Annotated in this window: 51 protein-coding genes and 1 tRNA gene (1 of these 52 only partly in view); 27 read left to right on the forward strand and 25 right to left on the reverse strand. The window is 69.0% G+C overall.

Going from position 1 to position 56,646, the window contains the following annotated elements:
* The 3 genes from VGE03_RS00570 to VGE03_RS00580 form a co-directional block, all read right to left on the reverse strand.
* A partial coding sequence (locus VGE03_RS00570) for a hypothetical protein (protein ID WP_331044518.1) occupies window positions 1-404 on the reverse strand: 404 nt, incomplete at its 3' end.
* Between the two features lie 20 nt (window positions 405-424).
* The gene (gene hisC, locus VGE03_RS00575) at window positions 425-1,510 is read right to left on the reverse strand and encodes a histidinol-phosphate transaminase (RefSeq protein ID WP_331044519.1); all 1,086 of its coding nucleotides are present in this window, start codon (window positions 1,508-1,510) and stop codon (window positions 425-427) included.
* Window positions 1,511-1,514: 4 nt separating this feature from the next.
* The gene (locus tag VGE03_RS00580) at window positions 1,515-3,317 is read right to left on the reverse strand and encodes an ABC transporter ATP-binding protein (RefSeq protein ID WP_331044520.1); all 1,803 of its coding nucleotides are present in this window, start codon (window positions 3,315-3,317) and stop codon (window positions 1,515-1,517) included.
* A gap of 97 nt (window positions 3,318-3,414) precedes the next feature.
* Here VGE03_RS00580 and VGE03_RS00585 point away from each other — a divergent pair, with 97 nt between their 5' ends.
* Genes VGE03_RS00585 through VGE03_RS00595 form a run of 3 tightly spaced genes read left to right on the forward strand, consistent with a single transcriptional unit; the run spans window position 3,415 to window position 4,985 of the window.
* Window positions 3,415-4,128: a hypothetical protein gene (locus tag VGE03_RS00585; protein WP_331044521.1), complete on the forward strand. Its 714-nt coding sequence runs from the start codon at window positions 3,415-3,417 to the stop codon at window positions 4,126-4,128.
* Window positions 4,125-4,265 carry a hypothetical protein gene (locus VGE03_RS00590; RefSeq protein ID WP_331044522.1) on the forward strand — a complete coding sequence of 47 codons (141 nt, stop codon included), beginning with the start codon at window positions 4,125-4,127 and terminating at the stop codon, window positions 4,263-4,265. Before VGE03_RS00585 ends, VGE03_RS00590 begins: the two co-directional genes overlap by 4 nt.
* Before the next feature lie 54 nt (window positions 4,266-4,319).
* Window positions 4,320-4,985, forward strand: coding sequence for a fused DSP-PTPase phosphatase/NAD kinase-like protein (locus VGE03_RS00595; protein WP_331044523.1), 666 nt, complete (start codon window positions 4,320-4,322; stop codon window positions 4,983-4,985).
* A 3-nt stretch (window positions 4,986-4,988) separates the two neighbouring features.
* Here the strand turns inward: VGE03_RS00595 and VGE03_RS00600 are convergent, their stop codons facing one another.
* The 14 genes from VGE03_RS00600 to VGE03_RS00665 all read right to left on the reverse strand — a co-directional run bounded on the left by VGE03_RS00600 (window position 4,989) and on the right by VGE03_RS00665 (window position 16,158).
* Entirely contained in the window at window positions 4,989-5,219 is a 231-nt protein-coding gene (locus VGE03_RS00600; protein ID WP_331044524.1) for a hypothetical protein, read from the reverse strand.
* A complete protein-coding gene (locus VGE03_RS00605; protein WP_331044525.1) occupies window positions 5,216-5,395 on the reverse strand; it encodes a hypothetical protein in 180 nt (59 codons plus the stop codon). Before VGE03_RS00605 ends, VGE03_RS00600 begins: the two co-directional genes overlap by 4 nt.
* A gap of 66 nt (window positions 5,396-5,461) precedes the next feature.
* Entirely contained in the window at window positions 5,462-5,710 is a 249-nt protein-coding gene (locus VGE03_RS00610; protein WP_331044526.1) for a DUF4170 domain-containing protein, read from the reverse strand.
* Window positions 5,711-5,788: 78 nt separating this feature from the next.
* Window positions 5,789-6,586 carry a 3'(2'),5'-bisphosphate nucleotidase CysQ gene (locus tag VGE03_RS00615; RefSeq protein WP_331044527.1) on the reverse strand — a complete coding sequence of 266 codons (798 nt, stop codon included), beginning with the start codon at window positions 6,584-6,586 and terminating at the stop codon, window positions 5,789-5,791.
* Window positions 6,583-7,935: a TldD/PmbA family protein gene (locus VGE03_RS00620; RefSeq protein ID WP_331044528.1), complete on the reverse strand. Its 1,353-nt coding sequence runs from the start codon at window positions 7,933-7,935 to the stop codon at window positions 6,583-6,585. The genes VGE03_RS00615 and VGE03_RS00620 overlap by 4 nt, the downstream gene beginning before the upstream one ends.
* 40 nt (window positions 7,936-7,975) lie before the next feature.
* The gene (locus tag VGE03_RS00625) at window positions 7,976-8,395 is read right to left on the reverse strand and encodes an MAPEG family protein (RefSeq protein ID WP_331044529.1); all 420 of its coding nucleotides are present in this window, start codon (window positions 8,393-8,395) and stop codon (window positions 7,976-7,978) included.
* 9 nt (window positions 8,396-8,404) lie between these two features.
* Complete coding sequence (locus VGE03_RS00630) at window positions 8,405-10,225, reverse strand: M14 family metallopeptidase (RefSeq protein WP_331044530.1); 1,821 nt, start codon at window positions 10,223-10,225, stop codon at window positions 8,405-8,407.
* Window positions 10,226-10,288: 63 nt separating this feature from the next.
* Window positions 10,289-10,915 carry a hypothetical protein gene (locus tag VGE03_RS00635; RefSeq protein ID WP_331044531.1) on the reverse strand — a complete coding sequence of 209 codons (627 nt, stop codon included), beginning with the start codon at window positions 10,913-10,915 and terminating at the stop codon, window positions 10,289-10,291.
* Window positions 10,916-11,055: 140 nt separating this feature from the next.
* On the reverse strand, window positions 11,056-11,400 hold the full coding sequence (locus VGE03_RS00640) for a hypothetical protein (RefSeq protein ID WP_331044532.1): 345 nt from the start codon (window positions 11,398-11,400) through the stop codon (window positions 11,056-11,058).
* 128 nt (window positions 11,401-11,528) lie between these two features.
* On the reverse strand, window positions 11,529-13,058 hold the full coding sequence (locus tag VGE03_RS00645; RefSeq protein ID WP_331044533.1) for a UbiD family decarboxylase: 1,530 nt from the start codon (window positions 13,056-13,058) through the stop codon (window positions 11,529-11,531).
* A gap of 9 nt (window positions 13,059-13,067) precedes the next feature.
* Window positions 13,068-13,718 (reverse strand): Pr6Pr family membrane protein, encoded by a 651-nt coding sequence (locus VGE03_RS00650; RefSeq protein ID WP_331044534.1) that lies wholly within the window; start codon window positions 13,716-13,718, stop codon window positions 13,068-13,070.
* Window positions 13,719-13,756: 38 nt separating this feature from the next.
* Entirely contained in the window at window positions 13,757-14,608 is an 852-nt protein-coding gene (locus VGE03_RS00655; RefSeq protein WP_331044535.1) for an aldo/keto reductase, read from the reverse strand.
* Between the two features lie 74 nt (window positions 14,609-14,682).
* Window positions 14,683-15,225, reverse strand: coding sequence for a hypothetical protein (locus VGE03_RS00660; RefSeq protein ID WP_331044536.1), 543 nt, complete (start codon window positions 15,223-15,225; stop codon window positions 14,683-14,685).
* A gap of 57 nt (window positions 15,226-15,282) precedes the next feature.
* Window positions 15,283-16,158 (reverse strand): serine aminopeptidase domain-containing protein, encoded by an 876-nt coding sequence (locus VGE03_RS00665; RefSeq protein ID WP_331044537.1) that lies wholly within the window; start codon window positions 16,156-16,158, stop codon window positions 15,283-15,285.
* Window positions 16,159-16,278: 120 nt separating this feature from the next.
* Here VGE03_RS00665 and VGE03_RS00670 point away from each other — a divergent pair, with 120 nt between their 5' ends.
* The 12 genes from VGE03_RS00670 (at window position 16,279) to VGE03_RS00725 (ending at window position 26,688) form a co-directional block, all read left to right on the forward strand.
* Entirely contained in the window at window positions 16,279-16,518 is a 240-nt protein-coding gene (locus VGE03_RS00670) for a DUF3297 family protein (RefSeq protein ID WP_331044538.1), read from the forward strand.
* 3 nt (window positions 16,519-16,521) lie between these two features.
* Complete coding sequence (locus tag VGE03_RS00675; protein ID WP_331044539.1) at window positions 16,522-16,863, forward strand: hypothetical protein; 342 nt, start codon at window positions 16,522-16,524, stop codon at window positions 16,861-16,863.
* Window positions 16,864-16,930: 67 nt separating this feature from the next.
* Window positions 16,931-18,358: a M20/M25/M40 family metallo-hydrolase gene (locus VGE03_RS00680; protein ID WP_331044540.1), complete on the forward strand. Its 1,428-nt coding sequence runs from the start codon at window positions 16,931-16,933 to the stop codon at window positions 18,356-18,358.
* Window positions 18,359-18,427: 69 nt separating this feature from the next.
* Complete coding sequence (locus VGE03_RS00685; protein WP_331044541.1) at window positions 18,428-18,727, forward strand: DUF4190 domain-containing protein; 300 nt, start codon at window positions 18,428-18,430, stop codon at window positions 18,725-18,727.
* Between the two features lie 54 nt (window positions 18,728-18,781).
* Window positions 18,782-18,866: transfer RNA gene (locus tag VGE03_RS00690), tRNA-Leu, on the forward strand.
* A 69-nt stretch (window positions 18,867-18,935) separates the two neighbouring features.
* Window positions 18,936-19,955, forward strand: coding sequence for a LacI family DNA-binding transcriptional regulator (locus VGE03_RS00695; RefSeq protein ID WP_331044542.1), 1,020 nt, complete (start codon window positions 18,936-18,938; stop codon window positions 19,953-19,955).
* A 72-nt stretch (window positions 19,956-20,027) separates the two neighbouring features.
* Window positions 20,028-21,197, forward strand: coding sequence for a fumarylacetoacetate hydrolase family protein (locus VGE03_RS00700; RefSeq protein ID WP_414644864.1), 1,170 nt, complete (start codon window positions 20,028-20,030; stop codon window positions 21,195-21,197).
* Complete coding sequence (locus VGE03_RS00705; protein WP_331044544.1) at window positions 21,194-21,952, forward strand: SDR family oxidoreductase; 759 nt, start codon at window positions 21,194-21,196, stop codon at window positions 21,950-21,952. Before VGE03_RS00700 ends, VGE03_RS00705 begins: the two co-directional genes overlap by 4 nt.
* A 49-nt stretch (window positions 21,953-22,001) precedes the next feature.
* The gene (locus tag VGE03_RS00710) at window positions 22,002-23,429 is read left to right on the forward strand and encodes a sugar porter family MFS transporter (RefSeq protein WP_331044545.1); all 1,428 of its coding nucleotides are present in this window, start codon (window positions 22,002-22,004) and stop codon (window positions 23,427-23,429) included.
* A gap of 104 nt (window positions 23,430-23,533) precedes the next feature.
* The gene (locus VGE03_RS00715) at window positions 23,534-24,976 is read left to right on the forward strand and encodes an aldehyde dehydrogenase family protein (RefSeq protein ID WP_331044546.1); all 1,443 of its coding nucleotides are present in this window, start codon (window positions 23,534-23,536) and stop codon (window positions 24,974-24,976) included.
* Between the two features lie 3 nt (window positions 24,977-24,979).
* Entirely contained in the window at window positions 24,980-25,843 is an 864-nt protein-coding gene (locus tag VGE03_RS00720) for an SMP-30/gluconolactonase/LRE family protein (protein ID WP_331044547.1), read from the forward strand.
* Window positions 25,840-26,688, forward strand: coding sequence for an aldose 1-epimerase (locus VGE03_RS00725; protein WP_331044548.1), 849 nt, complete (start codon window positions 25,840-25,842; stop codon window positions 26,686-26,688). Before VGE03_RS00720 ends, VGE03_RS00725 begins: the two co-directional genes overlap by 4 nt.
* A gap of 53 nt (window positions 26,689-26,741) precedes the next feature.
* On the opposite strand, the gene VGE03_RS00730 is transcribed toward VGE03_RS00725, so the two are convergent.
* The 3 genes from VGE03_RS00730 to VGE03_RS00740 all read right to left on the reverse strand — a co-directional run bounded on the left by VGE03_RS00730 (window position 26,742) and on the right by VGE03_RS00740 (window position 30,157).
* Window positions 26,742-28,526, reverse strand: coding sequence for an IlvD/Edd family dehydratase (locus VGE03_RS00730; RefSeq protein ID WP_331044549.1), 1,785 nt, complete (start codon window positions 28,524-28,526; stop codon window positions 26,742-26,744).
* 5 nt (window positions 28,527-28,531) lie between these two features.
* On the reverse strand, window positions 28,532-29,278 hold the full coding sequence (locus tag VGE03_RS00735) for an SDR family oxidoreductase (RefSeq protein WP_331044550.1): 747 nt from the start codon (window positions 29,276-29,278) through the stop codon (window positions 28,532-28,534).
* Between the two features lie 108 nt (window positions 29,279-29,386).
* On the reverse strand, window positions 29,387-30,157 hold the full coding sequence (locus VGE03_RS00740) for an IclR family transcriptional regulator (protein ID WP_331044551.1): 771 nt from the start codon (window positions 30,155-30,157) through the stop codon (window positions 29,387-29,389).
* A 119-nt stretch (window positions 30,158-30,276) separates the two neighbouring features.
* Between VGE03_RS00740 and VGE03_RS00745 the strand changes: the two genes are divergently transcribed.
* The gene (locus tag VGE03_RS00745) at window positions 30,277-31,851 is read left to right on the forward strand and encodes a sodium/sugar symporter (protein ID WP_331044552.1); all 1,575 of its coding nucleotides are present in this window, start codon (window positions 30,277-30,279) and stop codon (window positions 31,849-31,851) included.
* An 81-nt stretch (window positions 31,852-31,932) separates the two neighbouring features.
* On the opposite strand, the gene VGE03_RS00750 is transcribed toward VGE03_RS00745, so the two are convergent.
* Entirely contained in the window at window positions 31,933-33,444 is a 1,512-nt protein-coding gene (locus VGE03_RS00750; RefSeq protein ID WP_331044553.1) for a tryptophan halogenase family protein, read from the reverse strand.
* Window positions 33,441-34,967, reverse strand: coding sequence for a tryptophan halogenase family protein (locus tag VGE03_RS00755; protein ID WP_331044554.1), 1,527 nt, complete (start codon window positions 34,965-34,967; stop codon window positions 33,441-33,443). The genes VGE03_RS00750 and VGE03_RS00755 overlap by 4 nt, the downstream gene beginning before the upstream one ends.
* 224 nt (window positions 34,968-35,191) lie before the next feature.
* Between VGE03_RS00755 and VGE03_RS00760 the strand changes: the two genes are divergently transcribed.
* The 4 genes from VGE03_RS00760 (at window position 35,192) to VGE03_RS00775 (ending at window position 44,812) form a co-directional block, all read left to right on the forward strand.
* Entirely contained in the window at window positions 35,192-38,137 is a 2,946-nt protein-coding gene (locus VGE03_RS00760) for a TonB-dependent receptor (protein ID WP_331044555.1), read from the forward strand.
* 68 nt (window positions 38,138-38,205) lie between these two features.
* Complete coding sequence (locus tag VGE03_RS00765; protein ID WP_331044556.1) at window positions 38,206-39,873, forward strand: DUF5597 domain-containing protein; 1,668 nt, start codon at window positions 38,206-38,208, stop codon at window positions 39,871-39,873.
* A gap of 25 nt (window positions 39,874-39,898) precedes the next feature.
* The gene (locus tag VGE03_RS00770) at window positions 39,899-42,826 is read left to right on the forward strand and encodes a TIM-barrel domain-containing protein (protein WP_331044557.1); all 2,928 of its coding nucleotides are present in this window, start codon (window positions 39,899-39,901) and stop codon (window positions 42,824-42,826) included.
* 18 nt (window positions 42,827-42,844) lie between these two features.
* The gene (locus VGE03_RS00775) at window positions 42,845-44,812 is read left to right on the forward strand and encodes a sialate O-acetylesterase (RefSeq protein WP_331044558.1); all 1,968 of its coding nucleotides are present in this window, start codon (window positions 42,845-42,847) and stop codon (window positions 44,810-44,812) included.
* Between the two features lie 56 nt (window positions 44,813-44,868).
* On the opposite strand, the gene VGE03_RS00780 is transcribed toward VGE03_RS00775, so the two are convergent.
* A complete protein-coding gene (locus VGE03_RS00780) occupies window positions 44,869-46,503 on the reverse strand; it encodes an alpha-L-fucosidase (protein WP_331044559.1) in 1,635 nt (544 codons plus the stop codon).
* Complete coding sequence (locus tag VGE03_RS00785) at window positions 46,500-48,758, reverse strand: hypothetical protein (RefSeq protein WP_331044560.1); 2,259 nt, start codon at window positions 48,756-48,758, stop codon at window positions 46,500-46,502. Before VGE03_RS00785 ends, VGE03_RS00780 begins: the two co-directional genes overlap by 4 nt.
* Before the next feature lie 251 nt (window positions 48,759-49,009).
* Here VGE03_RS00785 and VGE03_RS00790 point away from each other — a divergent pair, with 251 nt between their 5' ends.
* The 7 genes from VGE03_RS00790 (at window position 49,010) to VGE03_RS00820 (ending at window position 56,035) form a co-directional block, all read left to right on the forward strand.
* The gene (locus VGE03_RS00790; protein WP_331044561.1) at window positions 49,010-49,891 is read left to right on the forward strand and encodes a 2-dehydro-3-deoxygalactonokinase; all 882 of its coding nucleotides are present in this window, start codon (window positions 49,010-49,012) and stop codon (window positions 49,889-49,891) included.
* Window positions 49,888-50,520: a 2-dehydro-3-deoxy-6-phosphogalactonate aldolase gene (locus VGE03_RS00795; protein ID WP_331044562.1), complete on the forward strand. Its 633-nt coding sequence runs from the start codon at window positions 49,888-49,890 to the stop codon at window positions 50,518-50,520. The genes VGE03_RS00790 and VGE03_RS00795 overlap by 4 nt, the downstream gene beginning before the upstream one ends.
* Before the next feature lie 90 nt (window positions 50,521-50,610).
* Window positions 50,611-52,320, forward strand: coding sequence for an alkaline phosphatase family protein (locus tag VGE03_RS00800; RefSeq protein ID WP_331044563.1), 1,710 nt, complete (start codon window positions 50,611-50,613; stop codon window positions 52,318-52,320).
* A 106-nt stretch (window positions 52,321-52,426) separates the two neighbouring features.
* Window positions 52,427-53,860 (forward strand): pyruvate kinase, encoded by a 1,434-nt coding sequence (gene pyk, locus VGE03_RS00805; protein WP_331044564.1) that lies wholly within the window; start codon window positions 52,427-52,429, stop codon window positions 53,858-53,860.
* A 135-nt stretch (window positions 53,861-53,995) separates the two neighbouring features.
* Complete coding sequence (locus VGE03_RS00810; protein WP_331044565.1) at window positions 53,996-55,036, forward strand: DNA adenine methylase; 1,041 nt, start codon at window positions 53,996-53,998, stop codon at window positions 55,034-55,036.
* Between the two features lie 62 nt (window positions 55,037-55,098).
* Entirely contained in the window at window positions 55,099-55,350 is a 252-nt protein-coding gene (locus tag VGE03_RS00815; protein WP_331044566.1) for a hypothetical protein, read from the forward strand.
* 46 nt (window positions 55,351-55,396) lie between these two features.
* Window positions 55,397-56,035, forward strand: coding sequence for a hypothetical protein (locus tag VGE03_RS00820; protein WP_331044567.1), 639 nt, complete (start codon window positions 55,397-55,399; stop codon window positions 56,033-56,035).
* On the opposite strand, the gene VGE03_RS00825 is transcribed toward VGE03_RS00820, so the two are convergent.
* Window positions 56,032-56,646 carry the 3' portion of a ribonuclease HII gene (locus VGE03_RS00825; RefSeq protein ID WP_414644865.1) on the reverse strand. Its footprint extends 12 nt past the window's final position, so 615 of the gene's 627 nt are visible here — the last part of the coding sequence; its start codon lies off the right edge, out of view; its stop codon occupies window positions 56,032-56,034. The genes VGE03_RS00820 and VGE03_RS00825 overlap by 4 nt on opposite strands.

Genomic DNA, 56,646 nt, shown 5'->3' on the forward strand with positions numbered 1-56,646 from the left:
GTGACAAAATCCAGGATGGGATTGGGACGGCTTTCCTTGTCCGCAAACAGGTCCAGCCAGTATCTCTTGGATTTTCCGGGCCGCATGGTCGCGACTTCCGCTGCCGTCTTATCCATCACGGGCGCGCCCAAGGCACGACAATAATCCAGGACAGCCGCATCCGCGCCCAGCTTCGAGAGGCTGGTGAGATAGTAGCCTTGCCGTTCCAGCGTCACGGCGATTTCCAGTGCGAGCGCCGATGGCTTCTGGCGCGCCGCTAAGGCGCGACGGGCACGAATGCGCGCGCCCTGCCCCAGCCGTACCTGCAGGCGGTGCCATATCCGCGTCAGATATCCCACCTCTCCCAGATACCGCTCAGGCCAGTGGCGCAAGCCGCGCACCAACGGCCGCAACACGTCTTTCATGCCGCTCGCGCGCGTTGCGTTCATGCTTTCAACACCTCACGGAAAGCGCTCACCAGCGCGTGGTTGCCTTCCTCGGTACCGACACTAATACGCAAGGCGCTGGGCAGGCCATAGCCCGCCAGCGGCCGCACGATCACGCCGCGCGCCAGAAGTCCCTGATAAACATCGGTCGCGTCCAGGCCGCGCGGCAAATGCGCCAGCAGGAAATTTCCGGCGCTGGGGCTCGTTGTCAGGCCCGAAGCAGCCAGTTCCCGCGCCAGCCACAGCCGCCAGTGTTCATTGTAGGCGCGGGCCGCCTGCAAAAAATCTTCGTCGGCCATCGCCGCCAGCGCCGCAGATTGGGCCGCCGCGGAGACGTTGAAGGGATATCGGATGCGGTTCACAGCTTCCGCCATATCGGCCGGCAGATAACCCCATCCCACGCGGGCGGCCGCCAGACCGAATATCTTGGAAAACGTGCGCGTTACCACAATATTCTGCGCACCCCGCGCCATGTCCAGCCCGCTTTCCCATGGCGCTTCGGCATATTCGGCATAGGCTTCATCCAGCAACAGGATCACATGCGACGGCAGGCCGACATGCAGGCGCCGGACTTCCGCGCCAGTGATAAACGTGCCGGTAGGATTGTTCGGATTGGCGAGAAAGACGATGCGCGTGCGCGGACCGACAGCCGCCAGTATAGCTTCGACATCGGCGGTGAAGCCTGTTTCCGGCGCCATCACCGGCACGCCGCCATTGCCGCGGGTGACAATCTCGAACTCGGAAAAGCCATAGCGCGGAATCACCGCTTCGTCGCCGGTATCGAGATAGGCCTGCGCCACCAGCCCGATAAGTTCATTGGAGCCGCAGCCACACAGGATGCGTTCCGGCTCCAGGCCATGGCGGCGCGCCAGCGCATGACGCAGCGCCGTGCTGCCGCCATCGGGATAAAGATGCAGAGATGACGACGCCTCACGCATCGCGGCGATCGCAGCCGGACTTGCGCCAAGGGGCGATTCATTGGACGACAGCTTGAACACCCGCGCCACACCCGGCGCCTGGCTGACGCCAGGGATATAGGGCGCAATCTTCTCGAGACCGGGACGAGGTCTGGGCGTTTGCGTCATGACATCAGCCGAGTGCGCCAATACGGCGGAACAGGACACTGCTCTGCGCCAGTTCTTCATAGGTGCCGCTGCTTTCGACCACACCATCCTGCATCAGGTAAATACGGTCGGCTTGTTTCACGGTATTGAGGCGATGGGCGATGACGATGATCGTCTTCTGGCCATAGATGTTCTGCAGCGTCTGGGTGATCTCACGCTCGGTGGCGGAATCCAACGCCGAGGTTGCCTCGTCCAACACCAGAACGGGAGTATTGCGATAAAGCGCGCGCGCGATGGCGATGCGCTGGCGCTGGCCGCCGGACAGGCGAAGGCCCGCTTCGCCGGCGCGGGTGGCGTAGCCCTCGGGCAGGGCGGAGATGAAGTCGTGGGCGGCGGCGCTGGCGGCGGCGGCCTCGATCTCGGCCTGCGAGGCGCCGGGGCGGCCGTAGGCGATGTTGGCGGCGATGGTGTCGTCGAACAGGAAGGGCTCCTGCGTGACCAGGGCGATGCGGCTGCGCAGGTCGTGCAGCTTCAGCTCGCGGATGTCGCGACCGTTGATCGTCACGGCGCCGGCGGTGACGTCATAGAAGCGGGGCAGCAGGCTGAGGATGGTCGACTTGCCGCCGCCGGACGGGCCGACGAGGGCGATGGTCTCGCCCGGCTTCACGGTCAGGGAGACGTCGGACAGGGTCGGGGCGCCGCCCTCGGCCGCCGGGGCGTAGGCGAAGCTGACGTGGTCCAGCGCTACGGTGACCGGCCCGGCGGTCAGGTCGGCGGCGTCCGGCGCCTCGCGGATTTCCGGCTGGATGTCGAGCGAGCCGAACAGACGACGGGCGGCGGTCAGGCCCTCGGTCATCACGGTCTGCAGGTTGGTGACCTGACGCAGCGACTGGCCCGCGGACATCAGCAGGCCGATGTAGGCGGCGAAGGCGCCGACAGTCATCTGGCCATTGCGCGCCTGCCAGCCCGCATAGGCCATGACGGCGGCGACCACGATCATGGCGACGAGGTTGGAGAAGGGACCGGCGAAGGCCCGGGAGTCGGCGGACTTGATGACGTGCCGCTGGCGACGGGCGACGACCTCGCCGACGCGGGCCTCCTCGGCCGCCTCGCGGTTCTCGATCTTGATCAGGCGGACGCCGTCGAGGTTTTCCATCAGGGCGGTGGAGAGGTTGCCGGTCTCGACCATGGCGCCCGTCGTCGCCTTGCGCATCCGCTTGCCGAAGCGCCGCAGGACAAGGGCGATCAGGGGCGCGCCCAGAAGCACGATCAGGGTCAGTTTCCAGTCGGTCCAGGCCATGTAGCTGATGACCGCGATCAGGGTCAGGCCGTGCTGGGTGTAGTTGACGACCCCGTTGGTGAAGGCCTCGCGCACCAGGTTGGCGTCGAACAGGACGGAGGCGACGAAGCCGCCGGAGTGCTGGCTGCGCAGGCGGGCCAGGTCGGCGCGGATCATCGAGCCGAACAGCTTGACCTGGATATCACCGACGATGCCGTGGCCCAGCCGGTTGACCAGCGCCGCCTGCCCGAGGGCCGCGACGGTCCAGATCAGGCCCGCGCCGATGATGATCGCCGGAACGCCGACCAGCGCATGTTCGGGGGCGATGGTGATGACCCGCCAGATGGTCACCGGCTTGCCCAGGAACAGGCCGTCGATGGCCGGCTCCAGCAGTTGCAGCACGGTGGCGGCCATGATGCCCACCACGGCGGCGCACAGGATCGACAGGAACAGCGGCGTACGGTGGTGGGACAGGTAGTCGCGCCAGATCCGCGCCAGCAGCGGGCGCAGCGGCTCTTTCTCGTCAGGCGCGGGGGCGGGCGTCGTCATCGGTCCGAGGTCGGACGACGGGGGCGGGAAGTCAAGCGGGGATGGCGTGATCGCGCTCGCCATTGCCGGACACCGGTGGGGCGAATAGCGTCGCCGTATGAAACGGGGACTGATCAGCGTCGCGCTCGCCTGTGTGGCCATGACCGCCGGATGCGCCACCCGTGGTGTGGGCGGGGCGTCGGAGGACCCGGGCCAGGTCGCGCTGGGCTGGGTCTTCGATCCCGCGCGGATCTTCGTCGGCGACGTCCGGCCCAGCTCTGACGATCAGGTGGTTCTGGAGGTCTCGGCGAGCCTCCGGGACGACTATATCCCCGCCTACAGCCTGGCCATCGCCTACCGCTGCCGGGCGGGCGAGACGTCGGGCCGCATTGAATGTGGCTACACCGCGCGCACGCTGCGGGTCGGTCCGCCCGGCGAAGGCCAGTTCGACCGGGGGCTGATGTTCCTGTCCCGGCTGCGCAACGCCCGGACCGTGCAGGAGATGAGGCCGCTGATGGACGGGCAGACCGGCCTGCAGTGGCTGGAAGCCGATGTCGACGCCTGTCCGCAGGGCATCTTCGCCATGGACTCGGTGCGGGTGACCAACTGGCGGCCGGACATCCACTATCCGCTTCAGCCGATGAACGAGCGGGAGATCATCCTGCATCCAGCCCAGATCAGGGTGAAGATGACCGGCACCTACACCACCACGACCTATCAGGGCTGGGTGCTGGCGGACGGCGTGCCCGCGGCGGTGCGGACCCTTCTGGACACGCTGGAGCCCTGCTGGACGCCCGCGACGTCGCCGAAGCCGTGGGAGCGGGGAGAATGACGAGACGAGGCGGAGCCGGGGCCCGGCTGATCAGGGGGCTGATCGTCGTGGCTGCGGGACTGATCGTGGCCTTCGGCGTCCTGCTGGTGGTGGCCTACTACGCCGCGCCGGTCACCCGGCCGATGGCCACAATGTAGGCTGCGACAGCCTTTGGGATGACGCCGGGCCGCGGAGCCTCTATCTCCGCATCCATGTCGAGCTACGACCTCTCCACCCCCCGCGGCCGGTTCAAGGCGAAGTGGGACTATGTCTGGAAGGACCACGCCTTCCTGCGCCGCTGGTTCATGAACGCCCACTGGCTGGGGCCGGACCTCGTGCGGACCAACCAGCCCTCGCCGCGGCAGCTGGCCTACTGGAAGTCGCAGGGGATCAGGACGGTCATCAACCTGCGCGGCGTGCGGGACGAGGCCTATTATGCGCTGGAGAAGGACGCCTGCGAGCGGCTGGGCCTGACCCTGATCGACGCGCCGCTGGACAGCCGCGATCCGCCACAGACCGATCGCATCCACCGGGCGAGGCGGCTGTTCGAGACGATCGAATATCCGGTGCTGATCCACTGCAAGTCCGGCGCGGACCGGGCGGGGATGATGGCGGTCTTCTATCGCCACTTCCATCTGGGCGAGCCGATGAGCGAGGCGATCAAGCAGCTCGACAAGAAATACCTGCACCACCGCGAGGGCCTGACCGGGGTGCTGGACTACACGCTGGAGAAATACCTGAAGGAGGTCGAGCCGACGGGCGTCAGCTTCCTGGAGTGGGTCGACAGCCCGGCCTATGACCCCAAGGCGATCCGGGCCGAGTTCAAGGCGCAGTGGTGGGGCACCCTGCTGACCGAAAAGCTGCTGAAGCGGGAGTAGGCCTCAGCCCCAGGGGCCGCGCGGGCCGTCCGAGGAGGGCGGCGGGGCCTTGTCCGGATTTTCGAGCGCCAGTTCGGCGTCGCGCCGCGCCTTGCGGTCGGCTTCCCATTTGCGGAACCAGCGCGTCTCGCTCCGGTCCCGGCGCGCGATCATGATCCAGGTGGCCAGCGCCACCAGCATGAAGATCAGCGAGGCGATTTCCTCGCCGCCGAGGGTGCGGCCGAACAGGGTCATGGGCGTGGGGTCTCTGCGTTGGCGGCTTGACCGGCGGGGCTGACGGGATCGTTCCAGGCGGTGTCGGACTCCCGGGGCGCATTGCTGGTCGTCTGACCGGGCTTGCGGCGCGTGGCCCAGACGACGATGGCGACGCCGAGCGCCCCCAGGGCGAGGACGATGAGAATGGTGGTCATGCTCGGGCCCTCCTTACGGCCGTGGCTTCACAGGAAGCGCCCGAGCGGTCCGGTTCGTTCCGGGGATCAGTGTTCCGCCGCGTCGCCGCGCGGGTCGATCAGGCGGTGGGCGTGCAGGATGAAGTAACGCATGTGCGCGTTGTCGACCGTCGCCTGGGCGCGGGCCTTCCACGCCTTGCGGGCTTCTTCGTAGCTCGGGTAGGCGCCGACGAACTCGATCTGGCTCAGGTCACGGAAGACGGGGGCGTCCAGGTGGCGCAGTTCGCCGCCGATGACGATGTGAAGAAGCTGGGCCGGATCGGTCTGGGTGGTCATGTTCTATTCCCGGGGGGAGGGCGGTCAGGGATGTCACCGTCCCACGGGCAGGTTGCGATCACCTGAAAGCGAGACGGATCAGCGGGGCGCGAGCGGAATAGGCCCTGTGCGCCGCAGGATCAACGGGTGGAGGCCCGGAGCGGCGCAGATCAGGCTGGTTTGTCGCGGATCAGGCTGATTGAAGCGCCATGCGCGGCCGTGGTGGTCGCTCACCCTGGCGCCCGCTTCCTCGGCGATCAGGGCGCCGGCGCAGACGTCCCAGTCCCATTTCGGCGTCAGGGCGATGGCGGCGTCGAAGGCGCCGGCGGCCACCAGCGCCATCCGGTAGGCCAGGGCGTTGCGTTTCTCGTAGCGCATGGGCGGCCAGGGCTCGGGCCAGTGCGGCCCCTCCATCAGCCGGGCGTCGGCCAGAACCGAGGCGTCATCCAGATCGGTGGTGTCCGACGCGCTGATCGCCCGCCCGTTCAGGGTCGCGCCGCCGCCGAGGGTGGCGGTGAAGGTCTCGTTCAGCATCGGCGCGTGGATGACGGCGGCGACCGGGCGGCCGTCCTCGACCACGGCGACGGGAATGCACCACCACGGCTTGTCCTTCATATAGGCCACGGTGCCGTCGATCGGATCGACCACGAAGATGCGCCGCTTCGTCAGGCGGTCGGTGGTGTCGGCGGTCTCTTCGGACAGCCAGCCGTAGTCCGGGCGGGCGTCGAGCAGGCGGGCGCGCAGAAGCGTGTCGACGGCCAGATCCGCCGAGGTGACGGGCGAGCCGCCGGACTTGGACCAGATCTTCAGACCCCGCTCGCGCTCGGACAGGGCCAGTTCGCCGGCGGCGAGGACCGCGTCGCGGATGAGTTCGAGATCGTCCGCGAGGTCCGTCATTTGCCCGCGATGGCCACCGCGTCGAACAGGAGGGACGGGCTGTTGAAGCCGCCCCGGAACTCGAGGTCGGAGCCGGGCACCAGACGGGCCCACAGGTCCTTCAGATTGCCGGCGACGGTGACTTCGCTGACCGGGTAGGCGCGTTCCCCGTTCTCGAACCAGAAGCCCGACACCCCGGCGGACCAGTCGCCGGTGTTGCCGTTCAGCGAGGGGCCGAACATGGAGGTGATCAGCAGGCCGGTCCCGGCGGCGCCCATCAGGCCGTCGAGGTCCTGCTCGCCCGGCTCCAGATGCAGGTTGTGGGTCGAGACGCCGGGCGGTCCCGCTAGCCCACGCGAGGCGTGGCCGGTCGAGGCCAGGCCCAGCTGGGCGGCGCTGGCGCTGTTCAGCAGCCAGGTGGTCAGGACGCCGTCCTCGATGATGGATTGCTTCCAGACCGCGACGCCTTCGTCGTCGAACGGGGTCGAGCCCAGACCCCGGACGCGGAAGGGATCGTCGATCAGGTTCACACCCCGGGGCAGGACGGGCTGGTTCAGCCGGTCCTTCAGGAAGGAGGTGCCGCGGGCGATGGATGCGCCGGAGATCGCGCCCAGCAGGGGCGACAGGACCTGGGTCGCGACCCGGTTCTCGAAGATGACGGGGGCGGTGGTCGAGGCGATCTTGCGCGGGCCGGTGCGTTCGACCGCCCGCTTGCCGGCGAAGGCGCCGATGGCTTCGGCGGAGGGCAGGTCGGACAGGTGGCGGACGGCGCGGTGCTCGCCGCCGCGTTCCATGGCCCCGTCCTTCTCGGCGATGACGCCGACGCCCAGCGAGAAGGCCGAGCCCTGATAGGCGCCGTCGAAGCCGTGGGAGGTGACCAGACGCCAGCGGCTGGACGAGGCGGCGGCGTGGCCGCCTTCGGAACGGGCGACGCCGTCGACGGCGAGGGCGGCGGCTTCAGCGGCCGCGGCGGCGGCTTCCAGCTCGGCGGCGCTGCGCTCGGTCGGATCGTAGAGGTCCAGATCGGGGAAGGGGCCCTTCGCCAGACGGTCTTGCGGCGCGAGGCCGGCCCAGGGGTCTTCCGGCGCCAGACGGGCCATGGCCACGGCGCGTTCGACCAGACGGGCGCGGGTCTTGTCCGACAGGTCGGAGGCCGAGACGGTCGCCTGACGCTTGCCGATGAAGACGCGCAGGCCAAGGTCGCGGCTCTCTTCGCGCTCGACGTCTTCCAGGGCGCCGTTGCGCACGCCGATGGACAGGGAAGCCCGCTCGGACGTCACCGCCTCGGCGGCGTCCGCGCCGGCCTTCAGCGCGGCGGCGATCAGATCGGGCAGGATGTCGGAGGCGGCGGCGTCACGCGGGGAGGTCATGCCCCGATATGGCCGGGCCTCCGTCCGGGCGCAACCGCCCTCAGAAGACCGCGGCGAAGATCAGCAGGCCCGCGGAGCCGATGAAGGTGAGGTAGGTCAGGATCATGCCCAGCATCCGGCCGACGGCGGGCTGCTTCTCCTGTCCCATGCCCCAGGCGTGCAGGACGCGGCCGAGGAAGAAGGCGCCGCCCAGCAGGTGGACGATCGCGGCGCTGTAGAAGACCGCGACCACGGCGAGGGCGACGAGCGCCAGCGGGATGTATTCGATCGCATTGCCGAAGGCGCGGGTGGAGGTGGTCAGCTCGGCATGACCGCCGTCGCCGACCGAGACCTTGTGCCGGCGCCGACCCGCGCTGATCCGCATCGAGAGAAAGAGCACGAACAGGAGGGACAGCCCCGTCCACAGGGCCACGGCCCGGAACGCCTCGGTGTGAAAGGCCAGCGCCTGTTCGATGCTCATTGGTTCCCCCTAGTTCTCGCGCGCCACCGGATAGAGGCGGTAGCGGTCATCATAGAACGGCGTGCGCTCGTAGAACCACTGCAGCCGCGCGTCGCCGTCGGCGGCGAAGGCGGGCTCGGCCGCCAGCTTGGCCTCGAACTCGGCCTTCAGGGCCGGATCGGCGGCCAGCATGCGCTCGGCCAGCGGGGCGATGGCGTAGCCTTCGATGTACTCCACCCGGCTGAGCACCTCGGGGAACAGGCCCCAGGCGAAGAAGCTCTCCGACGATTGTGGCTCCAGCAGCAGGACGACGATGTCGCCCAGCGGCTGGTCGGTCGGCACGCGGACCGAGCCGGTCGGGAAGGTCCAGTCGCGCTGTTGCGGCGTGACCCGGGTGACGGTGATCTGGACGTGGCCTTCGTTGGCCCGGGTCGCGAGCCGGGGATCGTCGAGGCGCAGCATTTCGACCGGAACGGTGCGCGGCGCGTCCAGCGTCTCCATCGCCACGCCGTGGATGCGCAGGCGCTCGATGATGTCGGTGCGGTAGGACGGCACCCAGTAGGCCTCGGGACGACGCAGCGTCAGGGTCGGGTGAGAGGAATAGAAGGGCATCTGCCAGACCTCGGGGTCCGGCTGGCCCAGCCAGCGGATCTCGCGACGGCCCGAGGCGGGGCTGTCGTACGTCTCGTAGGTGATGCCCTTGAAGGCGCGGGTCGAGATCGGCTGGGCGTCCGACTGGAAATTGGCCGGGATCTCGGCGGGCCGAAGGGCGCTGTCGGCCGCGACGGCGGCGCGCAGGCCGGCGCCCTGTTCGGCCAGCAGGGTCATCGCCCGCTCGAGGAAGACGTAGGTGCCCAGCACGCGCTGCTCGTGCGGCTTGAGGCTGTGGTTCTCGATCAGGATGGTGGGGACGTGCGCCGCCGAGCCCCAGCCGTTCGAGAAACGCTCGCCCAGGCCGCCGTCCGACAGGCCTGCGCGCGGGTTCTCGTCATCGACGCCGAAGACCAGTTCGCCGGGGATGTGGCCGCGGCCTTCGAGGGCGGCGTTCATCGCGGGCTTGAAGGCGCTGTCCAGCCAGGCGGCCGTGGCGGGGGAGCGGGAATAGACCCCGTCCTCGCCGTTGTAGCCGTAGGTGACGTCGTACTGGTAATCCATGCCGTCGGTGACGTGGATGTCGACGTACAGGTCGGGCCGGTACTTCACGATCAGGCCGCGCACCGCCCGCATCTCGGGCTGGTCCAGCTTGAGGTAGTCGCGGTTCAGGTTCTGGTTGGTCGCCGTGTTGCGCCAGCCCTGGATGCGCGGTCCGCGCTGGTTCGGACGGCTGTAGGCGGAGGCGCGCTCGTGCCCGTCGACCGACAGGATGGGGATCAGGATCAGGTTGACCCGGTCCAGCAGGTCGTCCTTGCCGTAGAAGGCGATGTCACGCAGCAGCATCATGCCCGCGTCCTTGCCGTCGATCTCGCCCGGGTGGATCCCCGCCTGGGCCAGCAGCACGGGCTTGGACGGATCGAAGGTCGCGCCGTCCTTGGACGCGATGACCGCGTAGATCGGACGGCCTTCCGGCGAGACGCCGAACTGCTCGATGCGGATCAGGTCGCTGGCGGCGTCCAGACGGTCGAACCAGGCGCGGGTGTCGACGTAGTTGGGGCTGAAGTCATGCTCGGCGTCGGCTTCGAAGGCCGTGGCCCACGGGTCGGAGGCCGGGCGCAGCAGGTCGCGGCTGGCGCCGTTCCACTCCGGCGCGGGCGGCAGGAAGGGCTGGTCCCACGGGGCGGTGTTGGAGACGGACTGGCTCATGACGGGACTCGCGAACAGAAGGGCGGCGGCGATCAGAAGGGGCGTGCGCATGGCGCCCTTCCTCGACCAAATGCGCGGCCCCGGCAAGCGGTCCCTTCGGGCGGGGCGGCGGGCCTAGTACAGGCCGGTGGCCGGGCCCCAGGCGCCGCGCGAGATCAGCCCGATCGCGGCCATGACCACCACCCACAGGCTGTAGGCCAGGACCGTCAGCAGGGCGCCGACGACCACGGGCCGCCCGGGCGCGAAGGCCGCTGTCGCGGTGCCGATGAAGAAGATGCCGAAACCGACCCACAGGCGGACGGTCGACAGGGCCGCGAACCCGTCGTTGACGCTCATCAGGGTGATGAAGAGCAGGCCGACGATCAGGTTGGCGGTCATGATGCAGCCGAAGACCAGCCGCCGGTAGCGCCAGAAATGGTCGGTCAGGTCGATGCGCTCATCGGCGCCCTCGGCCGAAACGCGCGGGAAGGTGACGCTGGCGGCGACGTAGAAGGTGGCGGCGATGACCAGGCCGGCGATCAGCAGGGCGTGGTTGAACGGCGCGCCGCGGAAGATGACCCAGGCCTGGTTCCAGAAGGTCGCGACGTCGAGGGCCACGAAGGCGGCCAGCAGGGGCGTCAGCCAGCCGAACCGGACCCGCTCCTTCTCATGCAGGACGCGGGCGAAGCCGCCGACCAGTTCGGCGACCGACAGGCCCAGAAGCAGCCCGTAGAAGCTGAAGAAGAATTCGAACGCGCTCATGATCCCCGCCCTTGCCGGGCGAACCTAGGCTGTACGGGGCGGCGCGTCACCCCGGGGCAGGGCCGGAATTGCCGACGGCCGACGTCGTCCCCGGAGCAGGGGCGACGCCGGCCGTCGAAAGCCGGGTCAGGCGTGGGGCGTCAGGCGCCGCGCTTGGCGACCAGACGGTCGACGGTGGCCTGGGCCTCGTCACGACGGGCCGAGTGGCTGGCGATTTCGGCGCGCTGGGCGGCCGAGAGACCACCGGCGGCGGCGCCCTGGTCGCGGATGGCTTCGATCTGGGCGTTCAGGTCGGCGACGGTGTCCTGGGCGTCCCACAGCTGCTGCTGCTCGGCCGGGCTCAGGCGCGGCGGCTGGGCGCGGCGCGGACGCGAGGCGCCGCGCGAGGCGCCGCGGCCGGTCAGGACCTGGGCGTCGGAGATGGTCGGGATGCTGATCACCGGCATGGCGGTGGCGAGGGCGAGAACGGCGACGATGGCGCGCATTTAGGGGGCTCCGGAAAAGAGAAGTGCGGACGTTAGATTACAGGGCCGTCATTTGTGAAGCATATTTCTGACGCAAGTGTTGCGTTGCACACGGAATCGCGGCGCCGCGAACACAGCTTCCGGTGGCTCTATTTCCAGATCGGCGTTCCGTCACCGGGCAGGCCGAGGCGGTCCCACATTTCCGAGACCCGGTCGACCACCTCGGTCTCCATGCGGATTTCCTCGCCCCACTCGCGCTTCGTCTCGGGCTCCCACTTGTCCGTGGCGTCCAGACCGATCTTGGAGCCCAGGCCGCTCTCGGGACTGGCGAAGTCCAGATAGTCGATGGGGGTGTTCTCGATCAGGGTGATGTCACGGGCCGGGTCCATCTTGGTCGAGATGGCCCACATGACGTCCTTCCAGTCGCGGGCGTTGATGTCGTCGTCCACGACGATCACCCACTTGGTGTACATGAACTGGCGCAGATAGCTCCACACGCCCAGCATCACGCGCTTGGCGTGGCCGGGGTAGGCCTTCTTCATCGACACCACGGCGATGCGATAGCTGCAGCCCTCGGGCGGCAGCCAGAAGTCGGTGATCTCGGGGAACTGCTGGCGCAGCAGGGGGATGAAGACCTCGTTCAGCGCCTCGCCCAGCACCGAGGGCTCGTCCGGCGGACGGCCGGTGAAGGTGGTCAGATAGATCGGGTCCTTCCGCATGGTGATCGCCGTCACCTGGAAGACCGGGAAGGTCTCGACCGAGTTGTAGTAGCCGGTGTGGTCGCCGTAGGGTCCCTCCGGGTGGTGCTCGTCCAGCAGGACGTGGCCTTCCAGCACGATCTCGGCCTGGGCCGGGACCATCAGCGGCACGGTCTTGCACGGAACCAGCTCGGCCTTGGCGCCGCGCAGCAGGCCGGCGAACTGGTACTCCGACAGGGTGTCCGGCACCGGCGTGACGGCGGCGAGGATGGTGCCCGGGTCGGCGCCGAGCACGATGGCGGCGGGCAGGGGCTCGCGCGAGCCGGTCTTCTTGTGGCGGGCGTAGTGCTGGGCGCCGCCGCGGTGGGCCAGCCAGCGCATGATCGCCTTGTCCTTGCCCAGCACCTGCATGCGGTAGATGCCGAGGTTGAAGTCATCCTCGCGCGCGTCGGAGGGGCCCTTGGTGACCACCAGACCCCAGGTGATCAGCGGCGCGGGCTCGCCGGGCCAGCAGCCCTGGATTGGGAGCGAGGTCAGGTCGATCTGGTCGCCCTTGAGCACCACCTGCTGCACCGGGGCGTTCTTCACCGTCTTCGGGCGCATGGCCATGACGGTCTGGGCCAGCGGCAGCATCTCCATGGCGTCGCCGAACCCGCGCGGCGGGGTCGGATTGCGCAGGAAGGCCAGTAGCTCGCCGACCTCGCGCAGTTCGGCGGCGGTGGTGCGTTGCTTCTTCTCCAGCGTCACGCCCATGGCGACCCGCTTCACCGTGCCGAACAGGTTGGCCAGGCAGGGGATGGGGCTGATCGTGCCGTCGGGCATCACCGGCTTCTCGAAGATCACGGCCGGACCGCCGTTCCGGAGAAGGCGGGTCTGGATCTCGGTCATTTCCAGATGGGTGGAGACCGGCTCGGTCACCCGTACCAGTTCGCCCTCGGCTTCGAGGATGTCGATGAAGTCGCGCAGCGATTTGTAGGCCATGGCGGAGGCTTAGGCGGACGCGGCGCTCCTGTCACGCCGTCCCAGCGTGCGGTCGATCGCCACGACGCCGAGGCCGATGATCAGGAAGAAGACCAGCAGGCCCGCGAAGGCGGCGCCGGCCTTGATCCAGCCCCGCCCGGACACGTCGATGAACCAGTAGGGCCACCAGTCGGCGGCGAGGCCGTGGATCACGGTCCAGCCGCCGTAGATCAGCGGGAAGGCCAGCCATTTCGCCGGATCGGTCCAGCGCAGACGGCCCTTCGGCGTGAACATCAGCCAGTCCAGCAGCATGGCCGTCGGCATCAGATAGTGCAGGCCGACGTTCGCGACGAACAGCCAGCCCTGCGGGTTCCAGGTGGCGTGCAGGAGGAAGTGGTACACCAGGCCCACCACCACGGCGTACATGGTGACGGACGCGCGGACGCCTTCGGATGCGGTCCAGCGCCCGAGGGGGCGGCCGCCGGCCGCGACCGGAAGGGTCATGGCCAGCGCCACCAGCACATTGGTCAGGATGGTGAAGTAGCTGAAGAAGTTCAGCGTCAGGGCGAACACGCCCTGTCCCGGCGTGGCCAGCATGAGCGCGTATTGCAGGATCAGGATCGCCCAGCCGAGGAGGGCGAAGACCGCGCGCCAGATCAGGGCTGTGCGCGGTCCATGCATTCCGTCTCTCCGGCGGGGCGCCGCTCAGGCGCGGGGGCTCAGGCCCATTCTTCGTCCCACCGGAAGGCCTTGTCGAGCCAGTCGCCGAGGCGGCCGTCGGGACGGGCGAGGGCGTGGATGCGGTCCATCTCCTCGGGCGTCAGCTCGAAGTCGAAGATGGCGAAGCTTTCCGCGGCGCGGCTGACCTTGGTCGTGCGCGGGATGGCGATGACACCCTGCTGGATCAGCCAGCGCAGGGTGACCTGACCGGCCGACTTGCCGTGCTTCTCGCCGATTTCGATCAGGGTCGGGTCGGTGGCGACATTGCCCTGGGCCAGCGGCGACCAGGCGGTGACGGACGAGCCGAGCGCCTTCGCGGCGGCCAGCAGCTTCGTCAGCTTGAGGTAGGGATGATACTCGACCTGGTTGGTGACCAGCTTCGCCTTCGACAGCGACTGGGCGCGCTCCCACTCGGCCGAGGGGAAGTTCGACAGGCCGATGCTGCGGGTGAAGCCCTGATCCAGCGCCTCATTGAGGGCCTCGAGGGTTTCCTCGAAGGCCGGTTCCGTCTTGGGCCAGTGCAGGAGCAGCAGGTCGGGGGTGAAGCCCAGCGCTTCGGCCGATTCCTTTGCCTGCTTCAGAAGGTCGGCGCGGTGGAAGTGGGCGACCCAGATCTTGGTGGTCAGCCAGATGTCCTCGCGCTTCACATGACCCGCGGCGATGGCGTCGCGGATGCCGTCGCCGACGGCGGCCTCGTTCTTGTAGATCCAGGCGGTGTCGATGTGGCGGTAGCCGATGCGCAGGGCCTCGGCGACCATGCGGCGGGCGTCCTCGGGCTCCAGCATCCAGGTGCCGAAGCCCAGCAACGGAATCGTGTGGCCGTCGACGGTGATGGCGGGCTGATCGGTCATGGGAAGGCTCCGGAGAAGGGGAGGCGCTTACCTAGGCCGTGGTCGCGCCGGTTCAAGGACCGGCGCGGCGCAGATCAGTTCAGCTCGGCGGCTTCCTTGATGGAAGCGATCTGGGCCGGGAAGTAGGGCTGGTCGCCCTGACGCTTCAGGCCGTTGTCGAATTCCTCCAGCAGGGCCACGGCTTCGCGCGGCTGGCCCTTGCGGACCAGTTGGGCGGCCAGGGCTCCGCGCACGTCGACCAGGCTGGGCACCAGTTCCAGCGACTTGCGGTTGGCGCGGATCGCGCCGTCCAGATCGCCGGTGGCCTCCAGGCTGATCGCGTAGCCGGCGTACATGTCGTAGGTGACCACGCCCAGTTCCTCGGCGCGCCTGTAGAAGGGCACGGCCTCGCGGTGGTGGCCCGCGCGGGTGCGGGCGATCCCCAGCTTGGCGTTGACCATCGGGTCGTTGGGGTAGGCCTTCAGGTAGCCGTTGTAGTTGGCGGCGGCGCAGTTCCAGTCGCGCGACGCGAAGCACTCGTCGCCGTCGGCGAGGCTGGCGGGTTGCGGCGCGGCGGCCTTTTCCTGACAGGCGGTCAGACCCAGGGCGGCGACGAGAAGCAGGCCGGCGATACGCATTCGATGGTTCCCCCCAGAACGGTGCAGCCCGCGACTAGCACGAGGTCGGGCGGGGCGTCACGCGGGTTCGAACAGCCAGTCCGCCATCCGGTCCCAGAGCGGCTCCATCCCCCTGCGGAACGCGCCCTCGTGACCGATGCGCTTCAGCCCGAAGTCGGCGGGGGTGTGGACCGTCATGTCGCGCGGGGCGTTGGGATAGATCTGCATCAGGATGGGGCCGGTCACCGGGGTGGCGATCGGGTCGTCGGTGAAGATCCACGAGTGGATCGGGGCGGTGACGGCGTCGAAATGATGCGGTCGCAGCCCGTCCTTCAGTTCCTCGAGGAAGTAGGGCTCCTTCAGGCACCAGCGTCGCCAGGTCTCCCACACGCCGCGCGGCAGGTCGGTCCCCGCCCACAGGCCCCCGCCCTTGATATAGCCGTGGCGGGCGAGGCTGAGCGGGCCGAAGCCGAACCAGAAGAACAGCTCCAGCGGATTGTAGGACCGGTGGTGCCGTCCCCAGTAGCCGCTGCCGACCGAGACGAAGGCGTGCTTCGCGATCCGGTCCTGGTTGGGCATGAAGCCGAGGAAGTGGCCGCCGACGCTGTGCCCGACATGGACGACCGGCAGGCCGGGCGCCGCCTCGATCAGGGCGTCCAGCGCCGCGGGCATGTCGAGCCGGCCCCAGTCGACATAATCCATTCGCATGGCCGCCAGGTCGTCGGGCCGCGATCCGGCGATGCCCCGGAAGTCATAGGTCAGGACGGCCGCGCCCTTGCTCGCCAGGTATCGGGCGAAACGGTCGTAGAATCCCTTGGGAAAACCGGTGCCGGAGCTGACCAGAACGGCCGTCGTCGGCTCGGGCGCTGAGACCAGCCGCATCGACAGCGGATAGCCGTCGGCGGCCGGGGCGGTGAAGTCGCGGATGACGAGGTCGGTCGCAGAATCGGGCACGGGACAGGTCCGTATTGATTTGAAACGAACCTAGCCGATTGACCTCGGGTCAGGTCAAGAGCTTGGAGCCGGGCGGCGGAACGGCTAAAGGCGGCGGCTGATTTGCCGAAGAGCCCTTCAATGACCGACCTTCCCGACCGCCTGTCCGTCGATCCCGACAGCAAATTCCACAACGCTGACATCCTGGCGCTGGGCATCGGCGTCCGCTTCAAGGGCGAGGAAAAGACCAACGTCGAGGAATACTGCATCTCGGAAGGCTGGGTTCGCCTGGCCGTCGGCAACCGCGTCGACCGCCGCGGCAAGGCGCTGACCGTCAAGCTGCAGGGCCCGGTCGAGGTCTGGGTCAAGGGCGAGGCCTAAGCCTTGAAGCGCCGTCGTTCGATCCTGACGCTCGGCGCTTTTCTGATTTTTGCAGCAGCCATCCTGTTGGGTTTGTCCCTCTGGGGGATCGACGACGGGTTTGATTGGGATATGGCGCGATGCGCCCGGCTTCCCGATCATTGGCTGCCCGAGTTTGCCTGGGCCTTCGCCAGTCTGATCGCCGCGACGGCGTTGCTCGCCGGTGGAGCGGCGTTCCAGCTTGAGCGATCTGGCGGCTCGAAACGGGCGTCCGGCGTGTCGATTGCTGTGTCCGGCCTCTTCGTGATCGGTGCGCTGGTTCTGGTTATCGGGTTGCGTTTCGGCTCCTGCCCAACTGTGGCCTGACGTCCTTTCCGCTTGGGAGATGTGGGTCTAGGGTCCGGCTCCACTGTTGAGTCCCTCCGGAGCCGTCATGCGCCTGTCCGCCCGTCTTCTCGCCGCCAGCGCGCTCGCGTTGAGCCTCGCCGCTCCGGCCTTCGCCCAGGACGCGGCGACCATCCAGCGGGCCGAGCGGATCCGTGACGGCGCGCTCGAGCAGAACATTGCGCTGGACTACGTCACCCAGCTGACGACCCGCTTCGGCGCCCGCCCGGCGGGCTCGCCGTCGGAGCAGGCCGCCGCCGAGTGGGCCGCGCAGTACATGCGCGAGCACGGCTTCCAGAACGTCCGTATCGAGACCTTCCCGCTGGTCGGCTGGGAGCGTGGCGAGGAGAGCGCCTCCATCGTCGGCGCGAACCCGCAGCGTCTGGTCGTCGCCGCCCTCGGCCATTCGCCGGGCACCAACGGCGTGATCGAGGCCGAGGTCGTCCGCTTCACCAGCCTTGAGGAATTGAACGCCGCCCCGGCCGGGTCGCTGGCGGGCAAGATCGCCTATGTCGACGCCGGCCAGATGGTGCGCATGCAGGACGGCGCCGGCTATGGCCCCCTGACCCGCATCCGGGGCGCCGGTCCCGCGGCGGCGGCGTCGAAGGGCGCGGTGGCCTTCATCATGCGCTCGGTCGGGTCGGACGAGCATCGGATGCCGCACACCGGCACCACCCGCTATGTCGAGGGCCGCGTGCCCCTGCCGGGCTTCGCCCTGTCCGCGCCGGACGCCAGCCAGCTGTCGCGCCTGATCGCGAGCGGCGAGACGGTGCGCCTGCGCCTGTCCTCGACCGCACACACCTATGAGACGGTGTCCCAGAACGTGGTCGGCGAGATCACCGGGGCGTCGCGCCCGAACGAGGTGATCGTGCTGGGCTCGCACATGGACAGCTGGGACCTCGGCACCGGCGCCATCGACGACGGCGCGGGCGGGGCGATCACCCTGGCCGCGGCCAAGGCGATCGCCGAGAGCGGCCGCCGCCCGGCCCGCACGATCCGCGTGGTCCTGTACGGTTCGGAAGAAGTCGCGCAGCCGACGGACACCGGCAACGGCGGCGGCGCCTATCTGCGCGGCATCGGCGCGGCGGTGGAGCAGCACATCATCGCCGGCGAGAGCGACTTCGGCGCCGACCGGGTCTATGCGCTGGGCCTGCCGCCGGGCGCCCAGAACTCGGACTTCGCCCGCATCGCCAACCGGGTGCTGTATCCGATCGGCGTCCTGCCCTCGCCGGACCCGGAGCTGCACGGCGGCGCCGACATCGGGCCGCTGGCCGCCGCCGGCGTGCCGGTGTTCGGCCTCAGCCAGGACGGCACCCGCTACTTCGACCTGCACCACACCGCCGACGACACCCTGGACAAGATCGATCCGGCGCAATTGAGCCAGAACGTCGCCGCCTGGGCCGCGCTGGTCTACCTGATCGCCGATTCGGACGTGGACTTCCGGGCCATGCGTCCGGCGGGCGCCGCCGCCCACTGAGGTCGCTTTGAGCTTTGCCGCAGGCGTGCCACGCTGGCGCGAATCCATACGGAACCTGCGGGGGTATTGATGAGCGACAACGACTATCAGGCGGGCATGGTCCCGGCGAACCCGACCAACGGCCTGGCCATTGCGTCACTGGTGCTGGGCATCCTGTCGGTCCTGTTCGTGTGGATCCCGGTGATCGGCATGGTGTCGTGGATCCTCGCGCCGATCGGGCTGGTGCTGGGGCTGGTCGCCCTGGGCAAGCCCGGCGGCAAGGGGCTGGCGATCGCCGGCTCGATCTGCTCGGGCGTGGGCCTGCTCGGCTGCATCGGCTGGGTGTTCCTGTTCGGCGCGGCGATGATGTCCAGCGCGGGCTCCTACTGATCCGACGCCGCTTGGCCCGGATCGACGCGCCCTGCTAGACGACGTCCGGGCCCGGCGAGCGTGGCGAAATTGGTAGACGCAGGGGACTTAAAATCCCTCGGCTTCGGCTATGCGGGTTCGAGTCCCGCCGCTCGCACCATCCTCGCGCCACTGGCAGGCGCGGGCGCATGGTTCTAGGCTCGGACGAAGCAGCCGACGGGGCAGGGATTTGAACAAGGCGGTCAAGATCGACGACGTGGCGCGCCTTGCGGGCGTGTCGCCCATGACCGTGTCCCGGGTGATGAATCGCGCGCCGGGCGTCCGCGACAAGACCCGCGAGGTCGTGCAGGCCGCCATCGAGGAACTGGGCTACCGGCCCAATGCCGCCGCCCGCAACCTGGCCCGGGCCGGGGCGGGACGACTGGGGATGCTCTATTCCAACCCCAGCGCGGGCTATCTGAGCCAGTTCCTGCTGGGCGCGCTGGAAGGCGCGCATCAGGTCGGGGCGCAGCTGCTGCTGGAAAAATGCGAGGCTGACGGCGACAGCGAGCGCGCCGCCGTGGCGCGGCTGGCCGATGGCGGGGTGACGGGCGTGGTCCTGCCGCCGCCGCACGGCGAGAGCTGGGCTGCGCTGGCGGCGGTGAAGGCGAAGGGGCTGGCGGCGGTCGCCGTGGCCCCGGGCCGCTTCCGCTCGGCCGCGCCGGCGATCCGGATCGACGACCTGGCCGCCGCGGCGGAGATGACCCGCTATCTGCTGGACCTGGGCCACCGCCGGATCGGCTTCATCAAGGGGGCCGACAACCAGACGGCCAGCGCCGAGCGGCTGATCGGCTTCGAAACCGAGGTCGCCGCCTTCGCCGAGCCGGTCGAGTCGCTGATCGAGGCGGGGGCCTTCACCTACCGCTCCGGGTTTGACGCGGCGGAGCGGCTGCTGGCCGCGGACCGGCCGCCGACGGCCATTTTCGCCTCGAACGACGACATGGCCGCGGCCGCCATCGCGGCGGCGCACCGGCGCGGGCTGGACGTGCCGCGCGACCTGACCGTGGTCGGCTTCGACGACACGCCGGTGGCGCAGGAGATCTGGCCGGCCCTGACGACGATTCGCCAGCCGGTCGCCGAAATGGCCGAGATGGCCGTCCGTCTGCTCGACGAGGGCGTCGCGGCGGAGGCCGAAGGCGAGACCGGCGCCCAGCACCTGATCCGCCACACCCTGATCATCCGGGACTCCTCGGCCGCGCCCGCCGCCTGATCCGCGACGGCATGCTTGACAGGTCGCCTCCGGTTCAATGATGTTAGCGCTAACATCTGACGTCCCGCACGTATGGGGCGCGAGGGGGAAGCGTTGCGGATACTGGATCACCTTCCGGCCGATTGGCCCGAAGCGGTGCTGGCGGGGCGTGTGCAGACCGGGGACGGGCCGTCTCCCGTGCTGGTCCGCAATGGGCGTTTGATCGACGTCAGCCTGACCGCCCCGACCATGGCCGACCTGCTGGCGCGTCCTGACGCGGCCTCGGTCGAAGGCGTGGATCTGGGGTCCATCGCCGACATGACCTTCCGCACCGCCTGGAGCGACGGCGAGGTCGAGCTGCTGTCGCCGGTCGATCTGCAATGCATCAAGGCCTCGGGCGTGACCTTCGCCGTCTCGGCCATGGAGCGGGTGATCGAGGAGCGGGCGCGGGGCGATTCCGCCGCCGCCGAAGGCATCCGCGCCGATCTGGCCCGCCGCATCGGCGGCGACCTGCGGGCGGTGAAGCCAGGTTCCGAGCAGGCGCAGGCGCTGAAGGCCGCCCTGATCGCCGACGGCATGTGGTCGCAGTATCTGGAAGTGGCGATCGGCCCGGACGTGGAAATCTTCACCAAGGCCCCGATCCTGTCGTCGGTCGGCTGGGGCGCCGAGGTCGGGGTGCGTCCCGACTCGGCCTGGAACAATCCCGAGCCCGAGGTGGTGCTGGTCTGCGATCCGACCGGTCGCACCGTCGGCGCGGCGTTGGGCAATGACGTCAACCTGCGCGACATCGAGGGCCGCTCGGCCCTGCTGCTGGGCAAGGCCAAGGACAACAACGCCTCGGCGGCCATCGGCCCCTTCATCCGCCTGTTCGACGGCGCATTCGGCATGGACGACGTGCGCAACGCCGAGGTGCGGCTGGAGGTCGTCGGCGCCGACGGCTTCGTCATGGACGGGACCAGCAACATGGCCCTGATCAGCCGCGATCCGGAGGAGCTGGTGCGGCAGGCGGCGGGCGCCAACCACCAGTATCCGGACGGCTTCGCCCTGTATCTCGGCACCATGTTCGCGCCGGTCGATGATCGCGGCGCGCCGGGGCAGGGGTTCACCCACAAGGTCGGGGATCGCGTGCGCGTGTCGTCGCCGAAGCTGGGGGTGCTGGAGAACATCGTGACCACGTCGGACAAGGCGCCGCCGTGGGTGTTTGGAGTATCGGCCCTGATGCGCAACCTCGCGCAGCGCGGCCTGCTGGGGGCGAGCGTATGAGTGCAGCGATCTATCCGTCGCTGAAGGACCGGCTGGTGGTGGTCACCGGTGGGGGCTCCGGCATCGGGGCGGCCCTGACCGAGGGGTTCGCCCGGCAGGGCGCGCGGGTGGTGTTCCTGGACATCGCCGTGGCCGACTCGAAGGCGCTGGAAGCGTCGCTGGCCGACCTGTCGCCGGCGCCGGTCTTCCACGAGTGCAACCTGACCGACGTCGAGGCGCTGCAGGTCTGCCTGGCCGAGATCGCCGCGACCCACGGCCCGGTCGAGGTCCTGGTCAACAACGCCGCCAACGACGACCGTCACGCCCTGGCCGAGGTCACGCCCGCCTATTGGGAAGACCGGATCGCGGTGAACCTGCGGCACCTCTATTTCGCCACCCAGTCGGTGGCTCCGGCCATGCGTGCGGCGGGGCAGGGGGTGATCCTGAACCTCGGCTCGATCAGCTGGCATCTGGGCCTGCCCGAGCTGTCGCTCTACGAAACCGCCAAGGCCGGGATCGAGGGGATGACGCGGGCGCTGGCGCGCGAACTCGGCGTCGACGGCGTGCGGGTCGCCTGCATCGTGCCGGGCAATGTGAAGACCCCGCGCCAGATGAAATGGTACACGCCCGAAGGGGAGGCGGAGATCGTCGCGGCGCAATGCCTGAAGGGCCGGATCGAACCGCGCGACGTGGCCGCGCTGGCGATGTTCCTGGCCTCGGACGACGCCCGCTTCATCACGGGACATGAGTATTTCGTGGACGCCGGCTGGCGATAGGCCGACGGTGATCTGAACGGGCCGATAGAGCCCTCTGGGAGGATTGAGAATGGCAGGACCGACGGGGGGCTCAGGCCCTGACATCGCGGGCGACGACCGCGTCAACATCGGCTTCATCATCGCCATCGTGGCCGTCGCCACGATCGGCGGGCTTCTGTTCGGCTACGACTCGGGGGCCGTGAACGGCACCCAGGCGGGGCTGCAGGCGCAGTTCAACCTGGACGCCAACGGGCTGGGCTTCACGGTCGGGTCGCTGCTGATCGGTTGCGCCGTCGGCGCCTTCTTCGCGGGGCGGCTGGCGGACCTGATCGGCCGCCGCACGGTGATGATCATCTCGGCCCTGCTGTTCCTGTTCGGCGCCCTGATCCAGGGCGTGACGGACGTGCACGCCGTCTTCGTCGCCGCGCGTTTCGCGGGCGGCATGGCCGTGGGCGCGGCCAGCGTGCTGTCGCCGCTCTACATCTCGGAAGTCGCCCCGGCGAAGATCCGCGGGCGGATGAGCACGGTGCAGCAGGTGATGATCATCAGCGGCCTGACCGCCGCCTTCCTGGTCAACTACTTCCTCGCGCAGAACGCGGGCAGCAGCCTGGGCGAGATCGCCGGAACGACCGCCTGGCGCTGGATGTATCTGGCCCAGGCCGCGCCGGCCGCCGTCTTCCTGCTGGCCCTGTTCCTGATCCCGGAAAGCCCGCGCTATCTGGTCATGAAGGGCAAGGATGACGCGGCGCGCGCCGTGCTGACCAAGCTGTTCGGCGCCGAGGCGGCCGAGCGCAAGGTCGGTGAAATCCGCGCCAGCTTCAGCAAGGATCATCGCCCGAGCTTCAAGGACGTCACCGGCAAGGCCGTCTTCCGTCCGATCGTCTGGGCGGGTCTGGTTCTGGCGACCTTCCAGCAGTTCGTCGGCATCAACATCATCTTCTACTACGGCGAGACCCTGTGGCGTCTGGCCGGGGTGTCGGAAGAGGTCGCGCTGGAGCGCAACATCCTCTCCGGCGCCGTCTCCATCGGCGCGGTGCTGCTGGCCCTGGCCGTCATCGACAAGATCGGCCGCAAGCCGTTGCTGCTGATCGGCTCGGTCGGCATGGCCGTCACCCTCGGCGCCATGACCTGGGCCTTCAGCGGCGCGGGCGCGGATTCTGCGGGCAATCTGACCCTCGGCGCCACCGCCGGTCTGACCGCCCTCGTCGCCGCCAATCTGTACGTGATCTTCTTCAACTTCAGCTGGGGCCCGGTGATGTGGGTCATGCTGGGCGAGATGTTCCCGAACCAGATGCGCGGCTCGGCGCTGGCGATCTGCGGCCTGGCCCAGTGGGGCGCCAACTATCTGGTCGTCCAGAGCTTCCCCGGCATGGCCGAAGGGATCGGCCTGGTCGGCACCTACGCCCTGTACACGGTCGCGGCCGTGATCAGCATCTTCCTGGTCCGCTCCTTCATCCAGGAGACCAAGGGCAAGGAACTCGAAGAAATGACCGGCTGACGCTCCTCCCCAGAGCGCTGCGGCGGGCGATGCGACGGATGCCTATCTGTTTCGTGTCGCCCGCCGGGCTTATGACCTGACGACTTTATCCAAGGACGCTTCCCATGACCGACACCCTCGAACTCTCGCACTGGATCAACGGCGAGCGCGTCGGGGGCGACCGCCCGGCCGAGAGCACCAACCCCTCGGACACGCGCGAGGTCGTGGCCCGCACGCCGGACGGCACGGCCTCGGACGTCGATGACGCGGTCGCGGCGGCCAAGGCGGCCTTCCCGTCCTGGTCGGAAGCCTCGCCGGAAGTGCGTTCGGACGTGCTGGACAAGGCCTCCAACCTGCTGATGGAGCGCAAGGAAGAGGTTGGCCGCCTGCTGTCGCGCGAAGAGGGCAAGACCCTGCCGGAAGGCATCGGCGAGACCGCCCGCGCCGCCCGCATCCTGAAGTATTTCGCCGGCGAGGCCCTGCGCCTGCACGGCCAGAACCTGGCCTCGACCCGTCCCGGCGTAGAGGTCCAGACCTATCGCCAGCCGGTCGGCGTCTATGGCCTGATCACCCCCTGGAACTTCCCCATCGCCATCCCGGCCTGGAAGGCCGCGCCCGCGCTGGCGTTCGGCAATACGGTGGTGCTGAAGCCCGCCGGTCCGACCCCGGCCACCGCCGAGGCGCTGGTCGCCATCCTGCATGAGGCGGGCCTGCCCAAGGGCGTGTTGAACATGGTCATCGGCCGGGGCGGCGTCGGTCAGGCCATCGTGGATCACAAGGACGTCGCGGGCGTCTCCTTCACCGGCTCGCAGGGCGTCGGCGCCGGCGTGGCGGCGGGCGCGGTCAAGCGTCAGGCGCGCGTCCAGCTGGAGATGGGCGGCAAGAACCCGCTGATCGTGCTGGACGACGCCGATCTGGAGCGGGCGGTGAACATCGCCCTGGACGGCTCCTTCTTCGCCACCGGCCAGCGCTGCACGGCCTCGAGCCGCCTGATCGTTCAGGACGGCATCCACGACAAATTCGTCGCCCTGCTGGCCGAGAAGGTCGCGGCCCTGCGCGTCGGCGACGCGCTGGACCCCAACACCCAGATGGGACCGGCGGTCAGCGAGGCCCAGATGGAGACCTCGTACAAATACGTCGATGTCGCGCGCGGCGAGGGCGCCCGCATCGTCACCGGCGGCGAACGTCTGAAGCTCGACAAGCCCGGCTGGTACGTCCAGCCGACCCTGATCGCCGACACTGTCGCGGACATGCGGATCAACAACGAGGAGGTCTTCGGACCCGTCGCCTCGACCATCCGCGTGAAGAGCTACGAAGAGGCGCTTGAGATCGCCAACGGCGTCGAGTTCGGCCTGTCGGCGGGCATCGTCACCAGCAGCCTGAAGCACGCCCGCGACTTCCAGCGTCGCGCCAAGGCCGGGATGACCATGGTCAACCTGCCGACGGCGGGCGTCGATTACCACGTGCCGTTCGGCGGGACGAAGTCGTCCAGCTACGGCGCGCGCGAGCAGGGCTTCGCCGCGGCGGAGTTCTTCACCACCATCAAGACCAGCTACAGCGCGGGCTGATCCATGCAGATCGGCGCCGAGCCCGTCCTGTTGTGGGACCTTCAGGCCGAACTGGGCGAGGGGCCGGTCTGGGATGACCGCCGCCGCTGCGTCTGGTTCGTCGACATCAAGGGCCGTCGTCTGCACCGCTACGGCGTGGACGACGGCGCCCGCGACAGCTGGGATGCGCCGGACCAGATCGGCTTCGCCCTTCCGGCCGAGGACGGGTCGCTGATCTGTGGCGTGCGCGGCGGCCTGCACCGCTTCGATCCGGAGACGGGCGCGTTCAGCCTGATCATCCGCGTCGAGGAAGATCGCCCGCAGAACCGGATCAACGACGGCTTCGTCGCCCCGGACGGGACCCTGTGGTTCGGCACCATGGACGACAGCGAGGAGACCGTCTCGGGCGCCCTGTATCGTTGGCGGGACGGCGAACTGACCCGGCATGACGACGATCATCGCGTCACCAACGGCCCGGCCCTGAGCCCGGACGGCACGACCCTCTATCACCACGACACGACCGAGAAGCGCATCTACGCCTTCGACCATGACGACGGGGAACTGGCCAACAAGCGGCTCTTCGCCGAGACCGTCGACGGCTATGCCGACGGGCCGAGCATGGACGAGGCGGGCGTCCTGCACGTCGGCCTGTTCAACGGCTGGGGCGTCGCCCGCTTCGCGCCGGACGGTTCGCCGCTGGAGAAGATCGAACTGCCGGTGCAGACGGTGACCAAGGCGGCATTCGGCGGGGATGATCTGAAGACCCTGTTCTGCACCACCGCCTGGCTGGGCAATGCCGACAAGCGGGCCGGGCAGCCGACCCTGGGCGGCCTCTACGCCCTGCGGGTTGAGACTCCGGGCCTGCCGCAGGCGCGCGTAAAGCTGTGACCGAGCTACGTCAGGGCGATTGGCGGCTGGCCCTGCGGCCGGACGTCGGCGGAGCGGTCGCTGCATTGACCCGGGGCGGGCTGGATATCCTGCGTCCGATGCCGGAGGGCTCGGCGGAGATCCTCGACGCCGCCTGCTTTCCGCTGACCCCCTACGCCAACCGGATCGCGGGCGGGACGTTCACGTTCGAGGGGCGGACGGTCGCGCTGCCGGTTCTGCCCGCCTTCACGCCCCACGCCCTGCACGGCGACGGCTGGCGTAGCGCGTGGTCGGTGGAGGCGCAGGACGAGACGTCGGTCACTCTGCTGCACCGGCATGAGGCCGGCGCCTGGCCCTGGGCCTATGAGGCGCGGCAGGTCTTTACCCTGACGGGGCAGGGACTGCATGTCGCCCTGTCGATGACCAATCTGTCCGATGGGCCGATGCCCGCGGGGCTGGGCCTGCATCCCTATTTCCCGGTCACCGGCCAGACGCGGCTGCGGTTCGACGCCGCGCAGGTCTGGGGCGGCGGGACGGACGAGGTGCCGACGGCCCTGTTGCCGGTGTCGGAGCTGTTCGACTGGTCATGGGGACCGCGCGTCAGCGCCGCGCCCTTCGTGGACAACGCCTATGTCGGCGACGGCGCGGCGGTGCTGGCCGAGCCGGGGCGAACGACGACCGTGACGGCCTCGGCCCACGCCGGGTGGCGGCACATCTACGCCCCGGGCGGCGACTTCTGCTGCATCGAGCCGGTGACCCATCGCCCGAACGCGGCGCAGGCGCCTGAAGGGGAGGCCAGCGGCTGGGCGGTGCTAGCGCCGGGCCGGACCCTGTCGATGTGGATGGACGTGTCGGTTCAGGGCTGAGCTCGCCGTCCCGGATCGCCGCCTTGCGGCGTCCGGGATGACAAGAATCCGGATCAGTGATTGTCCCGGGGCAGGCCGCGGGTGTCGATGATGCGATGATATTTGACGGCCGGTTCCAGCACCGCGCCGGTCTCCAGCTGGCCGACCATGCCGCGCTGGAACTCCTGCCAGGGCGTCTGCGACTCCGGATAGGCGTAGCCGCCGGCCCGCTCGAACGCCTCGCGGCGCGTCGCCAGTTCCTCGGCGGAAATCAGCACATCGACCTTGCGGGTCTTCAGGTCCACGCGCATCCGGTCGCCGGTGCGCAGCAGGGCGATGTTGCCCCCCGCCGCCGCTTCCGGAGAGGCGTTCAGGATCGAGGGCGAGCCCGAGGTGCCCGACTGGCGTCCGTCGCCGATGCAGGGCAGGGCGGTGACGCCCTGTTTGATCAGGTAGGCGGGCGGTCGCATGTTCACGACCTCGGCCGCGCCCGGATAGCCGATGGGGCCGGCGCCGCGCATGATCAGGATGTGCTCGGGCGTGATGCCTTCGGCCTCGTCGTCGATCCGGTGGTGATAGTCCTCCGGCCCGTCGAAGACGACGATGGGGCCTTCGAAGGCGTCGGGGTCCTGCGGGTTGGACAGATAGCGGTCGCGGAACTCGGCGGAGATCACGCTGGTCTTCATGATGGCGCTGTTGAAGACGTTGCCCCCGATGACCAGGAAGCCGGCGTCGTTGACCAGGGCCGTCTCGAAGGTGCGGATCACGTCGGGCAGGACGATCTCGGCGTCGCGGCAGTTCTCGCCCATCGTCTTGCCGTTCACCGTCATGGCGCCTTCGTGGATCTTGCCGTGCCGGATCAGCTCGGCGACCACGGCGGGCACGCCGCCGGCCTGATGGTAGTCCTCGCCCAGATAGGCGCCGGCCGGCTGCAGGTTCACCAGCAGCGGGGTGTCGTGGCCGTGGTCCTCCCAGGTCTGCAGCGGCACATCGACATGGGCGTGGCGCGCCAGGGCGGTCAGGTGGATCGGGGCGTTGGTCGAGCCGCCGATGGCCGAACTGATGACGATGGCGTTCTCGAACGCCTCCTTGGTCAGGATGTCCGACGGCTTCAGGTCCTCGTGGACCATGGCGACGATCCGGCGACCGGTCTCATAGGCCATCTGGCCGCGCTCGCGGTACGGCGCCGGAATGGCGGCCGAGCCGGGCAGGGACATGCCCAGCGCCTCGGCCAGCGAGTTCATGGTCGTGGCCGTGCCCATGGTGTTGCAGTAGCCGACCGACGGCGCCGAGGTGGCGACCAGCTTGATGAAGCCGTCGTAGTCCAGCTCTCCGGCGGCCATCATCTGACGGGCCTGCCAGATGATGGTGCCAGAGCCGGTCCGCTGGCCCTTGTGCCAGCCGTTCAGCATCGGTCCCACCGACAGGGCGATGGCCGGGATGTCGACGGTCGCCGCCGCCATCAGGCAGGCGGGGGTGGTCTTGTCGCAGCCGATGGTCAGGACCACCCCGTCCAGCGGATAGCCGTACAGCAGATCGACCAGACCCATGTAGGCGAGGTTGCGGTCCAGACCTGCGGTCGGGCGCTTTCCGGTTTCCTGGATCGGGTGAACCGGGAACTCCATGACGATGCCGCCGGCCTCGCGGATGCCCTCGCGGACACGCTTGGCCAGTTCGATGTGGTGCCGGTTGCAGGGCGACAGGTCCGAGCCGGTCTGGGCGATGCCGATGATCGGCTTGCCCGACTGTAGCTCTTCCAGCGTCAGGCCGTAGTTCAGATAGCGCTCCAGATAGAGCGCGGTCATGTCGGGGTTGTCCGGGTTGTTGAACCAGGCGCGCGAGCGAAGCGGCTTCGTCATTTCAGTCAGTTCCAGCCGCCGTCGACGACATAGTGTTGGTTGGTGATCGCCGAGGCGTCTTCAGAGGACAGGAAGACCACCACGCGCGCGATATCGTCGGGGACCAGCGGGCGCTTGATGCACTGGTTGGCGTAGATTTCCTTCTCGGTCTCCGGGGTGACCCAGAGCTCGAGCTGCCGCTCCGTCATGATCCAGCCGGGGGCCACCGCGTTCACCCGCACCCCGTGCTCGCCGAAGTCGCGGGCCAGCGAGCGGGTCAGGCCCAGCACGGCGGACTTGGAGGCGGTGTAGGCGGGCATGCCGCCCTGGCCGATGATCCAGGAACAGGAGCCCAGATTGACGATCGAGCCCTTCTTCGAGGCGATCATGTCGGGCAGCACGGCCTGGGAGGCGAAGAACTGGTGTTTCAGGTTCACGGCCATGCGGCCGTCCCAGTACTCTTCCGTCACCTCGAGGGTGGCGTGGCGTTCGTCGTGGGCGGCGTTGTTGATCAGGATGCCGATCGGGCCGAAGCGGGCGCGAACCTGCTCGATGGCGGTCTTCAGCGCCGGGATGTCGGTGACGTCGCAGCGGACGAACTCGACCGCCGGGGCGAGGGCTTCGGCCAGCGCCTCGCCGCGGGCGACGTCGAGATCCAGCACGCCGACGCGCGCGCCCTGGGCGACGAAGGCGCGCGTGATCGCCTCGCCGATGCCGCCTGCGCCGCCGGTCACGATGACCGTCGCGCCTTCAAGGTCCGGATAGATCGCCATCTCACTCCCGCCGCCCCGAGGGGCTGGAGCCAAGGTTTTATTCTTGGCTTGATTTTTGTGCGTGAAAAATGACGCCGGGTGAGGCCTTCGTCAACGTCCGAACGAACCTCAGGCCGCGGAATGTCCCATCTCACTGGAGATCGCCGTCGCCGCGCGACGCAGTTGCTCGACGGAATCGGCCATCGAGCCGACGGCGGGCGTGCGCTCGATGTAGGGGGTGATCAGGGTGGCCAGGATGCCCTCGGCCCCGATGATCGGCGCGACCAGATCGGTGACCCCCTTCACGAAGTCGCTGGGCCGTTCGGCGTGGCCCTCGGCGGAGGCGGCCTCGGCGGCGGCGATATAGTCGGCGACCCGCTTCTTGCCGTGCCGGACGGTCAGGGTCTCGCGCAACTGGGCCTGGTTGCGCTCGTTGGCGAAGCCGTAGAACAGCAGGCCCGAGGTCGCCTCGATGATGCTGCGGCGATAACCGATGCGCACCGAATAGCCCAGGTCGCCGGGCGCCTCGATACGGGCCACGACGACGATCTGGTCGTTCGAACGCACCACGAGGTGACAGGACTGCACCGTCGTTTCAGCCAGTTCGCGCATGTGGGGCAGGGCGGCCTCGACCAGATCCTTGGCGGGGCCGTGGGCGATGCCGAGGGTGAACAGGCGATTGGTCAGGCGATAGCCGGACGGGGTCGGCTCGATGTAACCGCGGAACTCCAGCACCTGGATCATGCGGAACAGCTCGCTGACCGAGCGGCCCAGCATGGCCGACATCTGCGACGGCGTCAGCGGCGCACCGTGCTGGGACAGCAGCTCCAGCACGTCGAGACCCTTCTCGAGCGCGGGCGCGCGGTACTTACGGCTGTCGTCGTCGAGGCTGTCGAGCATGGAATCTTCCGCAGGCGGCTGGGGCATATTCTTATCACCTGTAAAAGCGATTGCCGATTGTGAAAATTGGACCTAGCGTCCGCGGCGCTGAGCCGAATACGGCCGGGGGAAACGATACCATGACGCTGGCGCCAATCGACCTGATCCTTCTGGCCGTCTATGCGGTCTTCATCTTCGCGCTGGCCCAGTGGGTGTCGCGCGACAAGACCGGCGCGAAGAAGGATTCCACCGACTACTTCCTGGCGTCGAAGGCTCTGCCCTGGTGGGCCATCGGCGCGTCGCTGATCGCGGCCAATATCTCGGCCGAGCAGATCATCGGCATGTCGGGCTCGGGCTATCTGATCGGCCTTGCCATCGCCTCCTATGAGTGGATGGCGGCCCTGACCCTGCTGATCGTCGGCAAGTGGTTCCTGCCGATCTTCCTAGCCAACAACATCTACACCATGCCGCAGTTCCTGGAGCAGCGGTACGGGACCACGATCCGCAACGTCATGGCCGGCTTCTGGCTGGTGCTCTACGTCTTCGTGAACGTGACCTCGATCCTGTGGCTGGGCTCCATCGCCGTGACCACGGTGACCGGGCTGGACCAGATGTGGGCCATCGTCGCCATCGGCGTCTTCGCCCTGGCCTACCAGCTGTGGGGTGGCCTGAAGGCCGTGGCCCTGACCGACATCGTGCAGGTCACCCTGCTGGTCGCGGGCGGCCTGATCATCGGCTTCATCGCGCTGAGCCAGATCGGCGGCGACGCGGGCGTGGTGGGCGGCTTCACCCGTCTGACGACCGAGTTCCCCGAGAAGTTCGACATGATCCTCTCGCCCGACAGCCCCTACTTCAAGGACCTGCCCGGCCTCTCCGTCATTCTCGGCGGGATGTGGATCATGAACCTGAGCTACTGGGGCTTCAACCAGTACATCATCCAGCGGGCGCTGGCGGCCAAGTCGGTGCAGGAGGCCCAGAAGGGCATCGCCTTCGCCGCCTATCTGAAGCTGCTGATGCCGGTCATCGTGGTGCTGCCGGGCATGGCCGCCCTGGTGCTGGCCCCCGGCCTGCCCAAGCCGGACCAGGCCTATCCGACCATGATGAACCTGCTGCCGATCGGTCTGAAGGGGATCGTCTTCGCCGCCCTGATGGCCGCCGTGGTCGCCTCGCTGGCGTCCAAGATCAACTCCATCGCCACCATCTTCACCCTGGATCTCTACGCCAAGGCCAACAAGGGCGCGTCCGAACAGCAGCTGGTGCTGGTCGGCCGGGTCGCCGCCGTGGTCGCCATGGTCATCGGCGTCATCGCCGCCCGTCCGCTGCTGGGCGGGTTCGAGCAGGGCTTCCAGTACATCCAGGAGTTCACCGGCTTCTTCACCCCGGGCATCGTGGTGATCTTCATGCTGGGCATGTTCTGGCCGAAGGCCTCTCAGGCGGGCGCGCTGACGGGAGCCATCCTGTCGGTGGTGCTGTCGGGCGTCTTCTGGTGGCTGCAGTCGACGGGCGCCTTCACCATGCCGTTCATGAACCGGGTGGGCGTGGTCTTCATCGCCTCGCTGCTGGCGGCGATCCTCGTCTCCTTCATCGCCCCGCAGAAGGCGACGACCCTGCCGATCAGCTTCGCCGGCGTCAGCTACAAGACGACCACGGGCTTCAACATCGCGGCCCTGGGCGTCATCGCCTTCCTGATCGCGGTCTACGCCATCTGGTGGTGACGGCCCCGGCCTCAGCCAAAGGAAAACCCCGGTCGTCGCGAGACGGCCGGGGTTTTTGTTTGCCTGAACGGGGAGGCGCGATCAGCGGGGCGCGGTCTGCACCGCGCCCCGCACGAAGGCGTCATGGGTCGGCATGCGCTCGACCCCCTCACGGATGATCGCCCGCATCTGGTGCAGCCGCTCGCGGGTGGCCTCCAGCGGGATGACCTCCGTGATCGGATCAGCCCGTTCGGGCCAGACGCCCTGACCCAGAAGGACAGCGATCCAGCTGGTCTCCTGGAACAGTTCATCCTCGAACCGGAACACGCGTCCCCGGCTCCGGAACATGTCCATCTTCCGTCGCAGGCTGTCCGGGATCTCCATGGCGCCGACCTGTCGCCACAGGGGCGAGTCAGTCCGCTCGGTGGCCTTGTAGTGCAGCACCACGAAGTCGCGCACCCGCTCGAATTCCAGCTGTGACAGGTGGTTGTAGTTGTCGATGTCGGCCTGGGCGAAGCCCTTGTCCGGGAAGCTGAGCAACAGTCGGGAAATCCCGCTCTGGATCAGATGGATGCTGGTGGACTCCAGCGGCTCCAGGAAGCCGGAGGACAGGCCGATCGCCAGGCAGTTCCGGTTCCAGGCCTTCTTCCGCCGTCCCGTGCGGAACCGCAGCAGGTTGGGCTCGGCCAGCGCCTCGCCGTCCAGCGACTCCCGAAGACGGGCGATCGCCTCGTCATCGCTGATGTGCTCGCTGCAGTAGACATAACCGTTCCCGGTCCGGTGCTGCAGCGGAATGCGCCAGCGCCAGCCGGCCTCAAGGGCGGTGGAGCGCGTGTAGGGCGTGGGCGCCTCGACCCGCGCGCAGGGCATGGCGACGGCGCGGTCGCAGGGCAGCCAGTGGGTCCAGTCCTCATAGCCCGTCTTCAGGGCGCCCTCGATCAGCAGCCCGCGGAAGCCGGAGCAGTCGATGAAGAAGTCCGCCCCCAGGACCCGCCCGTCCTCAAGCGCGACCGAGCCGATGTCACCGTCCGGGGCCAGCCGGACGTCGGCGATCCGCCCCTCGTGCCGAACGACGCCGGCCTTTTCGGCGCGGCCCCGCAGGTAGCGGGCGTAAAGGGAGGCGTCGAAGTGGAAGGCGTAGGCCATCCCGGCGCTGACTGACCGGGGGTCACCCTGCGGCCGGGTGAACCGGCCCAGCCGCGCCGCCATCGCCGGCGCCGAATAGGCGTCCAGATCATCGTCCAGCCCGGCCGCGTTGAGGCGGAGCCAGTACTGGTGGAAGGAGGCGGCGTCGACGCGCGCGCCGTACTGGCCGAACGGATGGAAATAGGTATGGCCCTTGCGGAACCAGTCCTTGAACTGGATGCCCAGTTTGAAGGTCGCCTGGGTCTCGCGCAGGAACTGGTTCTCATCGATGCCGAGCAGGGCGTTGAACAGCAGGATGGGCGGGATGGTCGCCTCGCCCACGCCCACGGTGCCGATCGCTTCGGACTCGACCAGCTCCACCTGGACGGAGCCGCGCAGGACGTGGGCCAGGGCGGCGGCGGTCATCCAGCCGGCGGTGCCGCCGCCGACGATCAGGATCTTGCGGATGGGTTCAGGTTTCGCGGTCATCGGGCCTCGGCCTTCATCTGGACGCCACGGAGAAACTCGAGGCGGTCGGGCAGGGACGCCGTCGCGCGGGCGATGAGGTCCGATACGTTTCCGGCCTGTCGCTCGACCGCCTCCAGATCGAGGGCGGCGACCTGCGGCGCGACCTTGCGCGGCCAGACCTCGAGCCCGGTCAGGACCGAGGTCCAGCTGGCCTCCCGGAAGGAGTCGTAATGCGTCGGATCGACCTCGCCCCGGGCGCGGAACAGCGCCAGGCGTTCGGCCAGGCTGTCCGGGGGAGGGGTCTCCCGGCAATGCGCCCAGAGGGCGCCGTCCGTCCGCGCGGCCAGATGATAGTGGGCGATGATGAAGTCCCGCACGCCGATCCATTCCAGCTCGGTGCGCCGGTTGTACTCCGCGATCAGGACGGGGTCGAAATCCCGGTCGGGGAACAGCTCCAGCAGGCGGCCGATGCCGGTCTGGATCAGGTTGATGCTGGTCGATTCCAACGGCTCAAGGAAGCCGGAGGCCAAGCCCAGGGCGACGACATTGCCCTTCCACGCCGAGCGTCGGCGGCCGGTGAGGAAACGCAGCCGGTTCGGGTCGGCCTGCGGCGGCGCCTCCAGCCCCGCCATGAGCTCGTCTAGCGCGGCGTCATCATCGATGAAGGCGCTCGAATAGACGTAGCCGTTCCCCACCCGGTGCTGCAGCGGGATTCGCCAGCACCATCCGGCCGATGCGGCCCGGGCGGTGGTGTAGAGATCGGGCGGGCGGGAGGCCGAGGTCGGCAGGGCCACGGCCCGGTCGCAGGGCAGCCAGCGGCTCCAGTCTTCGTAGCCCGCCTTCAGGGCGCCTTCGATCAGCAGGCCCCGGAAGCCGGAGCAGTCGACGAACAGGTCGGCGTCCAGCCGGCGGCCGTCCTCAAGCCGGACGGCCTGGACCCGGTCGTCAGCGGCTTCGACGTCGCTGATGCGGCCCTCCAGCCGCGTCACCCCGGCGGCCTGGGCGAGCGTGGACAGGCGCTTGGCGAACAGGCCGGCGTCGAAATGGTAGGCGTAGGAATAGGCGGACAGGATGGATCGCGGATCGGTCTCGGGGTGGGCGAAGCGCCCACTGGCGGCCAGGGCCGCCGGGACGGACCACGGGTCCAGGCTGTCCAGGCGTCCGGCGGCCTTCAGTCGGAACAGGTGCTGTCGGTACGGCTGGCCCTGCACCTCCGGGCCGTGGTCGCCGAAGCCGTGGAAATAGCGCGAGCCTTCCCCCATCCATCCCTCGAAGGCGATGCCCAGCTTGGGCGTCGCTCCGGTGCTGGCCATGAAGTCGGCCTCGTCCAGCCCGATGGAGCGGTTGAACTGGCGAATCGGCGGGATGGTCGCCTCGCCGACGCCGACCGTGCCGATGGCCTCGGACTCCACCAGCCGGATGATCGGCCGCTGCGCCTCGGGCAGCCTGTTGAACGCCTGGGACAGGGCGGAAGCCGCCATCCAGCCGGCGGTGCCGCCTCCGACAATGAGAACGCTCGTGATGCGGGGATCGGTGTCGCCCATGTTTCCTCCCGCCGGTCTGACGCCGGCTCAGGTCGTACTGAAGCCATGGCGTCGGCGTCGCGCAACCCACCCTGATGGTAGCGCTAACAGAATTTACTTTTCAACGCGTGAAACTCCGTGCATCCTTGAAATGACGGCGGGGTGTTCTGAGCCCTGTTTCGTCTCGGGGAGGACCGCGCTCAAGACCGCTCAAGCGGCTGGCGCATGCAGGAAGGACGACAACCTTGTCCCATATCAAGCGTAACGGCCGCTCGGCCCTGCTGTGTGGTGCGTCACTGTTCAGTCTCGTGGCGCTGACGCCCATGAGCGCCCTGGCGCAGACCGCGCCCGCGCCCCAGGACCCGGACCAGGAGGCGTCCGAGCTCGACGAGGTCGTGGTCACCGGCATCCGCGCCCAGCTTCAGACCGCCCAGAGCATCAAGCAGGATTCCGAGGTGATCGTTGATTCGATCACCGCGGTGGACATCGGCGCGCTTCCGGACCGGTCGGTCTCCGAGGCGCTGCAACGCGTGTCCGGCGTGACCCTGCAGCGCACCAACGCCGCCCGCGACCCCGCCCGTCTGGCGGCCGAGGGCGGTGGCGTCTTCGTTCGCGGCCTGTCGTGGGTGCGGTCCGAGACCAACGGACGTGACATCTTCTCGGCCTCGAACGGCCGTGGCCTGAGCTTCGAGGACGTCTCGGCCGACCTGCTCGCCGGCGTCGACGTCTACAAGAACGTGACGGCCAACATGATCGAGGGCGGCATCGCCGGCACGATCAACCTGCGCACCCGGGTGCCCTTCGATAACCGCGGCCATCTGCTGGCGGTGAACACGGACTACAACTACGGCGACCTGTCGGAGCGGGGCTTCTGGTCGGGCAGCATGATCGGGTCGAACCGCTGGGACACCGGCATCGGCGAGATCGGCCTGCTGGCCAACATCAGCGTGTCGAACGTGGGCAACCGGACCGACTCCATCTCGGTCGACCGCTATGACCCGGTGGTCCTGAACGCGGGCAACGCGTCTGACGGCCGTGTCGCGGGCGACACCGTGTACGTCCCCAAGTATCTCGGCTGGCGGACCATCGACTGGGAGCAGGAGCGCACCGCGGTCGCGCTGGCGGCGCAATGGCGCCCGAACGCCGACCTGCTGTTCACCTTCCAGGCCCTGGGCTCGCAGGCCGACGCCTACAATATCGAGCGCGCGCTCGGCACCGAGAGCATCCTCTCGCCGAACTCGACCTACCGCTACAATGACGACGACGTCTTCATCGGCGGCACGGTCCCCCAGGCCAACTACAACACCGACACGCGCGTCGGGGACGACACCAAGCGGACCGGCGAGGTCTCCCTCGGGTTCCAGTACACGCCCAACTCGCCATGGTCGGTCACCGGCGACCTGCAGTATGTGAAGTCGACCGCCGAAATCTATTCGATGACGGTGTTCACCCAGCTGGCGAACCGCCCCGATCTGACGATCAGCATCGACGGCGACCTGCCGACGGTCACCTCGACGGGCGGCACGCCGACCGATCAGTCGACCTACTGGTGGGCGGCGGCGATGGACCACATCGAGGACAACGAGGCCGACGAACTGGCCGGCCGTCTGGACGCGACCTACACCTTCGAGGATCAGGACGGGCTGTGGAAGTCGATCGCCATCGGCGTTCGCGGCACCGAGAAGAACTACATCAACCGCCAGACCGGCTATAACTGGGGTCTGCTGTCGAACCAGTACTGGGGCAACGGCGGCGGAGCGGTCGTCTATCTGGACGACACCGGCTATCCGGGCGGCCCGGTCGATCCGCGCCTTCCGGCGTCCTCCGAGCTGTTCTCCTTCAACAACTTCTTCCGGGGTGACGCGCCGGTTCCGGGCGTGGCCTGGTTCCCCACGGCGTCGCTGGTCAGCGGCGGCACCGCGAACGCCTACGACATCCTGCGCAGCACCCAGAGCTCCGGCTGGGGCTGGACCCCGCTGTCGGATGACTATGAGAGCTATCGTCTGGGCGGCGGCAACGGCGGCATCACCGAGCTGACCGAGGAGACCCAGGCCGGCTACGTCTACGCCCGCTTCGGCGGCGATGAGTCGATGTTCGGCCGACGCTTCGACGGCAACATCGGCGTCCGTATCGTGCGCACCAACACGCAAACGAACACCATCACCACCCTGCCGGTCATCTCCGGGGCCTGCCCGCCGGTAGGCAACCCGACGGCGGACTGCACGGCCTTCAACCGCGCCGTGGCCTTCTCGAGCGGCGGCTCGCTTGACGGCGCGAGCGTCGATCACAGCTACACCGACGTCCTGCCCAGCTTCAATCTGCGGGTCTTCCTGACGGACGACCTTCAGGCCCGCTTCGCCGTGTCCCGCGCCATGGTGCGGCCGGAGATGTACCAGCTGCAGCCGTTCACCAACCTGTCGATCAATTTCGAGGCCGACGGCTACACCCTGGATGACGTCGCGCCCTTCACCGGCGTCGGCGGCAACCCGGCGCTCGATCCGATCAAGGCGACCAACTACGACGTCAGCCTGGAATGGTATTTCGCGCCGACCGGCAGCCTGACCCTGGCGGTGTTCCACAAGGATATCACCGACTACATCTTCACCGGAACCGAGACCCAGTCGTACACGAACGGCGGCGTCACCTACGACTTCCTGATGACCCGCTACGTCAACGGGGACGAAGGCACCGTCGACGGGTTCGAGCTGGCCTACCAGCAGTTCTTCGACTTCCTGCCGGGTTGGATGGGCGGCTTCGGGGTGCAGGGCAACTTCACCTTCATCGACAGCAACGGCGGTCGCAACACCAGCCAGAACGTCCTGGATCCGCTGCAGAACAGCGCCTCCGCCGACGCCCTGCCGCTGGAAGGCATGTCGCGCACCAGCTACAACGCGGCCCTGCTTTACGAGCGCTACGGCATCTCGGCCCGCCTGGCCTACAACTGGCGTGAAGAGTACCTGCTGACCACCTCGGCGGCGAACGTGAACGCACCGGTCTGGGCCAGCGACTACGGCCAGCTGGACGGCTCGATCTTCTACAACATCAATGATGATCTGAAGATCGGTCTGCAGTCGACCAACATCCTCAACGAACGGACCGTTCTGAAGGTGGGCAACGAGACCCGCAAACCACCCTACAACTGGGTGGATACGGATCGTCGCGTCGCGATCGTCCTGCGCGCCGCCTTCTAGGCGACTTGCGAGAGAGAGGGCCTTCGGGCCCTCTCTACTTCCTTCGATTTGTGACCGGAGAGACCGGGGTGAGTTTTGTGAACGCCCGACCGCGCGCGCTCGCTCTTCTGGCGGGATGTCTCGCACTGATCATCGGAGGCGCCGCCGGCGCCCAGACGCCCGGGCGAGGCGAGGCCGCGATCCCGCATGTGGTCCATCAGGACGGCCGCCATGCCCTGATCGTGGACGGCGCGCCGTTCACCATCCTGGGCGCCCAGGTCAACAACTCGTCCAACTACCCGGCCCCTCTGGCCGAGGCCTGGCCGGCGATCCGCTTCGTCGGCGCCAACACGGTGCAGGTGCCCATCGGCTGGGAGCAGATCGAGCCGGTCGAGGGCCAGTTCGACTTCAGCTTCGTCGATCACCTGATCGCCGAGGCGCGCGAAAACAATGTGCGTCTGGTCCTGCTGTGGTTCGGCACCTGGAAGAACACCGCGCCGAAATATGCGCCGGCCTGGGTCAAGCTGAACCCCGAACGTTTCCCGCTGCTGACCCGTCAGGACGGCACGGCCTCCTACGCCCTGTCGCCGCATTCGCGTGAGACGCTGGAAGCCGACAAGCGCGCCTTCGTCGCCCTGATGACCCATCTGCGCCGCATCGACGGCGACCGGCACACGGTCATCATGGTCCAGCCGGAAAACGAGACCGGCACCTACGGCTCGGTCCGGGACTACGGCCCCGAGGCCCAGGCCCTGTTCGACGGCCCGGTGCCGCAGGCCCTGCTGACCCGTCTGGGCAAGCAGCCCGGCACCTGGAGCGAGGTCTTCGGCGCCGACGCCGACGAGTTCTTCCACGCCTGGGCCATCGGCTCCTACGTCGGCGAGATCGCCGCGGCCGGGAAGGCGGTCTATCCGCTGCCGATGTACGTCAACGCCGCCCTGCGTAATCCGCTCGAGCACCAGGCCGCCAACAGCTACGCCTCGGGCGGCCCGACCTGGAACGTGATCGAGGTCTGGCAGGCCGCCGCGCCGGCCATCGATTTCCTGTCGCCCGACATCTACGACCGCCCGTCGCGGACCTATGAGGCCCATCTCGACCGCTACGGCCGCGCCGACAACGCCCTGTTCGTCGCCGAGACCGGCAATGACGTGCAGTACCCGCGCTTCCTGTTCTCGGTGCTGGGGCGGGGCGGCATCGGCTACTCGCCGTTCGGCATCGACTACACGGGCTACGCCAACTATCCGCTCGGCGCCCAGGAAGTCACCGAAGAGACGCTGACGCCGCTGCGCGACGTCTATCGCATCATCGCGCCGTGGCAGCGGGTCTGGGCCCGCCTGTCGTGGGAGGGCAAGGTGCGCGGCGTGTCCGAACCGGACGACCGCAGCTCGCAGACCGTGGACCTCGGCGACTGGACCGCCACCGTCGGCTATCGCCGCTGGCAGTTCGGCCAGCCCGACTGGACCTGGCTGGGCCCGCTGGCCGACGTGCCGGGCACGGAGACCCCCAACGGCGGCGCCGTCTTCGCCGAGATCGCCCCGGGTGAGTTCATTGTCGCCGGCTATCGCGCCCGCGTCGACTTCAACGCCAAGCCCTCGACCGACGGCAAGCGCCGCATGGTGCTGCGGATCGAGGAAGGCCATTTCGACGAGGACCAGAACTGGGTCTTCGAGCGCATCTGGAACGGCGACCAGACCGACTACGGCGTGAACTTCACCGATCGCCCGCGCCTGCTGCGCGTGATCACCGCCACCTACTGACCGACGACCGATACGAGTGATTGCCATGACCCACGCCCGTCTCCTGAAGTCCGCCGCCATGGCGCTGGTTCTGGCCGCGGGAGCGCCGGTCGCGGCCTTCGCCTCGCCGATGGTCCAGTCGGTGTCGACCGATCGCGTCCAGCGCCTGCCGGACGGTGTCATCGTCGTGCCGTCGGGCGGCGAGGCGAGGGCGGTGCGGCTGCAGGTCTATGGCCCGCGCACCATCCGCGTGACGGCCTCGCCGGACGACAGCTTCGAGGCCCCGGCCAGCCTGATGGTCACGGCCCAACCGCAGACCACGGGCTTCGAGGTCGAGCAGCGCGCCGATGTCGTGCTGGTCAGGACGGCGGAAGTCACCGCCGAGGTGACCCTGGCCACCGGCGCCGTGCGCTTCCTCGATCCGTCGGGCGAAGTGATCCTGGCCGAACGCGTGAACGGTCGTGAGATCGCCCCGATCACCATCGAGGACCAGACCGGTTCGCACCGCTACAACACCGTCCGTCAGGTCTTCGAACCCGGCGCCGACGACGCCTTCTATGGTCTGGGCCAGCACCAGCAGGGCGTCGCCAACTATCGCGGACACGACGTCGAACTGGCCCAGCACAACATCGACGTGGGCATTCCCTTCGTCGCCTCGACCGGCGGCTACGGCGTGCTGTGGGACAACAACTCGATCACCCGTTTCGGCGATCCGCGCGAGTACGGGATGCTGGACCAGCGCCTGATCCTGCGCGACGCCACCGGCCGCTTCGGCGGCCTGACCGCCAGCTACTACATGAACGACGAGCTGAAGGTTCAGCGGCAGGAGCACGAGGTGAACTACGAGTTCATCCGTGACCAGCAGCGCTGGCCCGAGGGCTTCAAGGCCCAGCCCGCCCAGCCGGTGCAGGTCGGCGACATGGGGCGCTCGGGTCAGGAAGGCGTCCGCGTCACCTGGGAAGGCACCATCGAGACGCCGCACGCCGGCGTGCACAAGTTCAAGCTCTACTCGTCCAACTACGCCCGCGTCTGGATCGACGGCGAGCTGCGCATCGACCGCTGGCGTCAGAACTGGAACCCGTGGTTCCATGACTTCGAGGTCGAACTGCCGGCCAACCGTCAGGTGTCGATCAAGATCGAGTGGATCCCCGGCGACGGCTACATCGCCCTGCGCCACCTCGATCCGCAGGCCGAACAGGACCAGCAGGCCCTGTCGCTGTGGTCGCAGGCCGGGACGGACCTCGACTACTATTTCATCCGCGGCGACAACCTCGATCAGGTGCAGGCGGGCTATCGCGGCCTGACCGGCAAGGCGGTCCTGCTGCCGCGCTGGGCCTACGGCTTCTGGCAGAGCCGTCAGCGCTACAACACCCAGGCCGAGGTGGTGGACACCGTCCGTCGCTATCGCGATCTGGGCCTGCCGATCGATAACGTGGTGCAGGACTGGTTCTACTGGCCGGAAAACGCCTGGGGCTCGCACCAGTTTGACGCCGCCCGCTATCCCGATCCGGCGCAGATGGTGCGCGACGTTCACGACATGAACGCCAACATCATCATCTCGGTGTGGCCGAAATTCTATCCGACGACCGAGCACTACAAGCAGCTCGAGGCCATCGGCGGCATGTACACGCGCAACGTGGACATGGGCGCGCGGGACTGGGTCGGTCCGGGCTACGCCAACAGCTTCTATGACGCCTATCTGCCCGCCGCGCGGGACCTGTACTGGCGCCAGATGTCGGACAGCTTCCGCGGCATGGGCTTCGACGGCTGGTGGCTGGACTCGGTCGAGCCGGACATGCACTCGAACCTCGACATCCCCGAGCGCACCCTGCGCATGGGGCCGACCGCCGCCGGTCCGGGCGCGCTGGTGTTCAACTCCTATCCGCTGATGAACGCCGAGGGCGTCTATCAACGCTTCCGCGCCGAACAGCCGGACACCCGCACCTACATCCTGACCCGCTCGGCTTGGGGCGGTCTGCAGCGCACCGGTTCGACCCTGTGGTCGGGCGATGTGGTGGCGCGCTGGGATGACCTGCGCGAGCAGGTGTCGGCGGGCGTCAACGCGGGCCTGTCGGGCCTGCCCAACTGGACCCACGACATCGGCGGCTTCGCGGTCGAGGCGCGCTATTCGAACCCGGCGGGCATGACGCCCGAGAACAAGGCCGAGTGGGAAGAGCTGAACCTGCGCTGGTTCCAGTTCGGCGCCTTCTCGCCGATCTTCCGTTCGCACGGCGAGTTCCCGCTGCGCGAGGTCTACAATCTGGCCGAGCCGGGCACCGATCTGTACGCCGCCTTCGGCGACCAGATGCGCCTGCGCTATCGCCTGATGCCCTACATCTACACCCTGGCGGGCGACACCTGGCACCGGGACGCCACCATCATGCGCGGGCTGGCGATGGACTTCGCCGACGACCGCCGGGTACTGGACATCAACGACCAGTATCTGCTCGGCCCGTCGCTGATGGTCGCGCCGGTGCACGAGTACCGGGCCCGCAGCCGCAAGGTCTACTTCCCGGCGGGCGCCGACTGGTACGACCTGTACACCGGCCGCAGGCAGACCGGCGGCCGTGAGGCGACCGTCGAGGCGCCGCTGGATCGCATCCCGGTCTATGTCCGCGCCGGGTCGATCCTGCCGACCGGCCCGCAGGTGCAGTACACGGCCGAGAAGCTGGACGGCCCGATCACCCTGACCGTCTATCAGGGCGCGGACGGCAGCTTCGATCTCTATGACGACGCGGGCACGACCTACGGCTACGAGCGGGGCGAGTTCTCGCGCATCCCGCTGCGCTGGGACCAGCGTTCGGGCGTGCTGACCATCGGCGCGCGTGAAGGCTCTTACCCGGGCATGCCGGCGAGCCGCACCTTCCGGGTCCGCTTCATCAACGGCGCCACCCGCTCGGCGCTGGACTGGGATGCGGCCAACGCGCAGGTGGTTGAGTACACCGGCGCGGCGGTTCAGGTTCGCCGTCGCTAATCCGTGAGGGGCAGGACCATGTGGAAGCGTTCCGGATCGCTGGCCCTCGGCCTTCTGCTGGCGGCCGGGGCGGCGCATGCGCCGGCCTGGGCCCAGACCCCGGCGCCCGCGCCCTTGATGGCGGACGTGTTCCAGGACCATGCGGTTCTGCAGCGCGGCGGCCCGGTGCCGGTCTGGGGTCGGGCGGCGCCCGGCGTGGCGGTCTCCGTCACCCTCGGCGAGCACAGCGCGCAGACAACCGCAGGCGCCGACGGCCGTTGGAGGGCCAACGTCACGCCCCCGGCGGCGGGCGGCCCCTATGTCCTGTCGGCGCAGTCCGGTGGGCAGGTGCAGACCCTGAACGACATTCTGATCGGCGACGTCTGGCTGTGTTCGGGCCAGTCGAACATGGAGTTCGGCCTGCGGCAGGTGACCAATGCCGAGACCGAGGTCGCCAACTCCGCCGATCCCAACCTGCGCCTGCTTCTGGTCGGCCGTCGCAGCGAGGCCCGCGTCGATGAGACCGGCCTGCCGGCTGACAGTGTCTGGAAGGCCTCCGGCCCCGCCAGCACCCCGAATTTCGGCGCCGCCTGCTACTTCATGGGGCAGGAGCTGCGTCGCACCCAGCAGGTGCCGATCGGCCTGATCTCGGCCTCCTGGGGCGGTTCGATCATCGAGGACTGGCTGAGTGAAGCATCCCTCCGTCAGGCGGGCGACTATGCCGAGACGCTGGACATCCTGTCGGCCTATGCGACCTCGCCCGAGAGCGGGACCGCGCAATGGAACCGGATCTCCGAACAGTGGTGGCGCGCCAATGATCCGGGGCTGAAGGAGACCATCCCGTGGTCCGACGCCCGCCTCGACGACAGCGGCTGGACGCTGGTGAAACCGCAAGGGTTCTGGGAGACCGACGGCCCGGCCCTCGGCAACTATGAGGGGACCGGCTGGTATCGGACCTCCATCCAGCTGACCCGCGCGCAGGCCCGGGGCGAGGCGAAGATCAGCCTCGGACCGGTGGACGACATGGACGTCGTCTTCGTCAACGGTCACCGCATCGGCGGCATGCAGGGCTGGGACACGCCCCGCGACTATGTCATCCCGGCGGGCGTGCTGCGTCCGGGGCGCAACGTCATCGCGGTCGGGGTGCTGGATCTCGGCGGCGGCGGCGGCATGTGGGGCCCTGCTGACGCCAAACGCATCGAACTGGCCGACGGCTCGACCGTCTCCCTGGCCGCGCCCTGGCGATTCCAGACATCGGCGGCGCTGAGCAGCCTGCCCGGACCGCCGCGCGTGCCGTGGATCGGCGGCAGCGGCACGACGACCCTCTACAACGGCATGGTCGCGGGCCTCGGGCCCTACGCCCTGACCGGTTTCGCCTGGTATCAGGGCGAGTCCAACGTCAACGATCCGGTCGGCTACAGCCGTCTGCTGACGGGCCTGATGGCCGACTGGCGCGCCCGGTTCGAGAACCCGGACGCCGCCTTCCTGGTGGTCCAGCTGGCCAATTTCGGCCCGGCCTGGAGCGAGCCGCACGGCTCGAGCTGGGCCGAGCTGCGGGACGTCCAGCGTCAGGTGGTCGAGGCCGATCCGCGCGCGGGCATCGCCGTCGCCATCGACATCGGCGACCGCTACGACATCCACCCGACCAACAAGCGCGAGGTCGGCCGCCGTCTGTCGCTGGAGGCCCGTCGTCTGGCGGGAGACACGACCGTCGCCCGCTCACCCTCGCCGGTCAGCGCCGTGCGCGAGGGCGACCGCATCCGCATCGACTTCGCCCATGCGGGGACCGGTCTGGTGACGCTCAGCGCCGATGACGCCGTCGGCTTCGAGGTCTGTGATCAGGACAAGGTCTGCCGCTTCACGCCGGGTACGGTGCAGGGCGCGACGGTGTGGCTGACCGCGCCGCAAGCCGGCTTCGTGCGCTTCTGCTGGGCCGACAGCCCGGTCTGCAACCTGTACGGCCCGGACAATCTGCCCGCCGTGCCGTTCGAGCTGCCGGTCCGCTAAAGGGACCGCGGATGAAATCAGGGCCGGACGGGTGATCCCGTCCGGCCCTTTTTCGTTCAGGCCAACCCTGCGCCGCGGATGCGGAAGGCCGGGACGAAGGCCACGGGGCGATCGACGGGCAGGTCGATGACCAGCCCGTCCGCCGTCTGGCTGAAGGGCAGGGCGCCGCCGCCGACCAGTTCGACCCGCTCGACCGTACGGCCCTCCAGCGCCTGACGGCCCAGCGACCGGACGCGGACCTTGCCGTCTTCCGGCCAGTCCAGCGCCAGGGCGTAGAGGATGCCGGCGCGGGTGGTGAAGCGGATGTCCCCGGCGGTCCACGGCCGGGCGCCGCCTTCGCCGTGCATGCCTGCGGCCACCGCCGTCGGGCCCTCACCGTAGATGCGCCAGGGGCGGCTCTCGAAGATAACCTCGCCGTTGACCCGCACCCACGCCGCCAGATCGCCGAGGATGGCGCGCTCGTCGGCGTCGATGGAGCCGTCGCCGCGCATGGGAATGCTGAGCAGCAGGTTGCCGTTCTTGGACACCACATCGCACAGCCGCTGGACCACGCTCTTCGCCGGGACATAGCTGTGATGCTCGAACCGGCTGCGATTGTAGTGCCAGTCGCCGATGCAGGTGTCGGTCTGCCAGGGCTCGGGCATCAGGGCGTCGTTGAAGCCGCGCTCGACGGTCTCGACGATGCCGCGCCGCTGCCGGGGCTCCAGCCGCTTGCCGTTGACGACCGGCAGCTCGCTCCGCCATGCCAGCGAGGCGTTGTAGAGGTAGGCCGTCGCGTCCAGTCCGTGCTGGCCCAGAGGCAGGCCGTAGTTGTCGAAATAGACCAGATCCGGCTTGTACCGGTCGACCAGATCGCGCTGGCGGGCGACCCATGAGCGGACGAAGGCCGGGTTGTTCTCCGGCGGGGTCTCGATCCACTGGCCGTCGCGTTCGTCGTGCCAGGCGTTCATCTCGGCGATGGAGCCGATGCCGTTGGGCGGCGCGAAGGTCGGGCCGGTGTAGAGCTCCTGCGGGTCCAGTCCGTCCCACCATGTGCCGGCGCCGTCGGCGCGGGTCAGGGTGGCGGCGTCATAGCGGCGACCGGCTTTCGGCCCCTCGGCGTCATAGCCGTAGGCCGTCTGCCACCAGTGCCAGGCGTGGGCGCCGTGGTTGCTGACCCCGAAGCGCAGGCCGCGCGCGCGCACCAGCCGCTCCCACGTTCCGACGATGTCCTTGCCCGGTCCGACGCGGGTGCTGTTCCAGGCGTGATGCCTGGAGTCGAACAGGTCCAGATTGTCGTGGTGCTGGGCCATGGCCACGACGTAGCGGGCGCCCGCCGCCTGGAAGAGGTCCAGCAGTTCTTCCGGCCGCCACGCCTCGGCCTTCCACTGGCCGATGATGTTCAGGAAGCCCGTCTCGCTGGGGTGGCCGTAGTGGGCCAGGTGATGGTCGTAGAATGGGTTGCCCTGGATATACATCTGGCGGCCGTACCAGTCGCCGAACTCGGGCACGCATTGCGGCCCCCAGTGGGCCCACAGCCCCAGCTTGGCGTCGCGGAACCAGTCGGGCGTCGAATAGCCCGCGATCAGCGAGTCCCACGTGGGCTGGAACGGGCCCGGGCCCGCCGCGCCGCCGGTCGTCGCGCAGCCCGCGACGGGGAGCGCCGAGGCGGCGAGGCCCGCCTTCAGAAGATTGCGCCGGGTGCTGCTCACGATTGTCCCTCCGGTTCCCCATAGACCACGCCACGGCCGTCGGTGGCGACATAGACCCGCCCGAAGACGCGTGGATCGCCCGCGATGGCGCGGAAGCGGCGGGCGTACTCGTGCCGGGCGTCATTGACCCGGATCCAGCTGATGCCCTCGTCGTCCGACCGCCAGACCCCGCGCACGTCGCCCCGCGTGCCGATGGCGAACAGGGCCGGGTAGGTCTTTCCGGGCGGCGCGCGGCCGAAATCCATCATCTCGACCGACAGGTCCGTCGCGACCCGGTCGAACTGCTGGCCGGCGTTGCGGCTGCGGAACAGACCGCTGCGCGAGACCAGCCACAGGTCGCCCTCATGCCGGGGCGTCGCCTTCAGCGGCCAGGCCTGCTCTCGCCAGGTGACGCGGTCGGGGTTCAGGTCGTTCGGCAGTCCGCGGCTGGCGATCCGGGTGAAGCTGCGCGCGCCGTCGGTGCTGACGAACCAGCCGCCGGTGGTGAAGTCGAGGGCGTAGAGAAGCTGGCCGTCGACCCGGTCGGCGACCGGACGCAGGAACAGGGGCAGGCCCTGTGACGGCCGCCAGCCGGCGCCCCGGTCGTCGGAGTACATGACCTGCGGCGTGATCAGCACAAAGGTCGAGCCGTCGGCGGTCACCGTGATCGGCGCGTCGCGGTACAGGTCCATGCGCGGGTTGGGCGAGACCTCGGCGGTTCCGGCGGGGCGCGGACGCCCCAGCGGCTTCCAGCTGCGTCCTGCGTCCTCGGACCAGGCGATGGTCGAGCCGTCGTGGCCGTCCGAGCCGACGCCCTCATGCGGCGTGCCGCTGCGCACCACGATGTTCGGGGCCCGTCCGGCGTAGTCGATCTGGTTGGTGTTGGCGAAGACCGGGGTGGTGAACTGCAGGTCGGGAGAGCGGTCGAGGTCTTCATGGGCGAAGCCCGAGATGTCGCCGAAACCGGTCAGCAGCTTGGGCCCGGTCGGCGGGCTGACGAGGGTGATGACGGCGGTCTGCTCGATCCCTTCCACCCACGGCGCCCAGTCGGTGGCGCGGGCGGACAGGTTGGAGGTCGCATAGACGGTCGCTCCGGTCGCATAGACCGCCCGCTCGCCATCGAACGGATCGATGGCCAAGGCCGCGATCCACCAGCCGAAGTCCGGCTCGTCATTGCCCCAGTAGAGGTAGGGCGTCGCGCTGACGTCCCGGCGGGCGTGTTCGCGCAGGCTGGTCCAGCTGCGCCCGTCGTCGGTCGAGCGCCACAGGGTGTCGCCCGGCTGCCAACGGTTCAGGGTCGAGACCAGGACGACCCCGGGCTTCGTCCGGTCCAGCGCCACGCCCATGAATCCGCCCAGCGGACGGGGCGGGGTGATGTCGCGCCATTGGTCCGTCTTCGTGTCCAGCCGCCAGACCTGTCCGTCGCTGACGCCGTTCGGACCGATGCCGAGGGTGCAGGTCAGGAACAGGACGCCGCGATCATCCAGCTCGGCCTTGGCGGCGGACAGTTCAGGGCGCGGGCCGCCCGCGACCGGCGCCCAGGTCGCTCCGGCATCCGTCGAGCGGAACAGGCGCGGCCCGCCCGGATCGGCCACCCCGACGAGAATGGTGCGCGAGCCCGAGCCCGGCGTGCCGCTGGTCGGGTCGAAGATCACGAACGACAGGCCGGCATGGGTCGGACCGTTCAGGTCGAGGCCCTGTCCCCGGACGGGGAAGCTCCCGACCCGTCGCCAGCTCAGCCCGCCGTCGGTGCTGCGCTGCAGGCCGTCGTGGCGCGAGCCGAAGTAGAGAACGCGGGTGTCGTTCGGGTCGATGGCCAGCCGTTCGCCCAGCCCGCGCCCGTCCTCGTTGCCGCCCATCCGGAAGTCGACCGGCGTCCGCCGCCAGGTGGTTCCGCGATCATCGGACCGCAGCATGGCCGCCGGGGCGTGGCGGCTGACACCGACAGCGGCGTGGACCACATTCGCGTCGACCGGATCGGGCGCGATGCTCTCGACGCCGAAGTCATTGGAGATGGGAGTGTCGTCCTGCAGGGGCAGCCAGCGCGACAGGCCGGAATCCCAGCGATAGGCCCCGCCCATGTCCGAACGGGCATAGGCCAGACCGCGCTCGACGCGGCTGAAGACGATGCCGGGAATGAAGCCGCCCGCACCGACCTTCACATTGCGCCAGCGATAGGGGGGCGTCTGCTCCGGCAGGGTCGCGCCGGCCAGCAGGGGCGTCGCCGCCAACAGCGCAGCCTGTCGCCGCGTCAGACCGCTCTTCCTGTCTGTCATGTTTCCTCAAACCGCTTCTCTGTCGGAATGTTAGCGCTATCTAGAATGAGCTTGACGGCTTTGTCACCCATGAAGCATATTTGCATTGGTGAAAACGCGATCACCGCTGAAGCGTCGTCAGGCCCAACCCGTCGACCTTTCCCTCAGCGGTCTCGCGGCGGCCCGGCGGTCTCCCTATTGCATCGGGCCGTGAACTCTAATCGGCGCGGCGGTCATCGCCGCGCCGTTCCTTTTTCGCTAATCCGGTTGGCATGACTCGAGCGACGGCCCTGATCGGCGTGGACTGGGGATCCAGCAATCTGCGCGTCTTCCGGATGGGGGAGGGCGGGGCGGTGCTGGATCGCCGCGCGGACGGGCGCGGAGCCTCATCCCTGAAGCCGGAGCAGTTCGCCGATGTGCTGACGGAAGTGGCCGCCGACTGGCTGGCCGAGGACCTGCCGGTGCTGGTCTGCGGCATGGCCGGCGCCCGCGGCCGCTGGCTGGAGGCGCCCTATGCGCCCTGTCCCGCGGGGCTGGCCGATATCGCGGCCTATGCCGTCCGGCCGATCGATGCGCCGGAAGTCCGTATCCTGCCCGGGGTGGCGGTGTGGCGCGAGGGCTGTCTGGATGACGTCATGCGCGGCGAGGAGACCCAGTTGCTGGGGCTCGACCGGGGCTTCGACCGTGTCGTCGCCCCCGGCACCCACAGCAAGTGGGCGCGACTGGACGGCGGGCGGATCATCGACTTCCGCACCCATATGACCGGCGAACTGTTCGCGGCCCTCAGCCGGAGCCCCTCGTTCCTCGGCGGCGAGGCCGGGACGGACCACGAGGCGTTCGAGGCGGGGGTCTGCGCCGGTCTGGAAGACGGGCCGCTGGGCGCGAGCCTGTTCTCGGCCCGGGTCGGGATGCTGGCCGGTCGGGTGCCGGCGACGGGACTGCAGGACTATCTGTCCGGCGTGCTGATCGGCGCCGAGATCGCGGGCGAGACCCGCGACGGCGAACCCGGCCGGATCGCGCTGCTGGGCGCGCCCGGGCTGGCGGAACGGTATCGGACGGCGCTTGCGCTGGCCGGGGTTGAGGAAGTGATCGTCACGGATGTCGAGGCGGCCACCGCCGCCGGTCTGTGGCGCGCCTGGGAGGCGATGCGATGACGACGGCTGTTCTCGATCGACTGGACGCCCTGCCGCTGGTGGCCATCCTGCGCGGCCTGACGCCGGAAGAGGCGGTGGATGTCGGTGAGGCCCTGCTGGGTGCGGGCTTCACCTGCCTCGAGGTGCCGCTGAACTCGCCGCGGCCGCTGGACAGCATCCGGCGGCTGCGCGAGGCGCTGGGCGACCGCGCGGTGGTCGGTGCGGGCACGGTGCTGACTCCCCAGGCGGTTCGTGAGGTGGTCGACGCCGGGGGGCAGATCATCATCTCGCCCAACGCCGACCCTGAGGTGATCCGCGAGACGGTCGCTGTCGGCGCCCTGTCCATGCCGGGCGTCTTCACCGCCACCGAGGCTTTCTCCGCCCTGAAAGCCGGGGCGCAGGTGCTGAAGCTGTTTCCGTCCGAGATCGCCGGGCCTGTGGGGCTGAAGGCCCTGCGCGCCGTTCTGCCGGCGGACCAGCGCCTGTACGCGGTCGGTGGGGTGACGCCGGACAATCTTGCGGGATGGGCCGCCGCGGGCGCCTCGGGCTACGGCATCGGCGGGGCGCTGTTCAAGCCCGGCATGACGGCGGCCGAGGTGGGCGAGCGCGCCCGCGCCTTCGTGAACGCCTGGAACGCCGCGCGGGGCTAGCCTCGGCGGGCGAGGGAGCGTAGCAGTCCGCGCCTGTCGCAGGGCTGTCGCGCTGGAGCGCTAGGCCGCTGCGACCGCAGGAGAGCTTCAGTGAACCGAGTCCGTACGACCTTCGTGGCCGCCGCCGCCCTTCTGGCCCTCGGGGGCTGCGCCACCGTTCAGGGCTGGCTGCCCAAGCGCGAGGCGCAGGCCGCGCCCGCCGCTGCTCCCGCCCCGGTTCCGGCGTCAACGGAACGGCCGACGCTGGTGGTCACCATCGTGATCGACCAGTTCAGCGCCAACCTGTTCAACCAGTACCGCGACGACTTCACCGGCGGCCTGGCCACGCTGGCCCGTCAGGGGCGGGTCCACGCCAACGGCTTCCAGCAGCACGGCCTGACCGAGACCTGCCCGGGGCATTCGACCGTCCTGACCGGCATGAACCCGACCCGCACCGGCATCCCCGCCAACGACTGGATCGATCCGGCGACGGGCAAGGAGGTCTACTGCCTGTTCGCGCCGCAGAACCATCTGGCCCACGGCGACGACACGACGGACAACGGCGCGGTCGGCCCGGAGCAGTTGCAGGCGAGCACCCTCGCCGACTGGCTGAAGGCGGCCAGCCCGCAGAGCCGCGTCTACGCCGTCTCGGGCAAGGATCGCGGGGCGATCAACCTGAACGGCCATCGCGGCGACGGCGCCTACTGGTTCACCGACGGCTTCGGCTTCACCACCTATGTCGAGCCCGGGCAGACCGCGGAGGGGCGGCTGCAGCCTGTCGCGGCCCTCAACCGCCGGATCATGGAGCGGCTTCGCGCGACGCCGCCGTCCTGGACCTACACCCACGACGCCTGCCGCCGTCTGGACGGCGAGTGGCAGATCAACGGGCGGACCTTCAACTCGTCCCTGCCGCCTCAGAACTTCGCCGTCGACAACTCGCCGATCCTGGATGAGCTGACCCTCGAAGCCGCGACCGAGCTGCTGGAGACGCAACAGCTGGGCCGCCGGGGGATCGTCGACATGCTGGGCGTCAGCCTGTCGGGCACCGACCGTATCGGTCACGGCTACGGCACCCAGGGGCCGGAGATGTGCGAGCAGATGTTCCGTCTGGACGCCGCGCTCGGCCGCTTCCTGGAGCGTCTGCCGCAGGGGACAGTCGTGGTGCTCACCGCCGACCACGGCGGCTCCGACTTCGTCGAGCGACTGGCCGTGCGGGGCTATCCGCATGCGCACCGCGCCGACCCGCAGCGACTGGCGGCGATCAACGAGACCCTGAAGGCGCAGTTCGGCCTGGCTGACGGTCCGCTGTCCTCGGGCGGCAGCGGACTGGTGGTCGGCGACAAGGACCAGAAGGCGCTGCCGGAGCCGCTGCGCGCCCGGATCATCGAGGCGGCCCTGCCGCTGCTGCGGGCCAATCCCGATGTCGCTTTCGCCGAAAGCCGCGATGTCCTGCTGGGCGAGCCCCTGCCGCCGGCCGATCTGACGCCCGATCTGATGACCGTGCGCCAGCGGATGCGACTGTCGACCGTCGCGGGCCGTTCGCCCGACATCATCGTGGCCCTCAGCGAGAACGTGGTCTCCGGGGGTCGTGTCGGCGGGACCATCTCCAACCACGGCACGCCGTGGGACTATGACCGCCGGGTGCCGATCATCTTCTGGTGGCCGGGCGCGGAGGGGCAGGAACGCTTCCTGCCGATCCGCACCATCGACATCGCCCCGACCCTGGCGCCGATCATCGGCGTGCAGACGCCGGCGGGACTGGACGGCCGCTGCATCGACCTGCAGGCTCCGGGCGGCTCGACCTGTCCGGCGGTCCGCTGAGGGCGCGTCCATAAACTCGTGTTTCGACAGGCCGGAGCGGCCTTACCCGTTTCGCGTTTCATAGGCACAAGGGGCCAACATTCGTAAAAAGACCCAGAGCCACACGATGAACAGAGCCCGGCGCGCCCGCATTGTCGCCACCCTCGGACCCGCCAGCCGGGCGCCCGGGACGGTGAAGGCGCTCGCCCAGGCCGGTGTGGACGTGTTCCGCCTGAACTTCAGCCACGGCTCGCACGAGGATCACGCCGCCGCCCTGAAGGCCGTGCGCGGGGCGGAGATGGCGCTGAAGCGCCCGCTGGGCGTGCTGGCCGACCTGCAGGGGCCGAAACTGCGCCTGGGGCGTTTCGCCGACGTCGAGATCTCGGTCGCGCCGGGCCACAAGATGCGCTTCGACCTTGACCCGACCCCGGGTGACGAGACGCGGGTGCAGATGCCGCATCCGGAAATCTTCAAGGCGCTGCGCACCGGCATGCTGCTGCTGCTGGACGACGGCCGGGTCCGGCTGCGCGTCGGCGACCGCACGGATGAGTGGGCCGATGTGACGGTCGAGAGCGGCACCAAGCTGTCCGACCGCAAGGGCGTGGCCGTGCCGGAGGCGGTGATTCCCGTCTCGGCCCTGACGCCGAAGGATCGTGAGGACCTCGCCTTCGCCCTGCGCATCGGCGTGGACTGGGTCGCCCTCAGCTTCGTTCAGAAGGCCGAGGACATGGCCGAGCTGAAGCAGCTGGTGAAGGGCAAGGCCGCCTGTCTGGCCAAGATCGAGAAGCCGCAGGCGCTCGCCCAGCTGGACAGTATCCTGGACTACTGCGACGGCGTCATGGTCGCCCGCGGCGATCTGGGCGTGGAGCTGGAGCCGGAAGAGGTGCCGGTGGCCCAGAAGCAGATCATCCGCGCCGCCCGCCAGCGCGGCGTGCCGGTGATCGTCGCCACCCAGATGCTGGAATCGATGACCTCGGCGCCCGCTCCGACCCGGGCCGAAGCCTCGGACGTCGCCAACGCCGTCTACGAAGGGGCGGACGCCATGATGCTGTCGGCCGAGACCGCCTCGGGCCAGTATCCGCTGGAAGCCGTCGGCATCATGAACCGGATCATCGAGCGGGTTGAAGCCGATCCCCTGTGGCCCAGCCTGATGGACGCCGAGCACGCGGGGATGGAGGAGCATGACGTCGACGCCCTGGTGGCGGCGGCGCGCAAGGCCGGCGAGGCTTCCTCGACCGCCTGTATCGTGGTCTTCACCACGACCGGCGGCACCGCCCGCCGGATGGCGCGCGAGCGGCCGCTGCAGCCGGTGCTGACCCTGACCCCGAACCCGGACACCGCCCGCCGTCTGGCGCTGGTCTGGGGGCTGGAGACCCGGCTGGGCAAGGAGCCGACTTCGTTGGAGGACGTCACCGAGGACGCCGTCGCCAGCGCCATGGAGTTCGGCCTCGCCGAGCCCGGCCAGCGCATCCTGATTCTGGCCGGTACGCCCTTCGGCGCGCCGGGGGCTGCGAATCTGCTGCGTCTGGCGCATGCTCCGGCCAGGAAGGGCAAGCGCTGATCCGTTCCTCCCCCTCGGGGGAGGGGGACCATCCGAAGGATGGTGGAGGGGCGTCGGCCGAAGACGCGGTATGGGGCTGAAACCCCTCCACCGCTTCGCGGTCCCCCTCCCCCGGAGGGGGAGGAAAGGGCTGACTTGATCAAGTACATCGGCTCCAAGCGCGCCCTGCTGGGTCAGGTGGCGTCCGCTGTCCGGACCCTGCTGCCGCAGGGCGGGACGGTGTGCGACCTGTTCTCCGGCTCGGCCCGCGTGGGCCATGCGCTGAAGGGGCAGGGGTTCCGGGTCTGGTCGAACGATCACAACGCCTACGCCCACACCCTGGCCACCGCCTATGTGCAGGCGGACCGGGAGCGGTGGCTGGAGCGGGCGGAAGGCGTGCTGGCGGAGCTGCGCGGACTGAAGCCCGAAGCGGGCTGGTTCACCAAGGCCTTCTGCGAGGACGCCCGCTTCTTCCATCCCGATAACGGCGCGCGGATCGACGCCATGCGCGAGCGGATCGCGACGATGGCGCTGGAGCCCGAGCTTGAGGCCGTGGTGCTGGTGGCCCTGATGGAGGCGGCGGACCGGGTGGATTCCACGGCCGGCCTGCAGATGGCCTATATGAAGTCCTGGGCCTCACGGGCGTTGAAGCCGTTGGAGCTGCGGATGCCCGACATCCTGCCGGGTGTCGCCGGTGGTCCCTGCAAGGCGACCCATGCGGACGCGGTCGCCATCGCGCCGGAGATCGAGGCGGACCTCGTCTATCTGGACCCGCCCTACAACCAGCATTCCTACCTCGGGAACTACCACTGCTGGGAAAGTCTGGTCCTGTGGGACAAGCCCGAGACCTACGGCGTGGCGAACAAGCGGATCGACGTGAAGACCCGCAAGAGCGCCTTCAACAGCCGCCCCGGCATCGGCCCGGCGCTGGAGGCCGTCATCGCCGGCCTGAAGGCGCCCAATCTGGTCGTCTCCTTCAATGACGAGGGCTATCTGAGCCGGGACCAGCTGGTGGCCATGCTGTCCACGCGGGGCGAGGTGCAGGTGATCGAGATCGCCCGGCCCCGCTATGTCGGCGCCCGCATCGGCATCCATAATCCGAAGGGCGAGAAGGTCGGAGCGGTCGGCCGGCTGCGGAATGTCGAATATCTGTTCGTCGTCGGACAGCACCGGATCGACCTGGCCGACGCCGCCTGAGAACGGGGGCGAGGGAACGGCTTGAGTCCGCGACCGTTCACTCGGTCATGGATACGATGCACATGACCCCCTCGCGCCGCATGCAGGGCGTCCGCGCCTATGATCGCGCCGCCGATGCGTTCGGCGTCGTCGCCTGGAAGGCGCCCACGCCCAAGCGGTTTGTTCCCCACGTCGCCAACGACCTTCCTGAAACGGCGCCGGAGCCGACCGTCGGTGAGATGCTCGGCGCCATACCCCGCTGGGCCGTGGTCATCGGCGGCGGGGTGGTTGCGGCGTTGATGGGCGCCATGCTGGGCGGCGCGCTTCATATCTGATTGGGCGTTTTGCAAGGCCGTGTCAGGGTGATGGGCGGAGGGCCCCATGATCCTGAGCTTGCTGTCTGTTTTCCTGCTTTCGCCGATGCAGGACGCGCCGCCGGTGGACTGCGTCGCGCGCCCGTCGGACTGCCGCACGCTGCGGGAGTACTCGCTGAAGGCGTACGGCCAGACCATTGTCATTGACGGCGGCGCGGTCGTTCCGTGGTTTCAGGACGGCGCCCTGATGGTGTTCGTCGGGGAATCCGTCGTGGTCGACGTGGACGGGGAGAAGCCCGTGGTCGAGTCCCATGGACGGGCCTCGGAAGTGCTGGCCGAAAGCAGGCTTGGACCGCTCCTCGGCCTCGTGCAGGGCGTGACCGATGAGGCGCCGAGGCTGCATTCCAGCGATCCTCTCGAACTGGACGGACCCGACGGTCGCCTTCGTATCTCGTTCATTCAGGGCCCCGGCGTCGAGGACATGATCCTGACGGTCGAGAACGGCTATGAGGGGGCGCTGACCTATCGCGCCGTGATGATGGCCCTCGGTCCCGACGGCCAGACCCGATGGGCGCGGACCTCGGTCTGCACGGTTCCGCCGGGCATCTATGTGTTCGAGCACTGGCCGCACCCGATCGTGGGCCTGGCGCTGGGCGGGTTCGCGATCGCGCCCAAGGACGCGCCGGTCGAGCCGGTCTGTATCTAGCCTTCCAACAGCGCCTTCACCGGCCCCCAGGTCCGGCGGTGTTCCGGGCAGGGCCCGTGAAGACGCAGCGCCTCCGAATGGATCGGGGCGTTGTAGCCCTTGTGCCGGGCGAAGCCGTAGGCGGGGTAGAGGCCGTCTAGTTCGGTCATCACCCGGTCGCGGGCCGTCTTGGCGAGGATGGAGGCCGCCGCGATCGACAGGGACAGGCTGTCGCCCTTGACCACGGTCTGGATCGGGCAGGGGAGCTTGAAGCGGTAGTTGCCGTCCACCAGGGCGGCGACCGGCGGGACCTGCAGGGCCTCGATGGCGCGGCACATGGCCAGGCCCGTGGCGCCGAGGATGTTCAGCTCCTCGATCTCGCGCGCCGAGGCGAAGCCGACGCCCCAGGCGATGGCGCGGGCCTTGATCTCGGGCTCCAGCGCGGCGCGGCGCTTCTCGGTCAGGGCCTTGGAGTCGTCGATGCCGGGCGGCAGGTCGTCCGGATTGAGGATCACCGCCGCTGCCGACACCGGCCCCGCCCACGGTCCGCGCCCGGCCTCGTCGACGCCGCAGACCAGCCCGCCGGCGGACTGGGCCAGCAGGGTCTCAAGGGCGAGGGTGGGGAAGGCGCG

Origin of the sequence: Brevundimonas sp. (assembly GCF_036400995.1) — a bacterium.
Lineage (GTDB): Bacteria > Pseudomonadota > Alphaproteobacteria > Caulobacterales > Caulobacteraceae > Brevundimonas.

Coding starts and splice junctions, on each gene's coding strand:
- hisC (WP_331044519.1), bottom strand. CDS start 1,510: ATGACGCAAACGCCCAGACCTCGTCCCGGTCTCGAGAAGATTGCGCCC.
- VGE03_RS00580 (WP_331044520.1), bottom strand. CDS start 3,317: ATGACGACGCCCGCCCCCGCGCCTGACGAGAAAGAGCCGCTGCGCCCG.
- VGE03_RS00585 (WP_331044521.1), top strand. CDS start 3,415: ATGAAACGGGGACTGATCAGCGTCGCGCTCGCCTGTGTGGCCATGACC.
- VGE03_RS00590 (WP_331044522.1), top strand. CDS start 4,125: ATGACGAGACGAGGCGGAGCCGGGGCCCGGCTGATCAGGGGGCTGATC.
- VGE03_RS00595 (WP_331044523.1), top strand. CDS start 4,320: ATGTCGAGCTACGACCTCTCCACCCCCCGCGGCCGGTTCAAGGCGAAG.
- VGE03_RS00600 (WP_331044524.1), bottom strand. CDS start 5,219: ATGACCCTGTTCGGCCGCACCCTCGGCGGCGAGGAAATCGCCTCGCTG.
- VGE03_RS00605 (WP_331044525.1), bottom strand. CDS start 5,395: ATGACCACCATTCTCATCGTCCTCGCCCTGGGGGCGCTCGGCGTCGCC.
- VGE03_RS00610 (WP_331044526.1), bottom strand. CDS start 5,710: ATGACCACCCAGACCGATCCGGCCCAGCTTCTTCACATCGTCATCGGC.
- VGE03_RS00615 (WP_331044527.1), bottom strand. CDS start 6,586: ATGACGGACCTCGCGGACGATCTCGAACTCATCCGCGACGCGGTCCTC.
- VGE03_RS00620 (WP_331044528.1), bottom strand. CDS start 7,935: ATGACCTCCCCGCGTGACGCCGCCGCCTCCGACATCCTGCCCGATCTG.
- VGE03_RS00625 (WP_331044529.1), bottom strand. CDS start 8,395: ATGAGCATCGAACAGGCGCTGGCCTTTCACACCGAGGCGTTCCGGGCC.
- VGE03_RS00630 (WP_331044530.1), bottom strand. CDS start 10,225: ATGCGCACGCCCCTTCTGATCGCCGCCGCCCTTCTGTTCGCGAGTCCC.
- VGE03_RS00635 (WP_331044531.1), bottom strand. CDS start 10,915: ATGAGCGCGTTCGAATTCTTCTTCAGCTTCTACGGGCTGCTTCTGGGC.
- VGE03_RS00640 (WP_331044532.1), bottom strand. CDS start 11,400: ATGCGCGCCATCGTCGCCGTTCTCGCCCTCGCCACCGCCATGCCGGTG.
- VGE03_RS00645 (WP_331044533.1), bottom strand. CDS start 13,058: ATGGCCTACAAATCGCTGCGCGACTTCATCGACATCCTCGAAGCCGAG.
- VGE03_RS00650 (WP_331044534.1), bottom strand. CDS start 13,718: ATGCATGGACCGCGCACAGCCCTGATCTGGCGCGCGGTCTTCGCCCTC.
- VGE03_RS00655 (WP_331044535.1), bottom strand. CDS start 14,608: ATGACCGATCAGCCCGCCATCACCGTCGACGGCCACACGATTCCGTTG.
- VGE03_RS00660 (WP_331044536.1), bottom strand. CDS start 15,225: ATGCGTATCGCCGGCCTGCTTCTCGTCGCCGCCCTGGGTCTGACCGCC.
- VGE03_RS00670 (WP_331044538.1), top strand. CDS start 16,279: ATGACCGACCTTCCCGACCGCCTGTCCGTCGATCCCGACAGCAAATTC.
- VGE03_RS00680 (WP_331044540.1), top strand. CDS start 16,931: ATGCGCCTGTCCGCCCGTCTTCTCGCCGCCAGCGCGCTCGCGTTGAGC.
- VGE03_RS00685 (WP_331044541.1), top strand. CDS start 18,428: ATGAGCGACAACGACTATCAGGCGGGCATGGTCCCGGCGAACCCGACC.
- VGE03_RS00700 (WP_414644864.1), top strand. CDS start 20,028: ATGGGGCGCGAGGGGGAAGCGTTGCGGATACTGGATCACCTTCCGGCC.
- VGE03_RS00705 (WP_331044544.1), top strand. CDS start 21,194: ATGAGTGCAGCGATCTATCCGTCGCTGAAGGACCGGCTGGTGGTGGTC.
- VGE03_RS00710 (WP_331044545.1), top strand. CDS start 22,002: ATGGCAGGACCGACGGGGGGCTCAGGCCCTGACATCGCGGGCGACGAC.
- VGE03_RS00715 (WP_331044546.1), top strand. CDS start 23,534: ATGACCGACACCCTCGAACTCTCGCACTGGATCAACGGCGAGCGCGTC.
- VGE03_RS00720 (WP_331044547.1), top strand. CDS start 24,980: ATGCAGATCGGCGCCGAGCCCGTCCTGTTGTGGGACCTTCAGGCCGAA.
- VGE03_RS00730 (WP_331044549.1), bottom strand. CDS start 28,526: ATGACGAAGCCGCTTCGCTCGCGCGCCTGGTTCAACAACCCGGACAAC.
- VGE03_RS00735 (WP_331044550.1), bottom strand. CDS start 29,278: ATGGCGATCTATCCGGACCTTGAAGGCGCGACGGTCATCGTGACCGGC.
- VGE03_RS00740 (WP_331044551.1), bottom strand. CDS start 30,157: ATGCTCGACAGCCTCGACGACGACAGCCGTAAGTACCGCGCGCCCGCG.
- VGE03_RS00745 (WP_331044552.1), top strand. CDS start 30,277: ATGACGCTGGCGCCAATCGACCTGATCCTTCTGGCCGTCTATGCGGTC.
- VGE03_RS00750 (WP_331044553.1), bottom strand. CDS start 33,444: ATGACCGCGAAACCTGAACCCATCCGCAAGATCCTGATCGTCGGCGGC.
- VGE03_RS00755 (WP_331044554.1), bottom strand. CDS start 34,967: ATGGGCGACACCGATCCCCGCATCACGAGCGTTCTCATTGTCGGAGGC.
- VGE03_RS00770 (WP_331044557.1), top strand. CDS start 39,899: ATGACCCACGCCCGTCTCCTGAAGTCCGCCGCCATGGCGCTGGTTCTG.
- VGE03_RS00775 (WP_331044558.1), top strand. CDS start 42,845: ATGTGGAAGCGTTCCGGATCGCTGGCCCTCGGCCTTCTGCTGGCGGCC.
- VGE03_RS00785 (WP_331044560.1), bottom strand. CDS start 48,758: ATGACAGACAGGAAGAGCGGTCTGACGCGGCGACAGGCTGCGCTGTTG.
- VGE03_RS00790 (WP_331044561.1), top strand. CDS start 49,010: ATGACTCGAGCGACGGCCCTGATCGGCGTGGACTGGGGATCCAGCAAT.
- VGE03_RS00795 (WP_331044562.1), top strand. CDS start 49,888: ATGACGACGGCTGTTCTCGATCGACTGGACGCCCTGCCGCTGGTGGCC.
- pyk (WP_331044564.1), top strand. CDS start 52,427: ATGAACAGAGCCCGGCGCGCCCGCATTGTCGCCACCCTCGGACCCGCC.
- VGE03_RS00815 (WP_331044566.1), top strand. CDS start 55,099: ATGACCCCCTCGCGCCGCATGCAGGGCGTCCGCGCCTATGATCGCGCC.
- VGE03_RS00820 (WP_331044567.1), top strand. CDS start 55,397: ATGATCCTGAGCTTGCTGTCTGTTTTCCTGCTTTCGCCGATGCAGGAC.